Below are 56,012 nucleotides of genomic sequence, written 5' to 3' on the forward strand. Positions count from 1 at the left end.
TTTGAAGAAAATAAAAAGAAAAGAAGTTTTAAAAGAAAAATGGTGCTGGGCATAATCCCCAACACCAAGTTTGTCTACAGTCTGAAACCACCAGTTGAACTGGTGGCTGCTAACTATGTTTATGTTCTTTATCTGTAAAGAGCGTGTGCATGAGGAAAGTGCTGATGGTACAGGAGAGCAGGTATCTTTTGCAAAAGGTCTTGTAGGTCTTGTGAAAAACAAATACTGGATGCTTATGGTTGTAAGCCTTTTCGCTATGTATTTCATGATGTCCTGCTTCTTTGGATCTGCCGTTTACTTTACTATGTACAATATGGGAAGCGACAGCTACTATGCAATGGTTTCCAACCTGCTGTCCATTTTCCAGATCATCACTTTGTTTATTACACCATTTATTATGAAAAAGGTGAGCAAACGCTACCTGTTCATGGCTGGTATGGCGATTGCAACTGTTGGATTTGTGCTTTCCGGTCTGACTACTTCCTACACCCTGATCTGCCTTTCCTCTATTATTAAAGGAATCGGATTTGGCTGCGGCGGTGCCACTATGTTTGGATGCCTTCAGGATGCTATCACCTACGGTGAGTGGTACAACGGATACGGCACAGCTGGAATGGGAAATGCAGCTTCTTCTTTCTGCATGAAGGTTGGCTCCGGTATTGGAACCGCAGCACTTGGCTGGATCCTGGCAGCTGGCGGATTTAATGCCCAGCTTGAGACACAGAGCGCATCTGCACTTGCTTCCATCAACGTAGCATTTGCATGGGTTCCGGTGATTACCTCTGTGATTTGTGTTGTGTGCATGCTTTTCTTTGACGTAGACAAATATTATGGAAAAGTTGTGGAAGATCTTTCACAGGGAAAATATAGAGAGAAATAAAAGGATAGGTGGGCATAGCGAAGTAAATTGCTATTTAGTGTGCTAAGTTCCAGACAGTACACAGCGTTCGGGCAATGGGTATTACTCCAGCGAACCATTTCAGGCGCGCCCTTAGCGTAGATGAAATCCAGCGCTTACGAAGACTTAGGAGTGACGGCTCTCCGGAACTCCTTAGTCGCAGTTAGCGATTAGTTCATCGTAGCGTTGCGCTGGTGAGTGAGTAATACCCATTGTCCGAATGCGTCTCTCCTGAAGAACTTTTAATCCACAAAATAGCAAATTGACCTTCTATCCGGTCTGGCGTATAATGAGACGAAAAGATATCTGGGAGGAATTTTGATAAAATGACAACAAAATACGAGTTTAGAAATATTCGCCCCGAGGAGGTCGACCAGGCGATTCAGATCGAGCAGATCTGTTTTCCGCCAAATGAGGCATGCTCGGCTAAGAGCATGAAGGAGCGGGTAGCAAATGCGCCGGAGACATTTCTGGTTGCAGTAGACAAAGAAACAGGGAAGATTGCAGGCTTCCTAAACGGCGTGGCAACAAATGAGGACGTATTCCGGGATGAGTTTTTTACGGATATTACACTTCACGATCCAAGCGGAAAAAACATTATGCTCCTCGGTCTCGACGTGCTCCCAGAGTACCGACATCAGGGGCTTGCCCGTGAAATCATGTCCCGCTATGCGGCAAGAGAGCAGGAGAAAGGCCGCAAATGCCTGTACCTGACCTGCTTGGATAACAAAGTAGAGATGTACAAAAAAATGGGCTACACCGACGACGGAATCTCCGGTTCCGTGTGGGGTGGGGAAGAATGGCATGATATGAGCAGGAAAATCAGATGATTCGGCTTCAGGATATTGCGGACATAGCGGGAGTGAGCAGGACTACCGTATCAAATGTAATAAATGGCAATACGAAAAGAGTTTCCCAGGAAACCATTGATAAAATAACGGCAATCCTGAAAGAACAGAATTATGTTCCGCATATGGGATCCGTTATGCTGTCCGGACATGGTTCCAGGATCATAGGCGTGGTACTTGGTTTTGCCCAGGCCCATGGAATGTATTCCCTGCAGGACTCCTTTGTAGGAGAACTTGTAGGAACCATTCAGATGGAAGCTGAAATGAAAGGATACTATGTCATGCTGATCGGCGGGGAGAATATCCAGAACGTGGTGGATATTGCTTCCAGATGGAATGTAGAGGGACTTATTATTTTGGGATATAATGATGAAAGATACCGAAAACTGTCCAGAAAGCTGAACAAGAAAACGGTTCTTATTGATGCTTATCCGGCAGGGGAATACTTTTTTCAAAATGTAGGAGTGGATGATTATTCCGGTGGTTACCAGATCGGAAGTTACCTTTATTCCTGTGGCTTTGATAAAGCACTGTTCCTTGCAGAGACAGACATTGACAGTGATTACAGCCGCTGGATGGGCTTTAAGCAGGCTATGGAAAAAGAAGGAAAATTCTGCAGCCGCACCCGCCTGATCGTGATCCCGGGAGAAAGAAACCGTCGTATCCAGAAATATAAAGAACTTCTTCCGCGTTTTCTGCAGGTAAAAGCAGTGGCGTTTTCCTCAGATTATGCAGCAATTGAGGCCATGAACTTTTTGTCAGATCATGGAATTAAGGTTCCGGAACAGGTATCTGTTACCGGCTTTGACGATAGTATCTATGCTCGAATGGTCCGTCCAAGACTTACAACCGTTCATCAGGATGTAAGCCAGAAGGCACATTTGGCATTCAGTCGCCTGCTTCGGATGGTGGCCGGGGAGCAGTTGAAAGAGTTTAATATAAAAAGTCCGGTATACCTTGTAAAAAGAGATTCTGTGAAAACATGAATGTATCACTTAAAAGAATTTGAAGAGAAGACAGTCAGACTTCAGCGCCTGGCTGTCCTTTTTATATAATAGGAAATTCTGTTGGGAATTCCTTTTGCATAGAGAAAATAACTTGCATGAAATCCCTGTCATCTGGAAAAATTATAAGATAGGGTGGGAGCAGCATAACTGGGGCACAATCCGGGTATCAAATGAGTGGCAAAAGACCTTTTGCCACTCATATCAAAATATGCAATATGCACAAAAGACAAAATAAAAGTTTGTCTATAATTTAAGTTTCTCGAGAAACCTGTTGATTTTGTAGGAAAGCTGCGATATTATGAAGCCACCGGAAGGAAAGCAGGACAGACGTGTCCGGAAAAGCTTTCAAATAAACAAGTGCTGCGCAGCCTTCATAGTAAAAAATGGAGGAAAGATAGATGAACAAGAAACTTATTTGCACATTAATGGCAGGTACACTGCTGGTTGGTACAGTTACCGGATGCGGCAGTTCCTCGGAGGGAGATTCTTCTGCAAAAGGAACAGAACTGGAGCTCTTTTCCAGTAAGGCAGAGAACAAGGATATTCTTCAGAAGCTGGTAGACAAATTTAATGAGACACATGAGGACGTGACAATCAAGATTACAGCTCCGGCAGATGCGGGAACTGTATTAAAGACCAGAATGGCGAAGAACGACATGCCGGATATTGTTGCAATGGGCGGTGACAACAACTATACAGAGGTGGAAAGTGCCGGAATGCTGGTGGACTTAAGCAATGAGAACTATATTTCCAACATCCAGGAATCCTACCTTCAGATGGTATATGATGTAAATAAGGACAAAGAAGAGAAAGTATACGGCGTTCCTTACGCAACAAATGCTTCCGGTGTCATTTATAACGTTGACAAATTCAAAGAATATGGCATTGAGATTCCAAAAACATGGGACGAATTCATTGATGTGCTCGAGAAACTTCAGGATGCAGGTGAACAGCCACTTCTTATGACATACAAGGATGCCTGGACAAGTAACTGCCCATGGAACAGTATTGCATCTGACCTTGCTCCGGAAAGCTTCAATGATGACCGTAAAGCCGGTAAGACCACATTCGTTGGAACCCACGAGGAAATTTCAGAAAAATATCTGAAGCTTCTTGACTATGCCCAGGATGATTTTATGGGACTTACCTATGATGATGGAAACAAAGCTTTTTCAAATGGAGAAGCTGCCATGATCATCAATGGAAACTGGGCAGTCAACCAGTACAAAAATGCAAATACAGATATCAATGTGGATATGTTTGCATTCCCGGCTTCAAATGATGAATCCCAGAATTATGTAACTTCTGGTGTAGATGTACTTCTTGGTGTATGCAAAGACAGTGCAAATGAAGAAGTGGCAAAAGAATTTGTATCCTTTATGCTTGAACCGGAAAATGCAAAAATGTACATTGATGATCAGTTTGCTTTCTCAGCCGTAAAAGGTGTAGAGCAGGAGAATGAGACAGTGGCAGGTGTGAAAGAAGATATTGCAGCTGGAAAGGTTGCCAACTTCCCAGATCATTACTATCCATCCGGATTTGACATGTCCGCGCTTCTGACCGAAATGTGTCTGAACTATACAAACGGAATGGACAACGAAGAGAACATAAATCAGTTCCTTGCACAGTGTGATGAGAAATATGACATTGCAAATGTAGATTGATCTATGTGACGGATGGAAAATACAGGCGAAAGGTGAAGAACGTGAACCGTCACCTTTTGAACCGTATAAATTGTAAGGCTGCTGGTTACTGGGTGAACAGCAGCCTTGTAAGAAAATAAGGGAGGATTCCATGAAGAATAAAGCCCCACGGAAAAAACCTGCTGTTAACCGGGTTTACTACATTTATGTAGGAATTCTTGCAGTTCTGTTTTTTACTTTCCACACCATTCCATTCTTAAAAGGTGTTCTGTACAGCTTTACAGACTGGAGAGGATACGGAGAGTGGAATTTTGTAGGACTTCGAAATTATATCCATATGTTTTCTGATGTGGATACAGGAAATGCATATTTGTTTACATTCAAATTTGCGGTGATCACCACCATACTGGTAAACGTGATCAGTCTGATACTGGCCTGTGCATTAAATGCAAAGATCAAGTTTAAAAACACGATCAAAGCTTTTTATTTCCTTCCATATATGCTGGGAAGTCTGATCGTAGGATTTATTTTTAATTATATTTTTGCAAACCTGATTCCACAGCTGGGAAAAGGCATTGGAATCAAAGCTTTAAGTGTAAATATTCTTGGAACCAATCATGCCATCTGGGGAATTGTTGCGGTATCCTTATGGATTGGATGTGCTTTTAACACCCTGATCTACATTGCAGGACTTCAGTCCATCGACACAGATGTATATGAGGCTGCTGACCTGGATGGAGCGACCGGCTTCAAAAGATTCAGCAAGATTACATTCCCTCTGCTTGCACCATCTTTTACTATCAATATGGTACTTTCCGCGAAAGGCTATCTGATGGTTTATGATCAGATCATGGCTATGACAGAAGGTGGTCCGGGAACCAGTACAACATCTATTGCAGTATTAATTTACAAAAAAGGCTTCGGAGGCGGACAGTTCGCCTATCAGTCAGCCAATGCAGTTATGCTTTTTGTGGTAGTGGTATTGATTTCCGTATTCCAGCTGCGTATACTTGAGAAGAGGGAGGAAAAATTAGGATGAAACAGAATACAGTGAAAGTAAAAGTAAAAGAGCGTTACAACTGGCCTGTTACGATCCTTCTGATCATTGGAATCGTACTTGTCATCCTGCTGCCCCTTTATATGGCACTGATGATTGCCATCAAGGATCCAACAGATATGAACAGCATTCTGGCACTGCCAAGAAAAATCAGACTCCAGAACTTTGCAGATGCCTGGGTAATGACAAATTTTCCAAGAAAGTTTTTTAATACAGCGTTTATCACAGTTGTGAATCTGTTTTTCACACTGATCACAAACTCTTTTGCTGCTTATGCCATTACAAGAAACCGGAAAAAGAGCAAATTCTTTTCCATCATGTATTATTACTTTATCAGTGCCATGTTTATACCATTCCAGGTAATCATGCTTCCGCTGGTTGTGCAGGCAAATGCTTTTCACCTGGATAATATTTTGGGAATTACATTCCTGTACATTATTTTCGGTCTTCCTATGAATACGTTCCTTTATACAGGGGCAGTAAAGGCAATCCCGGAGGCACTTGACGAAGCAGCCATGATTGACGGGGCAAATCCGATCCAGATTTTTTCCAGGATTATTTTCCCGGTTCTGAAGCCTACTACAGCTACAGTAGCGATCCTTTCCTTCATGTGGACATGGAATGACTTTACCATGCCATTGGTACTGTTAAGTGATGAAAGCCAGCAGACACTGCAGCTTGCCCAGTATGTATTTAAGAAACAGTTTTCTGTTGATTATAATCTGGCATTTGCTTCTTATCTGCTTGTTCTGCTTCCAGTGCTGATCGTGTATATTTTCTGCCAGAAATGGATCATGAATGGTGTAGTGGCCGGTGCAGTAAAATAGAGAAAACAAATATGCGCCATGAGGATATTTCACTACGGTTATGTGCCGGGTAAGAATATTCTTTGGGAAAATAAATATAGAATATTAGGAGGACAGCCGGGAAATGAAGAAGAACTGGTGGAAAGAAAGTATTGTATATCAAATCTATCCCAAAAGCTTCAATGACAGCAATGGGGATGGAATTGGTGATATCAGAGGAATTATAGAGAAACTTGATTATCTGAAAGAGCTTGGGGTAAATATTCTGTGGATCTCACCAATGCTGGAGTCCCCACAGGATGACAATGGCTATGATATTTCAGATTATCGCAAAATCTACAAAGATTATGGAACCATGGAGGATTACGAGGAGCTGCTTTTACAGGCGCATGAGCGTGGAATCAAGGTGCTGATGGACCTGGTTGTAAATCATACTTCCGACGAACATCAGTGGTTCCTGGAGAGCAGAAAGTCCAAGGATAATCCGTACCGTGACTATTACATCTGGAAAAATCCGGTAAACGGAAAAGAGCCAAATAACTGGGGTGGTGCATTCGGCGGTTCTGCATGGGAATACGACAATGAGACACAGATGTATTACCTGCACCTGTTTTCCAAAAAACAGCCGGATCTGAACTGGGAAAATGAGAAAGTGCGCCAGGAAGTTTACGATATGATGAAATTCTGGTGTGACAAGGGAATCGACGGCTTCCGTATGGATGTGATTAGTATGATTTCAAAGGATCAGGCTTTCCCGGATGGAGAAGTGAAAAGCGGCCTGTATGGGGATTTTGGCCCGTACAGCGTTCACGGTCCGCGGGTCCATGAATTTTTACAGGAAATGAACCGTGAAGTTTTGTCCAAATATGATATCATGACAGTTGGGGAAACCTCCGGTGTTACCATTGAAGAGGCACAGAAATATGCAGGGGAAGACAGTGGCGAGCTGAATATGGTGTTCCAGTTTGAACATGTAGAAGATGCTTCCCCACATGCGGAGTTTGGCAAATGGACCACTGACAGATATGACTTTAAGGCTTTCAAAAAGACGATGATCAAATGGCAGGAGGAACTTCAGGGAAAAGCATGGAACAGTCTTTTCCTGGGAAATCATGACCAGCCAAGAAGCGTTTCCAGATTTGGAAATGACAATCCGGCATACCGGGAGACTTCTGCAAAAATGCTGGCAACCTGCCTCCATATGATGCAGGGTACTCCTTATGTATACCAGGGCGAAGAGCTTGGCATGACAAACGCATATTTTTGTAAGCTGGAAGATTATAAGGACATTGAGAGCATTCAGTATTATACCGAGCTGACAGATGCAGGGCTTATGGAGCCGGAGTATATGATGAAATGTCTGATGCTTCGAAGCCGTGACAATGCAAGGACACCTATGCAGTGGGATGGTTCTGAAAAAGCAGGCTTTACAGATGGAGAGCCATGGATTAAAATAAATCCGAATTGTAAAGAAATCAATGCCGCCAGCCAGCTGGATGATCCGGATTCCATTTTCCATTATTATCAGAAGCTAATCGCGCTTCGCAAGGAGAAAGAGATTATTGTGTACGGCGAGTTTGAACCGCTTTGCCGTGAGGATGACCAGATTTTCGCATATATGAGAAAGCTGGATGAGGAAAGACTTCTTACAGTATGCAATTTCAGCCAGCAGTCGGCAGAATTTGAAGTTCCTGCAGAATTTGAAGGTTCAAAGTGCCTGATCACAAACCTTGGCCGAAAAGTATTTGCGGGCAAGGTCGTGCTGAAACCTTATGAGGCATTTGTGTTATATAGATAAACAGGTTACTGGACGCGAAGCAGACAGCAACATAAACAGACTGAAAGGGGCAAAATTTCTTGCCCCTTTTTATGAAAGACGAGGAAGAATGTTATGATTAGAAAGTTCAGATACGGCGCTCCTTTTGATACGGAGGCAGTAACAGAGAAGATTGAAACAGCAAATGATGCTTTCCCTTATGGAAAAATCAGTCTGGAAAAGGGCTTTGATTTCACATATGTGATGGATGAGGATGATATTGTCTATGGACTTGGGGAGACCAATCGTGGAATCAACAAAAGAGGTTACTGCTATATCAGCAATTGTACCGATGACCCAAACCATACAGAAGATAAGCGTTCTTTGTATGGCGCCCACAACCTTATTATCGTAAGTGGAAAGACAACCTTCGGTCTATTTTTCGATTATCCGTCTGAACTGACCTTTGACATTGGGTACACCAGAATGGATACCCTGAAGGTGACATGTGCAGATGCAGATCTGGATGTGTATGTGATCGGGGGTGAGTCTGCTTATGACATTGTAAAGCAGTTTCGTCATGTGATCGGACGCAGCTATATTCCGCCGAAGTTTGCATTTGGCTTTGGGCAGAGCAGATGGGGATATACCACCAAGGAGGATTTTCGCAAGGTGGCAGCCGGCTATCGTGAGAATCACATCCCTTTGGATATGATCTACATGGACATCGATTATATGGATTCCTATAAGGACTTTACTTTGAATCCGGAGAATTTCCCTGATTTCCCGGATTTTGTAAAAGAGATGAAAGACCAGGAGCTTCGTCTGATCCCCATTATTGATGCAGGTGTAAAAGTGGAAAGCGGCTACGATGTTTACGAGGAAGGTGTGGAAAAACGATACTTCTGCCAGCGGGAGGACGGAAGCAATTTCGTGGCAGCCGTATGGCCGGGAGACACTCATTTTCCGGATTTCCTGAACAAAGATGCCAGAAAGTGGTTCGGAGATAAATACAGCTTCTTGATCAATCTGGGAATTGAAGGCTTCTGGAATGATATGAATGAGCCTGCCATTTTCTATTCTTCAGAGGGAGTGGAAGAGGCAAAGAAGCTTGCTGGTGAATTTTCTCAGGACAAAGAAGGCAGGATTCCTGTTTGGAAAATGCAAGGTAAGCTAAATGATATTGCAAACAATCCAGAGGATTACCGCAGATTTTATCACAATATAGATGGAAAAAAGATTCGTCACGACAAGGTACATAACCTGTTTGGCTACAATATGACAAGAGCGGCAGGTGAGGCATTTGACCGCATTGACCCGGAGAAGCGTTTTCTGATGTTTTCCCGTTCTTCCTATATTGGAATGCATCGTTATGGCGGAATCTGGATGGGAGACAACAAATCCTGGTGGTCACACATTCTTCTGAACCTGAAAATGCTGCCATCTCTGAATATGTGCGGATTCCTTTACACAGGAGCGGACCTTGGCGGATTTGGCGCGGATGCCACAAGAGACCTGGTGCTTCGCCATATGGCACTTGGAGTGTTTACTCCTCTTATGCGCAACCATTCCGCAATTGGAACCAGGGAACAGGAATGCTATCAGTTTGAGAATATTGAAGATTTCCGAAATGTGGTAAATGTAAGATACCGCCTTGTGCCCTATCTGTACAGCGAATACATGAAGGCTGCTTTAAATGATGACATGTATTTCAAGCCCCTTGGGTTCGTCTACCCGGAGGATAAGATGGCTGTCCGCGTGGAAGACCAGCTGATCCTTGGAAATGAGATCATGATCGCACCGGTCTATGAGCAGAATGCAAGAGGACGTTACGTTTACCTGCCGGAAGAAATGAAGTTTGTGAAATTTCTGGCAGACGGAAGCACCTCAGAAGAGGTTCTGGAAAAGGGTGTTCATTATGTGGAAGTTGCGTTGAATGAAGTGCCCCTGTTTATTCGAAGCGGTAAGTGTATTCCGGTTGCAGAGGCTGCGGAGTGCGTGAAGGATATTGATACTTCCATGCTTACCATGTTAGGATATGAAGGCAGCAGTTATACTTTGTACGAGGATGATGGTGTGCATAAGGAGTATGATAAGGCTGAGAATTATAGAGAATTGAAAAAATAAAGGAAAAATTTACTTTGAGTGTGTTAAGGTGACAGGGTTACTGTTCACAACCTGACCCAAAACCGGAGCTGGACATCAATTTCCAGCTCCGGTTTTTTCAGATACCATATCGATAACCCACACCAACAGGATCAATCCCAGCATGATCGCACCAGCTTTTTCCCAGGCATATTGATTCATGGAAAAAATAAGGGGCGCTCCGATTCCGCCTGCACCTACCAGGCCGAGAACGGAAGCTTCGCGGATGTTCACATCGAACCGGTAGAGGATGATGGAGGTAAAAACAGGCTTCAGCTGTGGCAGAACACTGTGGCAGATGGCTGGAAGAGGACGGCCGCCCATGGCCAGCAGCGCATGATAGGGACGAAGGTCCAGGGCATCTAGTGCTTCTGTAAACCTTTTGGTGAGAAGTCCGATACTGCACACGGCTAATGTCAGCACTCCTGTGAAAGCTCCCGGCCCGGATATCCGGATGAAGACCAGTCCATACACCAGAAAGGGCACTGAGCGGATGGCCATGATCACCAGGTTAAAAAAAACGGATACAGGAGCTGGCACAAATCGTTTCGTATTCAGAAAAGCCAGCGGTGCAGATACAATGGCTCCGATCACAGTTCCAATAAAAGCAATGCACACGGTTTCCAACAAAAGATATCCAAGTCCGTCTTTTTTTGCAGAAAAAAAGAAGCTCCAGTCCGGATGGAGAAAACCTGCGAACATATTTCGTAAAGTCTGTGGACTGGTCCGGGAAAAATCCGGTGGGGAAAGAGTAAACGTGCAGATTAGAAACAGGGCGGCAAGAAACAGAAGCAGTAGCCTGGCCTGCTCTTTTTTTATCATGCGCTCTTTTCGAATCAAAGCTGCCAGATACCTGCTGAAATATTCAATCACACACACTGTGAGAAACAGCATCAGCAGAATGGCTCCAACCTTGTCATACTCCAGCCAGGAAATCTTTTCATTGAGAAGCAGCCCGATCCCGCCAGCTCCCACATATCCCAGAATAGAGCTGTGCCGTACATTGGTCTCCAACAGGTAAAGGGCATTGGTGAGAAATCCAGGAATGATCTCTGGTAAAATTCCATGGATATAAGCTGTATATTTCGAAGTACCCATCGCCCGAAGTGCCTGATACGCTTTTTTTCCGGCGGCACTGGCATCTTCATAGGTAAGCTTTGTCATAATGGCAAAGGTATATAAGGTGATGGCAAAAGTACCTGCAAATGTTCCAAGTCCGAAAAGAAAGGTAGCAGTAAGTGCCAGGATCAGGGCTGGAAAAGAACGGAGAATCTGGATCACAATTCTGAGAATCCTTCGCATTACAGCTGGAAATTCTAAGTTTGCAGCGCCAAAAGGCGAGAGTACAAGGGCAAAAAAGGTACCAAGTACCGTTCCGGTAACAGACATCTGAATGGTGTAAAAAAGCGGCAGCAGGATCTTCTGGATATAGGAAAAATCTGGCGGGATCATATCCACGACCAGGTCAGTGAGGTGGCTCCTTCGTTTCCAGAAAGTCACAAGGTCACAGCCTGTGAAATTTGCTGCAAGGAAAAATAAAATCAGGAAAGAAACTGGAACAGCAAATTGTATCACAAAGGAATATTTGCTTGTTTTGTTATCATTCATAAGCGACACCTCGCTTATTCTCTGGCATGGTATCCTTTTTGTTATAAATCTGTCTGGTGATAGAATCAGTCAGATCAGCTGCCTTACCGTCAAATACAACCTCGCCATTTTTCAGACCAATAAGCCGTTCGGAGAACTCCTTGGAGAAATCCAGATTATGGCTGTTCATTAAAATGGTGACACCATCCGCCTCATGAATACTCTTCAGCAACCCTAGAATCTGTCTCCCGGTAACTGGATCAAGAGACGCCACCGGTTCATCTGCCAGCAGGATCGCCGGATGCCGCATAAGTGCTCTTGCAATTGCTACCCTTTGCTTTTGGCCGCCAGACAGATTTTTAACCGGTTCGTCTGCCTTTTCCAGAAGCCCAACCCGATCCAGCAGTTTCAGGGCTTCTTTCTTACGTGATTTTCCATAAAGTCCAAATACGCCCTGGAAAAATCCCATATCAGGAAGCCCGGCAGTCAGCACATTTTTCAGACAGGTAGAATTCTCCACCAGGCAGAAGTCCTGATAAATGGTTGCAATAGATTTTTGCAGTTCACGTTTTTTCCTTCCTTTTAGGGAATGAAAGCGCTTATCATCCAGAAGCACCTGCCCTCTAGTGCAGTCCATCATTCCATTGAGAATGCGAAAGAGCGTCGTCTTCCCCGCACCCGAAGGCCCGATCACCGAGACAAATTCCCCCTGTGAGACGGAGAAATCCACATCTGCCAGGGCTTTTGTGCCATTATGAAATTCTTTTGCGATATGCTGAATCTGTAAATTCATAGATAATCCTGCCTTAAATATGATTTTGTTGCTATTTAATGCGCTAAGTTTCAGCCAGTACACAGCATTTGAGCAATACCCATTGTCCGAATGCGTCCCTTTTCAAGAACTTTTAACCCACTAAATAGCAATTGCCGGGACTTAAAAGCCCCGGCAACATTTTATTCCATAGATTTCAAGAGCTCCTGCGCCTCGCGTTCGCCATCGTAATTGGAGTCATCGCCCCATTCATATCCAACCTGGCTGAACACGCTGATAATATCTTTTCCTTCGTCCGTATTCGCAATCTCAATAAAAGAATCTCCAAGCGCCTGGCGGAAATCTTCATCCTGCATAACTTCAGAAGTCTTGCTGTAAGCAATCATATCATTGTAAATCTTATCCGTAACCCCGATCACACCAGTCTGGTTCACCATATCATCTGTGCCGCCGAAAGTCTCTTTCCACTCCGGCGCATATTTGGTACGGATATGTCCATAAGAAACCATCACATCAGCCTGTCCGGAAGCCAGACGTGCAAGAGAAGTGGTATAAGAATCAGACTCCACCGCATTTGCCAGATCGCTGATTCCCTTGCCATATTTCTCGTTCAGCCATAGGCTTGGATAAATATAACCGGAAGCAGAAGTCGGTCCCATAACAGCCCAGGTAGCGTCGTTCAGATCATCCCAGGTAAGCTCCTCGCCGTTATTTACCTTTTCCAGCAAAGCCTGTCCCTTTTCGCTTGGACCAGCCAGAATGATAGAACGGTAATAGGTAGACATCTCATCTGTATTCTCCTCTATGGTACCGTCATTCCAGTCCTTCGGGTCATCGGAATCCTTGTTGATTCCATAGCGGAGTGCAGTAAGAAGAACGTCACAGTCATCAGAGAAAAGTACGTAATTTCCGCCGGAAATAAATCCGATATCTGCGCTTCCCGCACTTAAAGCCTGGCCAACAGCGGTGTAGCTTGTACCTACTGTCATGTCTACGTTCTCCACGTCATAACCCTTGGCGAGAAGTGTCTCCTTCAGTAAATCTTCCAGCGGCTCTGTAGCAGTGGTGATGGTGTCGGAATCTGCATATGGGGAAAATGCAATCTTCAGAGAATCAATGGTTTTGGTGTCTTTTGCAAAAACAGTGACAGTGCTCCCAACGGTAAGTCCCAGGCATAATGCCAGGGAAAGTGCGGATACAATGTGTTTCTTCATAGTGAAATACCTCCATGCTTTTGTTTGATAAGATAATGTGTTACTACGCATTTGGAATATTCCGCAAAGTGAATTGCTGCGGATAAAATGGGCAGTAACTTTATTTCTGCTGGAAGTCGGTTATAATAGGAAAATACCAAATTTCACATGATGACATGTTTGGAAACGGATTTCCCATTATTCTTATCTGCGTAAACAAAAAAATACATGCCTCTCAGCATGTATCGAAAATGACTTTCGAGCAGATGCTGACAATCCACCTGAAAAAACAGGTGAACAGGTTTCGGTCGATCCTGACGGGATCCTCTCAACCCGGACCTACGGGCTCCCTCGCAATCTGGTTTTCGTCATCACAAATCCTGACCGCAGCACAAGGGCGCTCCCCCCGGCACTGCATTCCGTTAACCGGGTAAATTGTACCATACCTGCCCTGGAATTACAATAAAAAAATCCGATAAAGCATTTGCAAGACGAAGCAGTTACATCGAAACTAGTTGACGTAGTATATGTTTTTGTGATAAAAGATATCCCCCGCAACAGATCAAATTTAAAGTCTGTTACGGGGATATCTGTGTATTAAGAGTTACCAAAAGTGCAAAACGCTATGATTTTAACCTGTTATTGTGGAAAGCCTGCAATTATTTAATTGCATCCAATGCATTGGAAATATCCGCGATCAGATCCTCTTTATCCTCAAGTCCAAGGCTGATACGGATCAGCTCTGCCGGTACACCAGCTTCGATAAGCTGCTCGTCTGTCATCTGTCTGTGGGTGGAGGTAGCAGGGTTCAGGCAGCAGGTTCTTGCATCTGCTACATGAGTCTCAATTGCGCCAAGCTTTAAGTTCTGCATAAAGGTGGAAGCTGCCTCCCGGCCGCCCTTCAGACCGAAGGAAACAACGCCGCAGCCACCGTTTGGCAGATATTTCTTTGCTCTGTCATAGTATTTATTAGATGGAAGTCCCGGGTAATTTACATAAGCTACCTTCGGGTGGCTTTCCAGAAATTCTGCAACAGCCTGTCCATTTTCCACATGCTTCGGCATGCGCACATGCAGGGACTCCAGTCCAAGATTCAGGATAAAAGCGCTGTTCGGGGACTGCATGGAACCGAAATCACGCATCAGCTGAGCAGTACATTTGGTGATGAATGCCCCTTCTTTTCCGAATTTCTCTGCGTAGGTAATTCCATGATAGCTCTCATCTGGGGTGCAAAGCCCTGGATATCGGTCTTTGTGCGCCATCCAGTCAAAGTTACCGCTATCGATAATAGCACCGCCAAGTGCTGCGCCATGTCCATCCATATATTTGGTGGTGGAGTGGGTAACAATGTCAGCACCCCATTCAATAGGACGGCAGTTTACTGGTGTAGGGAAAGTATTATCGACTACAAGAGGAACACCGTGTGCATGGGCAACCTTTGCGAAAAGTTCAATATCCAGGACAGTAAGTGCCGGGTTCGCGATGGTTTCGCCGAACATAACCTTTGTATTCGGTTTGAAAGCTGCATTTAATTCTTCTTCTGTTGCGTCAGGGGAAACGAAGGTTGCGGTGATTCCCATTTTTGCCATGGTAACGGAGATCAGGTTGAAGGTTCCACCATAAATGGAAGAAGAAGCCACAATGTGGTCTCCGCACTGGCAGATATTAAACAGGGCCATGAAATTGGCTGCCTGTCCGGAAGAGGTAAGCATAGCCGCTGTGCCGCCTTCCATTGCAGCAATCTTGGCTGCTACATGATCACAGGTCGGATTCTGAAGGCGGGAGTAGAAATACCCCTCAGCTTCGAGGTCGAAAAGCTTTCCCATATCCTCGCTGGTATCGTATTTAAAAGTTGTTGACTGAATGATCGGGATCTGCCGTGGCTCTCCGTTTCCAGGTTTATACCCAGCCTGAACACACTTGGTTCCCATTCTGTAATCGTTCATTATGTTCCTCCTCATCTGGTAAAATAAGCTCCCTGTAGGGAAATGTTCACAGGGAGTAAGTACATAAAGCTATAATACCATTTTTATATAAAAATAACAATGGTGGAGCTGCTTTTTGTATAGAATAGGTGGAAGGAACAGTAGTAAATGAAGACTGTAGCTTTACGGAAAATTTTTTTCATGTTATCATGACTTATGCCATAGAAAGAATGGCCGTGAGAAAACGTCAGTATACAACCATTGCAATTCGAAATGGAATACAGCGTATTGATGTGCAGGAGCTGGTTTACGTGGAAGTTAGAGACCATGAATTGATTTATTATACAACAGGTGAGAGATATCGTATAGCCAATGACTTTTGTATCAACAGTAAATATACACAAAAACAAAGCTAAATAATATACAAAATGCACAAAAACAAACGATAAGAGAAAGCATAATTGAATAAAATATCAGATTACGTAAAAAAATGCTGTTTTTATGGATTAGAGGAAGCTTTTGCAGAAAAAGAATTTGATGTAAATCAGGATATGATCGATTTTTATTCCAATGATACCGCAGCCAAATACATGAGATTGGGCGGTTTCGGACAGCCTGGACACAGTCTTACACCTGGATTTGGTCCGATGTATGAAGAAAATAAGGATTATCCAATCGGAGAGATACCAGCCAGTGAATATTCTGATGAGCTGTTAAAAAGTGCAGATGATACAGCGGCTGTAGTTGTAATTTCAAGAGACAGCTCAGAGGCAGCAGACTATGAACCTGATATGGTAAATACAACCTCTGGAGACAGTTTTGAACGTCCATTAGCATTGTCTGAGTATGAGCGCCAGATGATTGCTCTTGCAAAGGAGCATAGCACAAAGGTGATTGTGCTGATAAATTATGAAACCCGTTATGAGGATTGTGTTCTTGGAAAAGGAAACGCAGATACTACAGAAGGCTCTTCTACCGGTGATGCATGGGATTATGCAGATGAGGTAAGTTACCCATTTGGATATGGCCTGTCTTATACAACATTCGAGCAGAAGCTGGAAAGTGTAGAGGTACAACCTGGAACAGTGGGAAAGGCTACGGTAACAGTTACGAATACAGGAGATGTTGCTGGAAAGGATGTGGCACAGCTTTATGTACAGGCACCTTACACAGGTCTAAAAGATAAGTAGAAAAAAGGAGCAGCCGTAAGTGGCTACTCCTTTTTTCGAGAGTCATCTTCAATGATGGTGGTGTTTACATCATCTTCATATAGACGCATCTGTACCTGCATAGGCGTAGGATCGTCGGTGAGCTTTATTCTACCGAAGTGGTTGAAGAAGAACAGGACACCAAGACCGATACCGAGAGAGTAGGAGATTTCCAGGACAGTATTGCCGGTTGTGGGCTGCCCGGTGACCTGGGTGTAGATCTGCTCAAATAGAGCGGGGATATCTACGTCATTGTTAAAGGTCATAATGGAAAAGCCTGCGCCGAAAAAGGTGGCAAGGCAGACGAAGATGACTTTGCACCATCTTATAACAATATTGACAGTTCCTTCTTTCTGATAGGTGATGATGAAGTTTGGTTCGCCAATATGCGTAATAGCAAGATCAGGCTCTTTGAGCTGGATATCATTTATAAGATCCATAACAGAAATCACATACCGGCCTGTCTTGTCCGGATCCAGGTTTGCTACTGGGAGAACCCTTAGGTGATTTAAAATTTTGGAATTGGTGCAGGATAGCTTGGCAATGTCCTGAAGATAGACATGGGAGTGATGAACCTCCACGTTTTCTTCGGTTTGGATGTATAGTGTGTCACTCATGAAATTCACTCCCATTACAAAAAATGTTGGTTACAGGCAAGGGTAAAGTACGTTGCTATTCTTTCATTTTCGGCTTAAAAAACCAGCTTGCCAGATAAGAAAAAATCAGGGCTGCAGAGACACCAGCTGCGCAGGCGGTGAAGCCTCCTGTGAAAAGCCCGATGACACCATCTGTGTCGATGGCTTCTTTCAGACCTTTCCATAGTGTATTCCCGAAACCAAGTAATGGCACAGCAGCACCGGCACCGGCGAAATCAATCAGAGGCTGATAAATGCCTATGGCGCCAAGAATAGAGCCGGTGCATACCAGAAGAACCATGACACGTCCGGGCATAAGTTTGGTTTTATCAAGTAAAATCTGGACAAGGGCGCAGATCAGGCCACCTACCCAGAATGCATTAAAATAGTCCATGGAATCATCTCCTCACAGATACAGACAAAGATAGTTGGTAGAGACAGATTATAATTAATACAGTACGGCTTATAGGACTGTAATTATACAGGAAGTACGCACAATTATTTAGTTTACTGCTTTTGATCTTTTTTTGAAACATGTTCTAATACTACAGCATGTGCAATCCCCGGAATGGAATCTCCCTCATTAAAACTTGTTTTGGAAAGCAATGCTCCTGTAGGAACAAAGAGCACCCTTTTCCAGGTTCCTTTTGCCAGTTCCGGCAGAATATAAGCAGCCAGCACAGATGCACTGCACCCACAACCACTTCCACCAGAATGAGTATCCTGTGTTTCACCATCAAAGATTAAAAGTCCACAGTCCTGATAAATGGACTCTATATCATATCCTTTTTCATTTAACAGATCCAGCAGGATCCGTTTTCCAACAGCTCCCAGGTCTCCGGTGAAGATTGCATCATAATCATCAGGTGTTCGGCCAAAGTCACAAAAATTTCGGTAAATGGTATCGCAGGCGGAAGGTGCCATGCATCCACCCATGTTCAGAGAATCCTTAAGTCCAAAGTCAATCAGCTTTCCAGTGGTGAGTCCTGTTATTTGAACACATCCTTCTTCTGAAATTAGCGGATCAGTCTTTTTCGGGATTTCTGGAACAGGCAAAGTTCCGGAGAGAATACAGGCACCGCTCCCGGTAACAGTCCATGTGGCTGAGAGAGGACGCTGGTTTCCGTAAGCCAGAGGAAAACGGAATTCTTTTTCTGCACTGGCAAAATGGCTGGAAGTGGCACAGAGAATATGTTCTCCGTATCCGGCTGCGACAGACATGGCGCCAAGAGAGAGTGATTCCCCTATGGTGGAGCATGCACCGAAAAGTCCGTAAAATGGGATTCCCATTCCGGCAATTCCAAAGGAAGAGGCGGTAGTCTGAGCCAGAAGATCACCTGCGAAGGTCATGCGGATATTCCCGGGAGTAAGCCCGGCTTTTCCAAGGGCTAATGTGGCAGCTTCTTTTTGCATGGTGCTTTCCGCAGCTTCCCAGGTAGCTTCTCCGAACATAGGCTCTTCGCAGACCAGATCAAATTTGCTCCCAAGAGGTCCTTCCCCTTCCTTTTTTCCAACTACAGAAGCACAGCTTACAACGTAAACCGGATTCTGAAAGCTCATACTGGCAGAACCGGTAAGTCTGGCTGGTGTCTGTGGATTCATGAAATCACCTCCATTATTTTCAGAATATAGTAGATCACTCCGGCAATCCAGGAACTCATGATTCCGTAAAGGATTACAGGACCTGCAATGGTGAAAATCTTGCAGCCGATTCCAAAGACCTGACCCTCCGTTTTATATTCAATGGCAGGGGCAGCTACGGAATTAGCAAAACCGGTGATTGGAACCAGACTTCCCGCTCCGCCAAATTTTCCAATCTTTGGATAAATATTAAATCCGGTAAGAATAACACTGATGAAAACCAGGGTAACAGAACACCAGGTACCGGCCATATCCTGGTCTAATCCTCTGGATTTTGCAAAATTTGTTATAATCTGCCCAACGACACAGATTACACCGCCTGTGAGAAAAGCCTTTGCCATATTCGTGGGAAGACTGTGGGTGGGGGTGATCTGTTTTACATAATCGGCATATTGTTTCTGCTTTTCTTTTGGTATGGAACTGTTCATAAATGCCTCCTGTAGCTATGATGAATGGAACTGCTTGTTTAGAGTACAGCAACCTTTTGGACTCTATTATTATGTGAAAAAATATATAAAATATACTTTCTTTTTAGCTGAATTTATACTATTATGATAGTATTGTTATAGTTATTACGGAAGATGCTGCTATTGCTTATAAACGGAATAGCAGTAGCTTTATATTATAAACCAAAGAAGAGAGGTACCTTATGGGAAAATATTTTATAGGGAAGGGAGTAAAGCTCCTTACAGAGGAAACTGAGAATAAGATCAGAATCTATAAGCTGGGACTGCTTCAGCAGGAATTTGGACATATGCCATGCATCAGTGGGAATGCATTTACTTTTCTATTGGCAGAAGAAGGAGAAATACAGTGTCAGATAAATCAGGAGAAAGTAGATCTGGAAGCTGGCGAGGCGTTATTTATCAATGCAGGACAGTCCTATCGTCTGGTCAGAAGTGAGAAGGAAAGCAGCAGTTTTTATATAATTGAGGTGGCTGGAGAATATCTGGCAACTGGAGATGAGAGCCTTCAGAATAAATATATTTCACCGGTTGCAGAAGCAGAATCATTCGCTTATTGCAGATTTATGCCGTCAGCTGAGGAAGATACAGATGAAGACATTCTTCTTCAGGCACTTCTTGCCGCTGCGCAGACAGCAGAAGGCAGGGATATGGCATATGAACTGGATATGAAGAGCTGGCTGTTCACTGCATGGGGAAGCCTTTATAAGAAATTTGCCCAGCCGCGTCCGGAATGTAAGAATGCAGTGATCAGAGAACGGGTGAAACTGAATCGTATGACAGGATATCTCACTGAGTATTGTAACGAGAAACTGACTCTTTCTGCTATGGCAGAAGCATGCCAGGTAAGCACTGGTGATTTTTGCCGTTTCTTTAAGAAACATATGGAGATGACTCCATTCGAATATTTGCAGAAATGCAGAATCTGGAACAGTATGGATGCAGTTCTGGATAAGACTGCTTCCATGGGAGATATTGCAGTGGAAAATGGTTTTGCAGGAGCAAGCTATTTTTCAGAGACCTTCCGAAAAGAAATGGGCTGTTCTCCAGCAGATTATCGGAAATGGTACCGGGGGCTGTCTGATGAATGTCCGATAATCACCGGAGAAAATAAAGAAGAAAGCGCCAAGGCGTCAAAGAAGGATAAAAAAGAAAAGTCAGGTAAAAACGTTCCTTCTTATTTATTATAGAAAATTAGCTGCATTGATTTTTTTACGCAATTCAGGGAAACCACCGTTTATAAAAATAATACAAAGATCCCAAAGCTTTTCCAAAGGCCACTGCGATCACGACCCATCGGATTCCATTGGTCAGTTTGATCCTTCTGGAAAAGATGGGAAAAACATCTGCCATCTCAGCAAGTGCCATGATCCATCCGCCCAGAAAGATACCAGAAAAAAGTCCATAAAGGAGCAGAGTAAAGGTTCCGCCTGGAATGTGCCAGCCATAGAGGAAAAAAAGATTACCACATATAATGCCAAGAAGCGTAATATCTTCATATAACAATATATGTTTTCCGGTATGAGTGATACCGGCATAGCGGGGAACGATGGAAAGACCGATAAGCAGTCCAACTACACCGCCTGCGATGATGATTCCAGAGCAGAAGCCAACTATGGATAGGAAAATTTGCTGGAGCATGGGTGAAATCTCCTTTCACGAAACGAACATGTCGCTGAGAAAAGTTTGTTGTTTTGCAACTATCATAACAACATTTAGTATGGAAAGAATCTTAGAAAATATGCGTTTTTTCTGTACATTTGTGAAGTTAAATAGTATAATAAAATGATACGTCAATGGAAAGAATAGGATTGGCGCAGATATTATTTGATAGAAAAGTTGAGTATAGAAAGATAGAGGATGTAAATCTGTGAATGTAAATTTAAAACAGCGGTTCCAGGAAATTCTGGAAGATAACCGGATACTGGAAGCGGAGCTTATGAGCAGGCATACTACATTCCGAATTGGCGGTCCGGCAGATTTCTTTCTGGTACCGGAGAATGCTGATGAGATAAAGAAAATCATAGCTGTTTGTAAGGAAAAAAATGTTCCGTATTTTATTCTTGGAAATGGAAGCAATCTTCTTGTAAGCGACAAGGGCTATCAGGGAGTGGTAGTACAGCTGTATAGAAACTTTGGACAGATCAGAGTTGAAGACAGCCGGATCTATGCCCAGGCAGGAGCTCTTTTATCTGGAATTGCCGCAGCTGCAAGAGAGGCATCGCTGACTGGCTTTGAGTTTGCAGGAGGAATTCCGGGAACCTTAGGTGGTGCTGTGGTGATGAATGCAGGAGCGTATGACGGAGAAATGAAGGATGTTCTGAAAGAAGTCACGGTTCTTACTCCAGAGGGCGGAGTCCTGACTTTGCAGGCAGATGAGCTTCACATGGGTTATCGAACCAGTGTGATAAAAGAAGCTGGCTATATTGTTCTGGAAGCTGTCATTTCTCTTGAAAAAGGTGATCAGGAGGAGATTCGCAGCCGTATGCAGGAATTAGCAGGGATGAGAACCAGCAAGCAGCCACTTTCTTATCCTAGTGCAGGGAGCACTTTCAAACGGCCAGAGGGCTATTTTGCAGGTAAACTGATCATGGACAGCGGATTGCGAGGCTATCAGGTAGGCGGTGCCCAGGTTTCCGAGAAACATTGTGGTTTCGTGATCAATACAGGAAATGCCACAGCGAAAGATGTTACCACGTTGATGTCTGACGTTCAAAGAATTGTTATGGAGAAATTTGGTGTGAAGCTTGAACCAGAGGTGAAGTTTCTGGGAGAATTCTAGATCCATGAAGAATCCTTTGGAATGGATTTAAGACACATAAGAGGCAGAAGAGTCCGTTTTACTGCTACTGGTCAGATTGTGAGCAGTGACACTGTTTTGCCCGGCAGGAGATAAATTATGCGATTTGTAATTGTTACAGGCGTTTCCGGCGCAGGTAAGTCTACTGTGCTGAAAATGCTGGAGGATGCCCACTATTTTTGTGTGGACAATCTTCCTATTCCATTGGTGGAGAAATTTGCTTCCCTGATGCTGGAAGTACATGAAGAGGGAGTTCAGAATGCGGCTCTTGGTATTGATGCCAGAAGCGGTCACTCTCTGGAAGAACTGGCACAGGTTCTGGATCATATGAAAGAAGCTGGATATGATTTTGAGATTCTTTTTATGGATGCAGAAGATTCCGTGCTGGTAAAGCGTTATAAGGAAACCAGACGCAGCCATCCGCTGGCCAGTAACGGCAGGGTAGATGACGGAATCCGTCTGGAACGCCAGAAAATGGATTTTCTTCGCAAGAGAGCTAATTATATTATTGATACCAGTCATCTTCTTACAAGGGAGCTGCGCCAGGAAATTGAGAAGATTTTTGTAAATAATGAAAAATTCTGTAATATGATGGTCACGGTTCTGTCTTTTGGGTTCAAGTATGGAATTCCGGCAGATGCAGACCTGGTATTCGATGTGCGTTTTCTTCCGAATCCATATTATGAGGATGAATTACGTCCCCTTACCGGTATGGATGAGAGCGTGTTTAATTATGTAATGGATAATGAGACTGCAAGGATTTTTGCAAATAAACTGGAAGATATGGTGGAGTTCCTGATTCCTAAGTATGCACAGGAGGGTAAAACAAGCCTTGTAATTGCAGTTGGCTGCACAGGGGGCAAGCACCGTTCCGTTACCATTGCAAGGGAGTTGTACAGCCGGATCGCCAGAAATGGTGAATACGGTTTTCGATTGGAGCACAGAGATGTGGATAAAGATCGCCTATTGAAAAAATAGAAAGAGGAGATCGCGGAATGTCTTTTTCAGGGATGGTGAAAGAAGAACTTTCCAGGCATATCGGCTCCGGAAGACACTGCAGGATTGCGGAACTGGCTGCAATCTTTACTTTCTGCGGCAGCCTGGAGGCTGGAACTGATGGGAGAAAATCCCTGCGTATCCAGACAGAAAATGAGGCACTTTCAAGAAAAGGCTTTACATTATTGCAAAAAACATTTAATATAGAGACAGATGTATCAAATTCCCGAATTGACCGTTTCAGAAAAGGAAATCTTTATTGTATTTCCATTATCGATCAGTTTTTAGTAAAGGAAATACTGGATTCTGCCAAGCTGGAATTTTCGGGAGTGAGCGGAGGGATGCCACTTGTATCCAATTCTATTGTGTATCAGAGGGATTGCTGCAAAAGGGCGTTTGTACGCGGCGCTTTTCTCTCGGCAGGATCCATCAGCGATCCACAGAAGGGCTATCATTTTGAGATTGTGTGCCCCAGTCAGGAGATTGGCGGGCAGCTGCAGGAAATTATCCGCAGCTTTCACATAGACGCCAAGATCGTGCTTCGCAAGAAGTCTTATGTGCTGTATGTGAAAGAAGGAGCACAGATTGTGGATATGCTGGCGATCATGGAAGCAAACGTTGCACTTATGGATCTGGAAAATATCCGCATCGTAAAGGAAATGCGCAATACTGTGAACCGGAAGGTTAACTGTGAGACTGCCAATATAAATAAGACGGTAAATGCTGCAGTGAAGCAGATCGAGGACATCAGACTTCTTGAGGAAAAGGTGGGTCTGGAAAGTCTGAATGAAGGTCTGGAAGAGATTGCAAAATTACGGCTGCAGTATCCGGAAGCAACACTTAAAGAATTAGGATTGATGTTGAACCCACAGGTTGGAAAGTCCGGAGTAAATCATCGGCTCCGAAAGCTGAGCCTGCTCGCGGATGACCTAAGGGAAAACAAGGAGGAGTTATTATGATTAAAAAGCCAATCACCATTCACCTGTCCACAGGACTTGAAGCCAGACCCGTTGCACAGCTGGTACAGGTGGCAAGTCAGTTCAACAGTGAGATCTACGTAGAAGTAGGTAAGAAGAAAGTCAATGCCAAGAGTATCATGGGTATGATGACACTGGGACTGGATGCCGGTGAGGAGATTACACTTTCTGCTAATGGTGAAGATGAAGAAGCTGCAATGAGCAGTATTGAACAGTATCTGAGCAACCAGTAATGGCTGCCATAAAAAGTGAGGATGGTTACCAATGTCTAAATTTCTTAAATTTATAGTACATTTTGTTGTGATATGCACCATACTTTGTGTGATTGCATTAGCGGTACCTCCGTTCTTCGGAGTGACTACCGAAATCCGGGACGACTCCACAGTCAAGTCAAACCTGGCAATGGGATCTGTTACATATGCAATTCCGGTTAAAACCGAAGAAGCAGCTCTGGGTACACCGATCCTTGTAAACGATGAGAATGATGCAGTTTACCGTTACACACTTGCAAGCGCGGATGTTGCAGGCGGCACAGGAACTGCCATGGATCCGACTATTTCCCAGGGACAGCCCATCAATGTGGCAATCGGAAGCTACCTTCCGAAAATCGTAGTGACGATTCCTTTTATCGGATATCTGATGGCTGCCACCAAGAGCATTGAAGGTCTGATCGTATTAGGACTTACCGTTCTTTTCCTGATCATCCTTTATGTGATCGCAGAGCTTTGGAAAAGAGATCCTGATGATTATGACGATGATTATCCGGAGGATACAGAGCCTGGATACGTAAAAAGCCGCAAAGAGCTTAAGCGAGAAGAGAAGCGCAAAGAGCGCGAATACCGCGATGAAGAGCGCGAGATCAAAGCTCAGGGCAAACGCAGCAAGAAGGAGAAGCGCAAGATCCGTACAGGCGGTTTTGTAGATGAGATTGATGAGGATGATTTCGACACAGAAGAAGAGGAACGTCCTGCAAGAACTGTACAGAGCGCAACCAGCGAAGCGCACGAGCTTCTGAAGAAGGAAGTTGCTGCGGCTACAGCCCAGAACCGTAAACCTGCTAAGAAGTCTGCCAAGCCAGCTGCACAGACGAAGAAAGCTGCTCCGAAGAAGAAAGCAGCACCAGAGATCGAAGAGGATGACGAGCCAGTAGAGATTAAGAAACTGGCAATCCCAAGATATTCACCGGCACAGCTTGCAGCCAAGGCAAAGAAAGAGGGAGATGCTCCTGATATTGTGAAGGACGAGATCACCAAGGTTACCTTATTTGATTATTCGGATATCTTTGCTGATGATGAAGATGATGATGAAGATTACTATGATGATGAAGATTAATTCATTATAATAAGAAGGAAGAGATACCAAATGGTGTCTCTTCTTTTCTTTTTAAATATTATGGAACTTTAATCTCGACCTCAACATCATCTTATAATAGGAAGAAACAGAAAATTTCATAAATAATCAACCTGAAATTGTATTGAAATTAGTACAAAAAAACATCTACATTTTTTGAAGAAAACACTTGCAATTTGCAAAAGCATTGTGTATACTAATATCTGCTGTGACATGATAGCGATGAAGCGCGAGGTTGCCGTCAAGTAAGACGGGTTTTCCGTGGAGCGAATGTCAAGTTAGGAAACTGACGACAAGTCACTGTACAAGTTCAATAGCCATCTAGGGATGGGACGTGTGAGAAGAAGGTTCGAAACAGGAATTTGTTTCAGGACACACACGGAGATGTGTACAGTCGCCGCTTGTCGTACTGATAGTGAGTACGAATAGGAGGAGACTTTTTTTATGGCAAATCAGGTAATGAGAATCACATTAAAAGCTTACGATCATCAGTTAGTAGATGCATCTGCTACAAAGATCATCGACACTGTTAAGAAGAATGGTGCAACAGTTAGCGGACCGGTTCCGCTTCCAACCAAGAAAGAAGTTGTTACAATCTTAAGAGCTGTTCACAAATATAAAGATTCCAGAGAGCAGTTCGAGCAGAGAACACATAAGAGACTGATTGATATCATTGCTCCAACCCAGAAGACAGTTGATGCACTGTCCAGACTGGAAATGCCTGCTGGTGTTCATATCGACATCAAGATGAAGGCAAAATAATTATTCTTGTAAATGCATAAGCATTTAGCTATTTATTATATGATTACCCATAAGGGCAATCCGCTATAGGAGGAAGAAAGATGAAGAAAGCTATTTTAGCTACCAAAGTCGGAATGACTCAGATCTTCAACGAAGATGGAATGTTAATTCCGGTAACCGTTTTACAGGCTGGTCCATGTGTCGTAACTCAGGTTAAAACAGATGAGAACGACGGATACACAGCAGTTCAGGTTGGCTTCGGCGACATCAGAGAGAAACTGGTGAACAAACCGGAAACAGGCCACTTTGCAAAAGCAGGCGTTGCAGTTAAGAGATTTGTTAAGGAATTCCGTTTCGAGAACGCTGCTGAATATGAAGTAGGACAGGAAATTAAAGCTGATATCTTCGCAGCTGGTGATCACATCGATGCAACAGCTGTTTCTAAAGGTAAAGGCTTCCAGGGTGCAATCAAGAGACATGGACAGTCCAGAGGACCTATGGCTCACGGTTCCAAATATCATCGTCATGCAGGTTCCAATGGTGCTTGTTCCGATCCGAGCAAGGTATTCAAAGGAAAACACATGCCAGGTCATATGGGAAGCGAGCAGGTTACTGTTCAGAATCTTGAGATCGTACGCGTAGATACAGAGAATAACTTACTGTTAGTTAAAGGTGCTGTTCCAGGACCTAAGAAATCCTTGGTTACAATCAAAGAGACAGTAAAGTCCTTATAATAAGAAAGGAGGAGCACACAAATGGCAAACGTAACTGTTTATAATATGGAAGGCAATGAAGTTGGAACAATGGAGCTGAACGATGCAGTATTCGGCGTTGAAGTCAATGAGCATCTTGTTCACCTTGCTGTTGTTCGTCAGCTTGCAAATAAACGCCAGGGTACTCAGAAAGCGAAAACTCGTTCTGAAGTAAGCGGTGGCGGAAGAAAACCTTGGAGACAGAAAGGAACCGGTCATGCTAGACAGGGATCCATCCGTGCTGCACAGTGGACAGGCGGCGGAATCATTTTCGCACCGACTCCAAGAGATTATGAAGTAAAAATGAACAAGAAAGAAAGAAGAGCAGCTCTTAAATCAGCTCTTACTTCTAAAGTTCAGGACAATAAATTCGTAGTTGTTGATAGCCTTGCAATCGCTGAAGCTAAGACAAAAGAAATGCAGAAGGTTCTTACAAACCTGAAAGCAGAGAAAGCTCTTATCGTAACAGCACAGGAAGACAAGAACGTAATCCTTTCTGCAAGAAATATCGAGAACGTACAGACTGTAGCTGCTAACGGCATCAATGTATATGATGTTATGAGCCACGGTACTGTAGTAGTAACTAAAGACGCTGTAGCATCCATCGAGGAGGTATACGCATAATGGCAGATATTAAATATTACGACGTGATCAAAAGACCAGTGATCACTGAAAAATCCATGGCTGCTATGGGTGAGAAGAAATATACTTTCCTTGTTCATCCGGAAGCAAACAAAACTCAGATTAAAGAAGCTGTTGAGAAAATGTTCGATGGAACAAAAGTTAAGAGCGTAAATACCATGAACCTTGATGGTAAGAAAAAACGCCGTGGAATGGTAGTTGGAAAAACTGCTAAATCCAAAAAAGCTATCGTAGCCCTTACAGAGGACAGCAAAGACATCGAAATCTTCGAGGGTCTTTAATTAACAGATAGCAGTTTATACGCAGTCAAAAGCGTGAGAACAAATTTGAAAGGAGAAAAGAAATGGGAATCAAAAGTTATAACCCATATACCCCGTCTAGAAGACATATGACTGGTTCCGACTTCTCTGAGATCACCAAAGTAACTCCAGAGAAATCCCTTACCGTGTCTTTAAAGAAAAACGCTGGACGTAACAACCAGGGTAAGATCACTGTAAGACATCAGGGAGGCGGAAGCCGTAGAAAATATAGAATCATCGACTTCAAGAGAAGAAAAGATGGAATTCCTGCAGTAGTTAAATCTATTGAGTATGATCCAAACAGAACAGCAAATATCGCTCTTATCTGCTATGCAGATGGTGAGAAAGCATACATTCTTGCTCCAGAAGGACTTAAAGTTGGACAGAAAGTTATGAACGGACCGGAAGCTGAAATCCGTGTAGGTAACTGCTTACCGTTAGAGCTTATCCCGGTTGGTACTATGATTCATAACATTGAGCTTCACCCAGGAAAGGGTGGCCAGATGGTTCGTTCCGCTGGTAATGGCGCTCAGCTTATGGCAAAAGAAGGCAAATACGCTACACTTCGTCTCCCATCTGGTGAGATGAGAATGGTTCCGATCATCTGCCGTGCAACAGTTGGTATCATCGGAAACGGTGATCACAACCTGATCAACATCGGTAAAGCTGGTCGTAAGCGTCACATGGGTATCAGACCTACAGTTCGCGGTTCCGTTATGAACCCGAATGACCATCCACATGGTGGTGGAGAGGGCCGCGCTCCGGTTGGACGTCCAGGTCCGTGTACACCTTGGGGCAAACCTGCTCTTGGTCTGAAGACTAGAAAGAAAAACAAAGCGTCCAACAAGCTCATCGTAAGAAGACGCGATGGAAAAGCTTTAAGCAAATAATAAGGAGGATTAAGAATGTCTCGTTCACTGAAAAAAGGACCTTTTGCAGATCAGAGCTTACTTAAAAAAGTAGATGCATTAAACGCTGCAAATGATAAATCCGTAATCAAAACTTGGTCACGCCGTTCCACAATCTTCCCGTCTTTTGTTGGACATACAATCGCTGTCCATGACGGAAGAAAACATGTGCCGGTATATATTACTGAGGATATGGTTGGTCACAAACTTGGTGAGTTTGTTGCTACCAGAACCTACAGAGGACACGGAAAAGACGAAAAGAAATCCGGTGTTCGCTAGTTAGAACTTTTCACCAGGCTGCCTGAACCGCTGAAGCGGAACAGGTAACCGCGTTGTTTACCTGAATATTGAATATGACGAAAGGAGGCACTTTAAAATGGCAAAAGGACATAGAAGCCAGATTAAGAGAGCCAGAAATGAGAATAATAGAGAGACAAGACCGTCTGCAAAATTATCTTATGCAAGAATTTCTGTTCAGAAAGCCTGCTACGTTTTAGATGCAATCCGTGGCAAAGATGTGCAGACAGCACTTGGTATCCTGACATACAACCCAAGATACGCTTCCAGCGTAATCAAAAAGTTACTGGAATCAGCTATTGCTAACGCTGAGAACAATAACGGAATGAACGCAGATAATCTCGTCGTTGCAGCCTGCTATGCAAATAAAGGACCTACAATGAAGAGAATCCAGCCAAGAGCACAGGGTAGAGCTTACAGAATCGAGAAGAGAACAAGCCATATCACCATCGTGCTGGATGAGAAATAAGGAGGATAGACATGGGACAGAAAGTTAACCCACATGGCCTTAGAGTCGGTGTTATCAAGGATTGGGATTCAAGATGGTATGCAGAGAGCGATTTCGCAGACTATCTGGTAGAAGATTACAACATCAGAACATTCCTTAAAAAGAAATTATACAGCGCAGGTGTTTCCAAAATCGAGATTGAGAGAGCATCTGACAGAGTAAAAGTTATCATTTACACAGCTAAACCTGGTATCGTAATCGGTAAAGGCGGCGCTGAGATCGAGAAAGTAAAAGCTGAACTTGCTAAATACACAGACAAGAAGCTTATCGTTGATATTAAAGAAGTTAAGAGACCAGACAGAGACGCTCAGCTTGTTGCAGAGAACATCGCTCTTCAGCTGGAGAACCGTATCTCCTTCAGACGTGCTATGAAATCTACAATGCAGCGTACAATGAAATCTGGAGCAAAGGGAATCAAAACATCCGTATCCGGACGTCTTGGTGGAGCTGATATGGCTCGTACAGAGTTTTACAGCGATGGAACTATTCCGCTTCAGACACTTCGTGCAGACATCGATTATGGTTTCGCAGAAGCAGACACCACATATGGCAAAGTTGGTGTAAAGGCATGGATCTACAATGGTGAGATTCTTCCAACTAAAGGAACTAAGGAAGGGAGCGATAAATAATGTTAATGCCAAAAAGAGTTAAACGTCGTAAACAATTCCGTGGCTCCATGAGAGGAAAAGCCCTTAGAGGTAATCAGATCAATTATGGTGAATTCGGTCTTGTTGCTACCGAGCCTTGCTGGATCAGATCTAATCAGATCGAGGCAGCCCGTGTTGCCATGACCCGTTATATCAAACGTGGTGGTAAGGTTTGGATCAAGATTTTCCCAGATAAACCAGTAACAGCAAAACCAGCAGAAACTCGTATGGGTTCCGGAAAAGGTGCCCTGGAATACTGGGTAGCAGTTGTTAAACCAGGACGTGTTATGTTTGAGATCGCAGGCGTTTCTGAAGAAATCGCTCGTGAGGCATTACGTCTTGCAATGCACAAGTTACCATGTAAATGCAAAATAGTTTCTCGTGCAGAGTTAGAAGGCGGTGATAACAGTGAAAATTAATAAATTCGTAGAAGATTTACAGGCAAAATCAGCTGCAGAATTAAACGAAGAATTAGTAGCTGCTAAGAAAGAACTTTTCAATCTGAGATTTCAGAATGCAACCAATCAATTAGACAATACAGGACGAATCAAAGAGGTTCGTAGAAATATTGCCAGAATCCAGACAGTGATCACTGCGAAAGCTAACGCTTCCAAATAGTGAATTTAGGAGGACATAATCGTGGAAAGAAATCTGAGAAAAACCCGCGTGGGTAAGGTTGTCAGCAATAAGATGGACAAGACCATCGTAGTTGCAATTGAAGACCATGTAAAACATCCTCTTTACAAGAAAATCGTGAAGAGAACATATAAATTAAAAGCTCATGACGAAAACAATGAGTGCAACATCGGTGATACCGTTAAGGTTATGGAGACCAGACCGCTGTCCAAGGATAAGAGATGGAGACTGGTTGAAGTAGTAGAGAGAGTTAAATAAGGAGGATAACCAGTATGATTCAGCAGGAAACAAGACTGAAAGTTGCCGACAACACTGGTGCAAAAGAAATCCTTTGTATCCGTGTTATGGGTGGCTCTACAAGAAGATATGCAAACATCGGCGATACAATCGTTGCTACTGTTAAAGATGCAACACCAGGCGGCGTTGTTAAAAAAGGTGACGTAGTAAAGGCTGTTGTAGTTAGATCCAAAAAAGGCGCTCGTCGTAAAGACGGATCCTATATCCGTTTCGATGAAAATGCTGCCGTAATCATTAAAGACGACTTAACTCCGAGAGGAACACGTATCTTTGGACCAGTTGCCAGAGAGCTTCGTGAGAAGAAATTCATGAAGATCGTTTCCTTAGCTCCGGAAGTATTATAGGAGGGTGCCTAATGTCAGCTATGAAGATTAAAAAAGGTGATACTGTTACAGTAATCGCTGGTAAAGATAAAGGCAAAGAAGGCAAAGTCCTTGCCGTTAATGTAAAAGACAACACCGTATTAGTAGAAAACGTTAATATGGTTACAAAACATACCAAACCATCAGCTGCAAACCAGAATGGTGGAATCATCACAAAAGAGGCTCCGCTTCACATCTCCAACGTAATGCTTATGGCAGATGGAAAAGCTACAAGAGTTGGCTTTAAGATGGATGGTGACAAAAAAGTCCGCGTTGCTAAGGCAACCGGTAAGGTTATCGATTAATTGAGAGAGGAGGCAGACATAAGTGAGTAGATTAAAAGAACTTTACACTAATGAGATCATGGATGCCATGACCAAAAAATTCGGATATAAAAACGTTATGGAAGTGCCAAAACTCGACAAGATCGTAATTAACATGGGTGTTGGTGAAGCCAAAGAGAACGCTAAGCTTCTTGACGCTGCTATTGCAGATATGGAGCTGATCACAGGACAGAAAGCTATTGCAACAAAAGCTAAAAAATCTGTCGCTAACTTCAAAATCAGAGAGGGAATGCCGATCGGATGTAAAGTAACATTAAGAGGCGAGAAGATGTATGAGTTCGCTGATCGTCTGATCAACCTGGCACTTCCACGTGTACGTGACTTCCGTGGTATTAATCCTAACGCATTTGATGGCAGAGGAAACTACGCTCTTGGTATCAAAGAGCAGCTTATCTTCCCAGAAGTTGAGTACGATAAAGTTGACAAAGTAAGAGGTATGGACGTTATCTTCGTTACAACAGCAAAAACTGATGAGGAAGCTCGTGAGTTACTGAAGCTGTTCAACATGCCTTTTGCGAAATAAGTAAAGGAACATTCCAAAGTTGGCCACCGGCTTCCCTGCCGGGGTCAGCAGATCTGATATAGGAGGAACGATTCATGGCTAAGACAGCAATGAAAATCAAACAGCAGCGTCCAGCTAAATTCTCTACAAGAGAATACAGCCGTTGCAGAATTTGTGGACGTCCACATGCATACTTAAGAAAATACGGAATCTGCAGAATCTGCTTCCGTGAGTTAGCTTACAAGGGACAGATCCCGGGAGTTAAAAAGGCTTCCTGGTAAGTTGAGACTGAAAGCAACTTAATGAATGCAAGCCATAAGGCACAGCACAAATTTAGTGCGAATCCCATCCCGAACCTTAACGAGTGCAAGCCGTGAGACGCAGTACGAGTTTCGCCACGGGATGATGTTACACAGGTAACACGTAAATTTATATAAATACACTATGACATGTAAAGTCTGAATATGAGGAGGAAACTAACATGACAATGAGCGATCCAATCGCAGATATGCTTACAAGAATCCGTAACGCAAACACTGCAAAACATGACACAGTAGATGTTCCGGCATCTAAGATGAAAATTGCAATCGCAAACATCCTTGTTGATGAGGGATACATTGCAAAATACGATTTAGTTGAAGATGGTGTTGCTAAAAACATCCATATCACACTGAAATATGGCGAAGACAAAAACGAGAAGATCATCACAGGTTTAAAGAGAATCTCTAAACCAGGTCTTCGTGTTTATGCTGGTAAGGACGAACTTCCGAAGGTTCTTGGAGGACTTGGAATCGCAATCCTTTCCACTAATAAAGGTGTTATCACCGACAAAGAAGCCCGTAAACTTCAGGTAGGCGGCGAGGTTCTTGCATTTGTATGGTAAGCTTCTGCTCCATACATTCAAGAAGTAGACGAAACACTGAAAACAGAGAGGTTGCGAAAACCTCTCCGATAATCTAAGTAAGGAGGACACATAGTATGTCACGTATCGGTAGACTTCCGGTTGCTATTCCGGCAGGAGTAGAAGTAACTGTTGCAGAAGGAAACGTAGTAACCGTAAAAGGACCAAAAGGAACACTTGAGAGAGCGCTTCCAACAGAGATGGAAATCAAAGTTGAAGATGGTCATGTAGTTGTTGCAAGACCAAACGACTTAAAGAAAATGAAATCCCTTCACGGCTTAACAAGAAGCCTTATCCACAACATGGTTGTTGGTGTAAGCGAAGGATACACCAAGACTCTTGAAGTTAACGGTGTTGGTTACAGAGCCGCTAAGCAGGGCAAGAAGCTTACTTTAAACCTTGGATATTCTCACCCGGTAGAAATGGAAGATCCGGAAGGTATTGAGACCAAAGTAGACGGTAACAAGATTATCGTTTCCGGTATCAGCAAGGAAAAAGTTGGACAGTTTGCAGCTGAGATCAGAGATAAGAGAAGACCTGAGCCATACAAGGGCAAAGGTATCAAGTATGATACTGAGGTTATCAGACGCAAAGTTGGTAAGACTGGTAAGAAATAATTAAGGAGAGTGAGAAAATGGTTAATAAAGCATCTAGAGCGGAAATTCGCGAGAAAAAGCATAGAAGATTACGTCATCATTTAAATGGCACTGCAACAACTCCGCGTCTTGCAGTATTTCGTTCCAATAAACACATGTATGCACAGATTATCGATGACACCGTTGGAAAGACTTTAGTATCTGCTTCTACTCTTCAGAAAGAAGTAAAAGCACAGCTTGAGAACACCGACGATGTTGCAGCAGCAGCATATCTTGGCACTGTAATCGGTAAGAAGGCAGTGGAAGCCGGCATCGAGGAAGTTGTTTTTGACAGAGGTGGATACATTTACCACGGTAAAGTAAAAGCACTGGCAGACGCAGCAAGAGAAGCTGGACTGAAATTCTAATAAGGAGGAGCGAAACACATGAAACGTAATCTTATTGATGCTAGTCAGTTAGAGTTAGAAGATAAAGTAGTATCAATCAAGCGTGTTACCAAGGTTGTTAAAGGTGGTCGTAACTTCCGTTTCACAGCTTTAGTTGTTGTAGGTGACGGCAATGGACACGTTGGTGCAGGACTTGGAAAGGCAGCCGAAATTCCGGAAGCTATCCGCAAAGGAAAAGAGGACGCTATTAAGAAATTAGTAACCGTAGCAAGAGATGAGAATGGTTCCATTACACATGACTTCGTAGGTTCTTACGGAAGCGCTTCCATGCTTCTTAAGAGAGCTCCAGAAGGTACTGGAGTTATTGCCGGCGGCCCGGCTCGTGCCGTTATCGAGTTAGCTGGTATCAAAAACATCCGTACAAAATGTATGGGATCCAGAAATAAGCAGAATGTTGTTCTTGCAACCATCGAAGGCTTAAGACAGTTAAAAACTCCGGAAGAAGTTGCAAAACTTCGTGGAAAATCTGTTGATGAGATTCTGGCTTAAGGAGGAATATTAAAATGGCAAATACATTAAAAGTTACTTTAGTAAAATCTCCGATTGGCGCAGTTCCGAAGCACAAACTTACTGTTAAGGCAATGGGTCTTACCAAAATGCACAAAACAGTTGAGATGCCAGACAATGCGGCAACAAGAGGAATGATTCAGCAGGTACAGCACCTGGTAAAAGTAGAAGAAGCATAATTACAAAAAGGAGGTGCCATAATGGAATTATCAAACTTAAGACCAGCTGAGGGTTCTAAGCACAGCGATAATTTTAGAAGAGGCCGTGGACATGGTTCAGGAAACGGCAAAACAGCCGGTAAAGGCCATAAAGGACAGTTAGCACGTTCCGGACACAAGAAACCGGGATTTGAAGGTGGACAGATGCCTTTATACAGACGTCTGCCTAAGAGAGGATTCACAAACAGAAACTCTAAAGAGATCATTGCAATCAACGTTGACGTTCTGAACCGTTTTGAGGATGGGGCAGAGGTTACAGTTGAGAGCTTACTTGCAAGCAGTGCAATTTCCAAAGCTGGAGACGGCGTTAAAATCCTTGGAAACGGCGAGCTTACCAAGAAACTTACAGTTAAGGTTAACGCTGTAAGTGAGACTGCAAAGTCTAAAATCGAAGCAGCAGGTGGTACAGTAGAGCTGATCTAATAGAGGTGATCAAATGTTTGAAACTCTCAAAAACGTTTTCAGAGTAAAAGAGATGAGACGTAAACTCCTCTATGTTTTATGGATGATCTTAGTCATCCGTATTGGATCACAGCTTCCCGTTCCGGGAGTCAACAGCGATTTCTTTAAAGAGTGGTTTGCTAAAAACACTGGTGACGCATTCAATTTCTTTGATGCATTCACCGGTGGCTCATTTACCCAGATGTCAATCTTTGCATTGAACATCACACCATACATTACATCCTCCATTATCATGCAGCTTCTTACAATTGCCATCCCGGCACTGGAAGAGATGCAGAGAGATGGAGAAGAGGGCAGAAAGAAAATTACTGCCATTACCCGTTATGTAACTGTTGGTCTTGCGTTGTTTGAGTCTGTGGCAATGGCAATCGGTTTTGGTCGCCAGGGTCTGATCCCGAACATGAACTTCTTTAAGGGTGTTACTGTAGTTGCTTGTCTTACAGCTGGTTCTGCCATGCTGATGTGGATTGGTGAGCGTATTACGGAGAAGGGTGTTGGAAATGGTATTTCCATTGTCCTGACCGTTAACATCGTTTCCCGTGTCCCAAGTGATTTATCCCTTCTTTATGAGAACTTCATCAAAGGAAAAACAATTGCAAAAGGATTGCTTGCAGGAGTTATCATTCTTGCGATCATCGTTGTCATGGTGGTATTCGTACTGATCCTCAACGGTGCAGAGAGAAGAATTCCTGTTCAGTATTCCAGAAAAATGGTTGGCAGAAAACTGATGGGTGGTCAGACTACCAATATACCGCTGAAAGTTAATACCGCTGGTGTTATTCCGGTTATCTTTGCTTCCTCAATTATGTCCTTCCCGGGCGTAATCGCACAGCTTGCAGGAAAGGCAAATGGAACCGGCATCGGCAGTGAGATTATTCGAGGATTATCATCCAATAACTGGTGTAATCCAAGTCAGCTACAGTATAGCTGGGGACTGCTTCTGTATATTGTACTTTGCGTATTCTTCGCATATTTCTACACTTCCATCACATTCAACCCGCTGGAAGTTGCAGACAATATCAAAAAGCAGGGTGGTTTCATTCCTGGTATCCGTCCAGGAAAACCAACGTCAGACTATTTGACTAAAATCTTAAATTATATTATATTTATAGGTGCAGTAGGCCTGATTATTGTTGCGGTTATTCCGTTCTTCTTTAATGGAGTATTCGGAGCAAACGTATCCTTCGGTGGTACCTCCATCATCATTATTGTTGGAGTTATTCTGGAGACTGTGAAACAGATTGAATCACAGATGCTTGTCCGCAATTACAAAGGCTTCCTGAACAACTAAAAGAATAAAGGTTGTGGTGCTTATGCGTCACAGCCTTAATTCGTAGTATGAGAAAATGGAGGGGCTTTTTATGAGAATTATCATGTTAGGTGCACCAGGCGCAGGTAAAGGAACCCAGGCAAAGAAGATCGCTGAAAAATACGGTATTCCGCACATTTCCACAGGTGACATTTTCCGTGCAAACATTAAGAATGGAACAGAGCTTGGAAAGAAAGCAAAAACTTATATGGATCAGGGACTGCTTGTACCGGATGAACTTACCTGTGACCTTGTTGTGGACAGAATCCAGCAGCCGGATGCCAAGAACGGCTATGTACTGGATGGTTTCCCAAGAACAATCCCACAGGCAGAATGCCTTACCGATGCTTTAAGCAAGCTGGGAAGCAAGATTGATTATGCTATTGATGTTGATGTTCCGGATGAGAATATCGTGAACCGTATGGGCGGAAGACGTGCATGCGTAAAATGTGGTGCAACTTATCACGTTGTATTTGCAGCTCCGAAGACAGAGGGCGTTTGCGATACATGTGGTGAGGAGCTTGTACTTCGTGACGATGACAAGCCGGAAACTGTACAGAAACGTCTGAACGTATATCATGAGCAGACTCAGCCGCTTATCGACTACTATACAGGTCAGGGTGTACTGAAAACTGTAGATGGCACCAAGAACTTAGAAGAAGTATTTGGTGATATTGTGAAGATCCTTGGCGAATAGAATAGAGGATAAGAAGTAATGTCAGTTTCAATAAAAACAGAATACGAAATTGAACTTATGAGGGAGTCCGGACATCTTCTGGAAAAGGTCCATGACGGACTGATCCCTTATATCAAACCAGGAATGAGCACAAAGGAGATTGACCGTATCGGTGAGGATATGATCCGTTCCATGGGCTGCATTCCAAACTTTCTAAATTATGGAGGCTTTCCTGGCTCCTTCTGCATCAGCCTGAATGATGAAGTGGTCCACGGAATTCCTTCGGAGGACAAAATTATCCAGGATGGTGATCTGGTAAAGATTGACGCAGGTCTGATCTACAAAGGATATCATTCTGATGCGGCCCGTACTTATGCAGTGGGAGAAGTTTCCAAAGAAGCCAGACAGCTTATGGATGTAACCAGGCAGTGCTTCTTTGAAGGAATAAAATTCGCGAAAGCTGGAAATCATCTCAATGATATTTCCAAAGCAATCGGAGCGTATGCGGCAAAATACCGTTATGGTATTGTACGAGATCTGGTTGGACATGGGATTGGTACCCATCTTCACGAGGATCCGCAGATTCCCAACTTCCCACAGAAACGCAGGGGAGTGAAATTACTTCCAGGCATGACACTTGCCATTGAGCCTATGATCAACATGGGCAGGGCAGATGTATGCTGGCTGGATGACGAATGGACAGTGGTGACCATGGATGGTTCCCTTTCCGCACATTATGAGAACACCATACTGATTACAGATGGCGAACCGGAGATTCTGACACTCACAAAGTTTTAAAAGAAAGTCAGGGGGCAAAGCGCTGCACCTGACATAGAATAGGACCATTAAGGCGATACAGGAGGTATAAAATGTCAAAAGTAGATGTACTTGAAGTAGAAGGCACTGTTTTAGAGAAGCTGCCAAACGCAATGTTTAAAGTGGAACTTGAGAACAAGCATGTTGTACTTGCCCACATCAGCGGCAAGCTGCGCATGAATTTTATCCGTATTCTCCCAGGAGATAAAGTAACAATGGAGCTTTCCCCATATGATCTTTCCAAAGGAAGAATCATCTGGAGAGATAAATAATCGTTATTCGTTAATAAGTTAATAAACTGAATTCGAATAAATGAAACAGGACTCCTGCAGCTGGGAATTTAGATTTACCGGTGCAGGAGTTTTTTCTATTATACAGGGCTGTTAAAATAAATGGGTCCGTTAAAAAAATACAAAAATGTAAAAAAAATTTAAAAAACTGCTTGCTTTTTGTAGACCATAATGCTACAATACAATGCGGACGCGCTTGTACGTGTGTATAACTGCGCCCTAAACTGCAGATTTTAATGCTATATTTTACGGAAGGAGGATTTCCAGTGAAAGTAAGATCATCTGTAAAACCGATCTGCGAGAAATGCAAGGTCATTAAAAGAAAAGGTTCTATCAGAATTATCTGTGAGAATCCAAAACACAAACAGCGTCAGGGTTGATTAATCCCTTGTTTGTGAATGCGGCTGCAGGTGAAACACCCGGCTGGGTTGTATCATCTGACATATAATGAACTAAGCATGTATTGCCTAATACCGGAGGCAACGTTGGCCCGTTGGCCGCAAATTTCGGAAAGGCTGCGAATCGCCAAAAGCAGCTGGGTGTTATACCGAGGCACCCCAATTAGGAACTAAGAATTAAGAAAGAATGCGTATGGATGCATCCCATTTCACCTTGTATCTGATACAAGTGATGTACGAAGACGCAGAACTTTCAGTAAAGAAAATGGAGGAAACAGTACATGGCTCGTATAGCTGGTGTAGACTTACCAAGAGAGAAAAGAATCGAAATCGGTCTTACCTATATTTATGGTATCGGAAGACCAAGTGCAGACAAAATCCTTGCTCAGGCAAATGTAAATCCTGACACACGTGTCAGAGACCTGACTGATGATGAAGTTAAGAGACTTCAGGCTGTCATTGATGAGACAATGATGGTAGAAGGTGATCTTCGTAGAGAAATCGCCCTGAACATTAAGAGACTGCAGGAAATCGGATGCTACAGAGGAATCCGTCATCGTAAAGGACTTCCGGTTCGTGGCCAGAAGACCAAGACCAATGCCAGAACACGCAAGGGTCCGAAGAGAACAGTAGCAAATAAAAAGAAATAATTCATTATCCTAACTATAAATTATAATTTGATTAAGGAAAGCGTAGGTTAGTTTTAAAATGGCAAAAACAACTAAAAAAGCGACAACAAAACGTCGTGTCAAGAAAAACGTTGAACACGGACAGGCACATATCCAGTCTTCTTTTAACAACACAATTGTTACTCTGACTGACAACGAAGGAAACGCTCTTTCATGGGCAAGTGCCGGCGGTCTGGGATTTAGAGGTTCAAGGAAATCTACCCCTTATGCAGCACAGATGGCAGCTGAGACTGCAACAAAGGCTGCTTTAATTCATGGATTAAAAACAGTAGACGTTATGGTTAAAGGACCAGGATCAGGTCGTGAGGCTGCTATCCGTGCCCTTCAGGCATGCGGTCTTGAAGTAACAAGTATCCGTGACGTAACTCCGGTTCCGCACAACGGATGCCGTCCACCAAAACGTAGAAGAGTCTAATTGAATTAGGAGGTAAGCCAAGATGGCAGTAGATAGAACACCGGTCCTGAAAAGATGTAGATCCCTTGGAATGGATCCAATTTATTTAGGAATTGACAAAAAATCCACAAGACAGTTAAAACGTGCAAACCGTAAAGTATCTGAGTACGGTCTTCAGTTAAAAGAAAAACAGAAAGCTAAATTCATTTATGGCGTTCTGGAGAAACCTTTCCGTAACTATTATAAGAAAGCAGATAGAATGAAAGGTCAGACAGGTGAGAACCTGATGATCATGCTTGAGACAAGACTTGACAACGTTCTTTTCCGCATGGGATTTGCAAGAACAAGAAAAGAAGCTCGTCAGATCGTTGATCACAAGCACGTTCTTGTAAACGGAAAATGCGTTAATATTCCTTCTTATCTTGTAAAAGCTGGCGACAGCATCGAGATCAAAGAGAAATGCAAAGGTTCTGAGAGATACAAAGGAATCCTGGAAGTAACAGGCGGAAGACTTGTTCCGAACTGGCTTGAGGCTGATCAGGAGAACCTTAAGGGCGTTGTAAAAGAGCTTCCTACAAGAGAAGAAATCGACGTTCCTGTAAATGAGATGCTTATCGTCGAGTTGTACTCCAAATAATAAGCCCTGATAATACCCTCAATTGCATACAACCCAGAAGGAGGGAAATATATAGTGTTTGATTTTAATAAACCAAAAATCGAAATTACCGAGATATCTGAAGATAAGAAATTTGGAAGATTCGTTGTAGAGCCTCTTGAAAGAGGTTACGGTACTACACTTGGCAATTCTCTTAGAAGAATTATGCTGTCCTCCCTGCCGGGAGCTGCAGTAAGCCAGGTTAAGATCGATGGTGTTCTTCATGAATTCAGCTCTATTCCTGGAGTAAAAGAAGACGTGACTGAGATCATCATGAATCTTAAGAGTCTTGCAATCAAGAATAACAGTGCTGACAATGAGCCAAAGACCGCATACATTGAGTGCGAGGGCAAAGGCGTTGTAACAGCTGCTGATATTCAGGCTGACCAGGATATCGAGATTATGAATCCAGATCAGGTAATCGCTACCTTAAACGGTGGTAAGGACTGCAGACTTGCAATGGAACTTACCATTACAAAAGGCCGTGGTTATGTGAGCGCGGATAAGGGCAAATCAGATGACATGCCAATCGGTGTAATTGCAGTTGATGCAATCTACAGCCCGGTTGAGAGAGTCAATATGGTTGTGCAGAATACACGTGTAGGTCAGGTAACAGACTTTGATAAGCTGACACTTGATGTATACACAAATGGCACGCTGGATCCTGATGAGGCAGTAAGCCTTGCAGCAAAGGTATTAAGCGAGCATTTAAGCCTTTTCATTGACCTTTCTGAGAATGCAAAGACCGCTGAGGTTATGATCGAGAAAGAAGACAATGAGAAAGAGAAAGTTCTTGAAATGAGCATTGATGAGCTTGAGCTTTCAGTTCGTTCTTACAACTGTCTGAAGAGAGCTGGCATCAATACTGTTGAGGAGCTTTGCAATAAGACTTCTGACGACATGATGAAAGTACGTAATCTTGGACGTAAGTCTTTAGAGGAAGTACTTGCCAAGTTGAAAGAGCTGGGCTTACAGCTTCAGCCAACAGAAGAGTAAGATAACCATAAAGGTATGGCGTAAGATTATTACAGTGGGGATTTGCTAAGCAGCAGCCCAGTAAGACCGAACAAGCGTGGACTGCTGTCCCACAGATGGAGGAAAATTAAATGGCAAAATATAGAAAATTAAGCAGAACAGCTGACCAGAGAAAAGCTCTGTTAAGAAACCAGGTTACAAATCTGTTATACAATGGAAAAATTGTTACAACAGAAGCTAAAGCTAAAGAGATCCGCAAGATTGCTGAAGGCCTTGTAGCTATGGCTGTTCGCGAGAAAGACAACTTTGAGACTGTTACTGTAACAGCTAAAGTTGCAAGAAAAGACGCTGAAGGCAAGAGAGTGAAAGAAGTTGTAGACGGTAAGAAGAAAACTGTTTACGATGAAGTTGAGAAGCAGATCACAAAAGATGCTCCATCCAGACTTCACGCTCGTCGTCAGATGATGAAAGTGTTCTACCCGGTTAAAGAAGTTCCGGCTAAGGGCGCTGGCAAGAAGAAAAACACCAAAGATGTAGATATGGTTAAGAAGATGTTCGAGGAAATCGCACCAAAATACGCTAACCGTAACGGTGGATACACCAGAATCGTTAAGATTGGACAGCGTAAAGGTGATGGCGCTATGGAAGTGCTCATCGAGCTGGTTTAATCCGAAACAGAATTACTGATCATAAGAAAAGAGATATTTACGTTTCGTAGATATCTCTTTTTTCTTAATTTAGGGATACCAATGTGAGAAAGTTACTTTTATTAATAGAAATTTGTTTGTTAGCCTGGCTTTTGACAGGCTCCGCCCGGTACGAAGCGAAAAAAGAAATTCCAGTGAATACACCGGAATTTGACTGGGAAAATTATAATATTATAACGCATGCTCTGGGTGGGATTGACGGTCTCACATACTTAAATTCCAGAGAAAGCTTTATCAATTATTATGATAAAGGATGCCGTCTGTTTGAGGTGGATCTGACGCAGACCAGTGATGGAGTTTGGGTGTGCCGCCATAACTGGAAAGAATCTCTAGGACAATGGGAAGGAAAAGAACGAAAAGTTCTATCCTCAGAAGAATTTTTAAATACGCCTATATATGGGAAATACACACCTATGACCTTTGAAGACCTTCTGAAACTGCTGGATGAATATCCGGATGCATTTGTAATGATAGATTCCAAACAATATTCTGTCCGCAATTACCAGCGTACTCTTGAGGATTATGCACAGTATAGGGAAATCTCTATAAAAGCTGGCATCGAGCATACGCTTAGACAGATCATCCCGGAAATATATAATTCAGCCATGTATCCTGGAACAGCACTTTTGTATAGATTTCCTGCATATATTTATTCTTTGTGGCAGGAATATACCACAGAAGAATTGAATGATATTGCAGAATTCTGTCAAACCAATAAAATTATGGCTGTAACCATTTATCGTGACTACTGGTCCGAAGAAGTGCAGAAAATTTTTGACGAACGGGACATTTTGGTATATATTTATACCATAAATGACAAAGAGGAAGCCAGAAGATATTTGGCGAATGGGGCGCAAGGTGTCTGTACAGATGTACTGATCGCAGATAACCTGAATTAAGCTGCACTGTCTAATTATATAACATACGAAAATAATACTTGAAAAGGACTGCCATTCATTGGCTCATTCATAATTGCTTTTTGGGCTTTACCCTGTGAATAGTAGTGAAAAAGGATTAAATACACATGAAAATCAGAACAATGGCTGCTGTTTTTGCAGCGAAATCTGCAGGCTTTATCTGCAGGAAAATGGGACGCCAGGGAGTGACCTGGGCGGGCAAGATCGCATTAAAGATCAATCCTGACATCCTGGAAGATCTTTCTTCTCAGGTACGGAAGAAAATATTTGTAACCTGTGGAACCAACGGTAAGACAACCACCAACAACATGCTCTGTGCCGCCCTTGAAAAAGAAGGGCAGAAAGTAGTCTGCAATCACACCGGTTCTAACATGTTAAACGGTGTTGTAGCAGCCTTTGTGCTGGCTGCCGGACCTACAGGCAGGCTGGACGCAGATTACGCCTGCATTGAAGTAGACGAGGCTTCTACCCGCCATGTATTTCCAGGTTTGAAGCCGGACTACATGCTTCTGACCAATTTGTTCCGCGACCAGCTGGACCGCTACGGTGAAATTGATATTACCATGAACATTCTGGAAGAGATGATCCGCACAGTACCGAAAATGCAGGTAATCGTAAATGCAGATGATGCGCTTTCGGCGTATCTTGCTATGGACAGCGGCAATCCGTACATCACATATGGAATCAGTAAGCCTGTCCAGAAGAGCGCGGCAAACGAGATACGGGAAGGCCGTTTTTGTAAAAAGTGTGGTGCCAGGCTGGAATACAGTTTTTACCACTATAGTCAGCTGGGAGATTACAAGTGCCCATCCTGTGGCTTTGCAAGACCGGAAATCAAATATGATGCCCATGATGTAAAGGTTGGTGACCAGCTGTCCTTTCAGGTGGAGGATAAGCACCTTACAGCCAATTACAAAGGCTTCTATAATGTATACAATATTCTTGCTGCCTATGCCGGGCTCCGTACAGCTGGATTTTCCGGAGAGCATTTCCAGAATATGCTTCAGAAATTCAATCCGGAAAATGGCCGTATGGAACAGTTCCGCATTAAAGGCACTGGTGTTATGCTGAACCTTGCAAAGAATCCTGCCGGTTTCAATCAGAATATTTCCGCAGTTATGCAGGATAAAACACAGAAAGATATTATTATCACCATCAACGACAATGCACAGGATGGAACAGATATTTCCTGGCTCTGGGATGTGGATTTTGACCTTCTGGGCGATGCGAGTGTTCATTCCATTACAGTCAGCGGTATCCGTTGCCAGGATATGCGCCTTCGAATGAAATATGTGGACATTCCGGTTATGCTTGAGGAAAATGTAGAAACAGCGATCCGAAAAAGGATTGAAGACGGCGTAGGCAATCTCTACGTTCTGGTTAACTACACTGCATTATTCAGCACTCATAATATTCTTAAGAAAATGGAGGGAGAAAAGGAATGAAACTGACAATCGGACATTTATATCCTGATCTCCTGAACCTGTATGGAGACAGAGGAAATATCCAGTGCCTTATGAGACGCTGTCAGTGGCGTGGAATTGAGGCAGAGACCATTGCTTTTGAACTGGGGGACAAGATTGATTTTTCCAGATTGGATATTGTGCTCCTGGGCGGTGGTTCCGACAGGGAGCAGATGCTGGTTTGTGAGAAGCTGAAGGAAATTCAGCCGGATTTTAAGAAATATGTGGAAGATGGAGGCGTAGTTATCGCTATCTGCGGTGGTTACCAGCTTCTTGGAAAATATTATAAGACAGATCAGGGAACCATTACAGGGCTTGACCTGGTAGACCTTTACACCGAACAGGGAGAGGGACGTCTGATCAGCAATATTGTGCTGAAAAGTGACCTTTTTGATATGCCTGTGGTTGGATTTGAGAACCATGGAGGAAGAACCTGCATTAATAACTGCAAGCCTCTGGGAAAAGTACTCTATGGCTCTGGAAATGATGGAAAAACAGGCTATGAGGGTGTGGTTTACAAGAATGTGATCGGAACGTACCTTCACGGTCCGCTTCTTCCTAAGAACCCGCAGCTGGCAGACTGGCTGATCGCACATGCCCTTGAGCAGAAATATGGAAAGGAAGTCCGGCTTGAGCCGCTGGATGATACAGAAGAGAAGGCTGCAAATGATTACGTATATCATCGTTTTGTAAAAGAGAACTGATACAAACAAGCTCCATAGCCTGTTTGAAAAATTATTCCTGCCTTGCAGAAAGCCTTTTTCAAACACGCTCTGGGATATGTACAGATAAAAATAAGGGGAACGATATGGCAAAAGGAATCAATCAAAAAGGGAAAATCCTTTATCTTGAAAAAATACTGAGAGAGACCAGTGAAACACATCCGTGCACTATGCAGGAAATTATCGGAAAACTTCAGGAAAACGGAGTCAGTGCTGAGCGAAAAAGTATTTATGACGATATGGAAGTGCTGAGAAGCTTTGGCATGGACATTAAGTTTAAAAGAGGAAAGTATACCGGATATTATGTTACCGGAGAGGCTGCCTCTGAAAGCGTAAGTGCAGCTATTACCGAAAAGAATGGTGCAAATCCGCAAAACTCTGCTCCAAATAGTGTTGGAGCAGAGACTGAGGGGAGTGTATTTTCCAGCGAGGCTCATAAAAAAGCAAAAAATTCCTGGCTGCTTCCACCGTCAGATTCTGAGGATGATAAACCAGTGAGACTTCTTTGCAGAAACAAGAAAAAGAAAGAAGTCATGGCAGCACTTGGAAATTATGCCCAGTACAAGGAGAAAGAAGAGGATACTTTCGTTGCTGCAGTACAGGTGGATGAGACTCCTGAGTTTTACGGATGGCTTACAGGCATGGGGAAAGATGTAATCCTCATGAAGCCTAAGAAGTCAGTTCAGGCTTACCGTGATTACCTAAAGGGAATCCTGAAAGAATATAAGTAAGAATGCTTTTTGAAAAAGCTTGAAAATAGAGAATAATATGAAGTTACATAGAAAGGGATTTTTATGAAAAAGCAAATTGCAGGACTTCTTACCGGACTTCTGGTGTGCAGTGCTTTTCTCACAGGCTGCGGTAAAAATGAAGCCACCGAGGCTGTAAAAGAGAGCGTTGAGGACGAAAATGAGGGCACTGGAGACACGAAGGACGCTGACAGCAAAAAGGATACGAATAAAAAGTCCGATAAACAGGACAGTGATAAAAGGGATGAAAATTCAGAAGAAAGTGAGACTACTGAAGTACCGGAGGAAAATCTTGATAAGGTTGGGGTGTTGCTTCCGGAAGAGGGAGAGGATATCAACAGCAGTCTGGAGCGAACAGAACTGAAATCCCGTCTGGAAGGGGCCGGTTATGAAGCTGCTATGTATTTTGCCGGGGACGATTCTGATACCCAGGCAGAACAGATCAGGGAGCTTCTTCAGGATGAGAAACTGAAAGCACTGGTAATTTCACCTGTTGATCCATATGGTCTTACAGATGTACTGGAAGAGGCTTCCGAGCTCTCAATTCCGGTGATTGATTATGACAATCTGATCATGGATACGCCCAACGTGAAATATTTTGTCACTTTTAATATGCGGGCAATTGGAAAAGAGATTGCCAAAAATATTGTAGAGAAAGAAGAACTGGATAAAGTCCGGGAAGACAGAGGTGCCCGTACCATAGAGTTTCTTATGGGCTCTCCGGATGATGACGCTTCGTTATTCCTGTTTAATGGAATAATGGAGGTTCTGCAGGAGTATATTGACGATGGTACCCTGATCTGCCGTTCCGGCCGTGTGACTTTTGATGAAACCAGCATTATGGATCAGAATACAGATACTGCGAAAAAGCAGCTGAAATCTGAGATAGACGAATTTTATTCTCTGGAGAAAACTCCGGATATTATCTGCACTGCTTCTGATGATTTTGCGCTGGCAGCTCTGGAGCTTCTGAAAAAAGAGCAGCTCCAGCCAGGTGATGAGAACTGGCCGCTGATCACAGGGGTAAATGCAGATGCAGATGCTGTTAAAAGTGTGGCAGAAGAAAAAATCGGTTTCACGGTCATGCTGGATCGCCGGGATCTGGCAGAAGGCCTGACGAAGCTGGTGGAAACCTACCTGAATGGGGATGACGTTGATATCAATAATTATTCCCAGTATGATAATGGTGTGAAGATCATTGGAACGGTTACCTGTGATGGAAAGCTGATCGATAAGGATAATTATCAGATTCTTGTGGATAATGGATTCTATCTGGCAGAAATGATCGCGCCGGAAGCCTCTCCTACGCCTGTTCCAGAGGAAGTAAGTCCGACACCGGAAGTGACAGTGACGCCGGAGGCGAGTCTTACACCGGAAGGTGGTGAGCCTGAGGAAAAGAGTCAGGTAACCTCAAAGGATGAGCCTGAAGTGAGCACAGAAGAAGTTCCGGCTGTAAAGGATGGAGAAAACCAGGAGAGCAATAGCAAGCTGCAGAGTAGTGGAAAAGCATAAAACGTAAGTAAAATGAAAATACCAGTAATCGTTTGGTGATTACTGGTATTTATGCTCCTAAAAAATTAATCGCGGAAGGTCAGGGAATCATCTGTCATGGAATCAATGATAGCCAGAGATTCCAGACGGACACCCATATCGCGGATCTGCTGTCCGCCGTGCTGGAAGCCCTTCTCGATTACGATTCCAGCACCTTCAAGAGTAGCTCCGGATTTCTTTACAATATCGATCAGTCCGAGAAGAGCACAGCCATTTGCAAGGAAATCATCAATAAGAAGTACGTGATCCTCCGGACCAAGGAACTTCTTGGAAATAATAACATCATAAACCTTCTTATGGGTAAAGGATTCAATCTTGGTGCAGTACATCTCGCCGTCCAGGTTTACACTCTGGGATTTCTTGGCAAATACTACAGGAACATGAAAATACTGTGCTGCAATACAGGCAATGCCAATACCGGAAGCTTCAATAGTGAGGATTTTGGTGATGGGGCAGTCTGAGAAACGCGCCTTAAACTCCTTACCAATCTCATTGATCAGGTCGATGTCCATCTGGTGGTTCAGGAAACTGTCTACCTTTAATATATTGCCTGGTTTCACAACTCCATCTTTCAGAATACGTTCTTTTAAAAGCTGCATGGCTATATCTCCTTTTCGCTTCATGTCGTTTCGATTTTAGTATTTCTATGATACGACATTCTCTGAAGAAGTTCAATTATTTTTGACAAAAAAGTACAAAATATCTATAATGAAATTAATTTATGGAAAAAGGATTAGCTTTATTGTGAAAAACATCTGCAGTCAACCGGATAAACAGTAATGCAAATGCGGGAGATGACAAAGGAGCAGATAGTTTTACAAAAAAGAGCAGGTGAGAATATGAAAGAGTATGAAGTAATCTGGGAAATTTTCAATAAATGTCCAAGGAATCAGATGAGGGATGTATTTGTAGATGAGGTGGAAATAGAAGATCCGGAAGAATATATAAAGAATAAATTTAAGGGAAAAGAAGTAACCTATGAGAAGACGGTTCTGGAAGATGGCACCATCATATTTGACATCCAGACCTCCCAGATCAAACAGAGATGTTCCTTTACGGAAATATAAGCTGCAGGTCACAAAGCGGATCTTAAGCTACTGCTTACAACAGGCTCTAAGGCATATTTTTTAATACAATCATCAGAAATAGTGCATATTTAAGGGAAGTATGTTATAATAAACGGACGTGCTTCAAAAGAATTACACCAGTCAGAAACCATCCATAGAACACTGTTTGATATGCGAAATGGTTGGCAAATACAGGAGGATGACATGATAGAAGAACAGTTAGAGAACCACCTGCATGAAGGCGGGGAAGAGCATATGCATACCCATGTTCTGGAAGATGGCACCACTGTCATGCATTCCCATGGAGAACACGGACATCACCACAGTCATGCACAAACCAAGGCTGTACTGAACCGGCTTTCCCGTGCAATCGGGCACCTGGAATCCATCAAACGTATGGTGGAAGACGGCCGAGACTGCAGCGAAGTGCTGATCCAGCTTTCCGCAGTGAAATCTGCTATTAATAATACGGGCAAGATTATTTTACAGGATCACATTGAACACTGTATTGTGGATGCGGTAGAGCATGGAGACAAGGACGCTATCAAGGAACTGGAACGTGCAATTGACAGGTTTATGAAATAAATAAGGAAAAAGGAGATAGATAAAAATGGCAAAAGAATGTGACAGCAAGACTTGCGACAAATCAAGCTGTGAAGGCTGTGCCAGCAAGAAAAATCCGCAGAGCATGCAGGCTGCAATGAATGCAATGTCCAATGTAAAGCATGTGATCGGTATTGTAAGTGGTAAAGGCGGCGTTGGAAAATCCTTCGTGACAGCATCTCTTGCAAACAGAATGGCAAAGAAAGGCTATAAAGTAGGAATCCTTGACGCAGACATTACCGGACCATCCATCCCGAAAATGTACGGCCTGAAAGGCGCTGCCCAGGCAAACGACAGCGGTATTTTCCCTATGGAGACCAAAAATGGAATCAAGGTTATGTCCATTAACCTGCTTCTTCCAACTGAGGACACTCCGGTAATCTGGCGGGGACCGATCCTTGGCAATATGGTAAAACAGTTCTGGACAGATGTTATCTGGGGTGATGTAGATTACCTGTTCGTAGATATGCCACCAGGAACAGGAGACGTTCCGCTGACTGTATTCCAGTCCCTTCCGATTCAGGGAATCGTGATCGTAACCTCTCCACAGGATCTTGTAAGCATGATCGTGAAGAAGGCATACAATATGGCTGGAATGATGAAGGTGCCGGTTCTGGGCCTTGTAGAGAACTACAGTTATGTGAAATGTCCAGACTGCGGCAAAGAACTGAAAGTATTCGGCGAAAGCCACATTGACGAGATTGCCGCATCCCTGAACGTCCCGGTTCTTGGCAAAATGCCAATCGACCCGGCCTATGCAGCCAAGGTTGACGAGGGCGCCTTTGATGAGATCGATAATCCGTATATTGAAGCAGCAGATGGGGTTCTGCCACAGTAAGAGGCTGAGAGCACTATAGAAAATCACACAAATTGTGGCGAACATTTTGCAAAAAAAGATTCTGTGTAAAAACAAGATTGTAATATCCTGTTTTTACCAGAATCTTTTTCTTTTCATTATTTCTTACTGCGGTAAGCCTCTGCTTCCCAATGGGTAATGAAATAAGTGATCTCATCTGTCATCTGAAGCGGACCGCCGAAGCTTTCTGCATAGACAGCAAGCTTGATGGCATCCTTAGCCAGAAGCTGGGCCTTGGCAGCTTTCCCCTTGTCATCTTCCATAATAAATGCACCAACGCCCTGAACCAGGATCAGTCTTGGTTCTTTATCATTTTCAGCCATAAATGCGTCCAGTGCTTCCTTTGCCTGATCAATGTTTTCAACAAATAAGGGATATGGACCGCAATATACAATGTGATCAGGGGTGAATGGTTTCAGAAGCGGTGCGGCAGCTTCTATATTTTTTACAAAATTATCTGCCTCAGCAGCCGGTACAACCTCTACAGCATGTCCGAGCAGCTGGGAAAGCTTCTGTGCAGCAGCCTCTTTTTCAGGAGTAACAGCATCACTGACGTCAGCTGTTCGTTTTACCTGTTTTTCAAGGGTGGAGATCACGCCATCAAATAAAACACCAATCTCTTCTACGGTATTTGCAGCTACAAAAATACCGTGATTCTGAAGCAGAAGAACCTGCACATCTTTTCCAAATTCTTCTTTATAAGCGTTCATTTTCTCATAACAGATACGTGCAAGTGTGTATCCTGGTTTACAGATGTCGATCCAGAGAACCTCTTTACCAAGGAGCTGTTCGGACAGTGCCTTTGCGCCATTGCCGCAGGTGAGACCGTTTACAAGAGTAGGATGAACATGCAGTACATAGGTATATGCAAATAAATTGTGGAGTAATGCTTCCACGCTTGGACGCTTGGTCTTATCTGCATCGGTCACTGCAGCCATTACATCTGCAAGATAGGCAGCTTCACGCTCAGTGTCATTTCCCGGATATTCTGTTTTCATGATCTCATTGAGACGGGCGCGGCTCATCTCAACGAATTCCTCCGCTTTAATAGTGGCAAGCTGTGTACCAGAGCCCTTTACATACAGTGTGGTTTCATCTTTGACAGAAGTATTTCCACCGCCTGCAAGAACGTAAGCTGGATTGCTTCCGTAAGTGTTTGACATTTTTACCAAAGTTGAAAGATCCATAAAATTTAATACCTCCCATTGTTTTTTCATACATCTACATTGTACATGATATGGTAATATTTAGCTATCAAAATATGCTAAAAAGAAGTAGTTTTTGTGCTTTTTGCTGCAAAATAGTCAAAAAACTTCTGGGCAGCTTGGGATAAAGGAAGGCTTTCGTGATATACAAGGGCTAATTGTCTGGGTGGAAGCTGCTGCTTCAGGCTGACCTCTATCAGAGCGGTTTCCTGTCCACGTAAAGAAGCCAGCATGTAATCCGGAACACAGGCAATTCCAAGACCAATGCGTGCCAGATCAATAAGCAGATCATTGCTGTTAAGCTCAACCTCCGGAATCAGATTCTGTCTGTGGGATGCAAAAAACTGATGAAGATATTCACTTGTTGTGCTTTTGGACGAAAGGGTGAGAAGAGGATATTCCATCAGCTTCTTTATTTCCAGGGCTTTTCCTTCAAGTGGAAAGAAGTCCGGATTGGCAACAAAAATATCCCGAAATTCTTTTACCACCTGTACTTGTGTGTGTGCGGTAAGCCGGGAATTGGGAAGATTGCTTACGATCAGATCCACCTGACGGTTTTCCAGAAGCTCCACGCAGCCCATGGAGGTGCTGTTTGTGACCTTGATCCGCACTCCCGGATAATCCTGATGAAAGCGCTTCAGGTAGTCAATCAGAAAGTACCGGCAGATGGTATCGCTTGCCCCGATCCGCAGCTGCCCCTGAAGTCTGTCTTCCTCAAGAAGCTGTGCCTCTCCCTTGGAAAGCATTTCCAGGGCCGGTTTGACATGCTGGAAAAGTATTTCTCCCTCTGGGGTAAGGGAAACCTTTTTGGTGCTTCGGAAAAACAGTTCCCGTCCCAGCTTTTTTTCCAGAGTTTTGATTCCCTGGCTTACCGCAGACTGGGAAATGAACAGCTGGCGGGAGGCTTCAGAGAAGCTTAAGGTGGTGGCAACGTAGTAAAAGCACCTGTATAATTCAAGATTGATATCCATATAAATCCTCCAAAATAAAACAAATCGTTACCGTTCACTCCGTGACCAGTAAAAACAAATCAAACTCCGCTATGACGGATGAGCCTTGTTTATTTACATATAGAAGTAATAATAATAAAAAATATAAGATATATTAATTTTACTTATGATAAAACCTATGATACTATAATAAACGAAAATGTGCAAGTCTGGCTGCGGTTTCGCGCAGTCATTCATATTTTTTCAAAATGAAAAAGCACGCCATATTATGATTTCACATTCACGAAAGGAGTTTTCCAATGAGTAACGTAAGACGAGTATACGTAGAAAAGAAACCATCCTTTGCCGTAAAAGCCAAAGAACTGAAGCATGAGATCAGCTCTTATCTGGGCATTAAGACTGTAACAAACGTGCGGGAGCTGATCCGCTACGATGTAGAGAATATTTCAGATGATGTATTTGAAAAAGCATGCCATACCGTGTTTGCTGAGCCGCCGGTAGATGACCTTTACCTGGAGAAATTCGAGGCAGCAGATGGCGCACATGTTTTTTCTGTAGAATTCCTTCCTGGCCAGTTTGATCAGAGAGCCGATTCCGCTGTACAGTGCGTGCAGTTCCTGGACGAAAATGCACAGCCAATCATCCGTTCTGCCACTACTTATGTGATCGAAGGTGACATTACAGAGGAAGAATTCGAGGCAATCAAGAATCACTGCATTAACCCTGTAGATTCCCGTGAGACAGGCCTTCAGAAGCCGGAGACACTGGTTGCAGATTTCAAGGATCCGGAAGATGTAAAGATCTTCGATGGCTTCCGCGACATGGAAGAGGCACCATTAAAAGAGCTTTACAGCTCCCTGAACCTTGCTATGACATTCAAGGATTTCCTTCATATCCAGAACTATTTCAAGAACGAGGAGAAACGCGATCCATCCATGACCGAGATCCGTGTTCTGGATACTTACTGGTCTGACCATTGCCGTCATACCACATTCTCCACTGAGCTTACACAGGTGAAATTTGACGAGGGTGATTATAAAACTCCTATCGTTGATACCTATAACAGATATCTTTCCGACAGAGAAGTCCTTTATAAGGGACGAGACGACAAATTCGTCTGCCTGATGGATCTTGCTCTTATGGCTATGAAGAAACTGAAATCCGAAGGCAAGCTTCAGGATCAGGAAGAGTCTGACGAGATCAATGCCTGCAGTATTGTAGTGCCGGTTGATGTAAATGGAAAAGAAGAGGAATGGCTGATCAACTTTAAGAATGAGACACACAACCATCCGACGGAGATTGAGCCATTTGGTGGCGCAGCTACCTGCCTTGGCGGTGCAATCCGTGACCCGCTTTCCGGACGTACTTATGTATACCAGGCAATGCGTGTAACAGGAGCAGCAGATCCTACTGTTTCCGTAAAAGAGACTCTGAAAGGTAAGCTTCCGCAGAAGAAACTGGTTCGTGGCGCAGCTCACGGCTACAGCTCCTACGGTAACCAGATCGGTCTTGCTACCGGCTATGTAAAAGAAATCTATCATCCGAATTACGTTGCAAAACGTATGGAGATCGGTGCAGTTATGGGTGCTGCTCCAAGACGTGCAGTTATCCGTGAGAACTCTGATCCGGGAGATATTATCATCCTTCTTGGCGGACGTACCGGACGTGACGGTATCGGTGGTGCTACCGGTTCCTCCAAGGTACATACAGAGGCTTCTATCGAGGTCTGCGGCGCTGAGGTACAGAAAGGAAATGCACCTACAGAGCGTAAGATCCAGCGTATGTTCCGTCGTGAGGAAGTCAGCTATATCATTAAGAAATGTAACGACTTCGGTGCAGGCGGTGTATCCGTAGCAATCGGAGAGCTGGCACCTGGTCTTCAGATCGACCTGGACAAAGTTCCGAAAAAATATGCAGGTCTTGACGGTACTGAGATCGCAATTTCCGAGTCCCAGGAGCGTATGGCAGTTGTTGTTGCTCCGGAAGACGTAGAGAAATTCCTTGGTTTTGCAAACGAAGAGAACCTGGAAGCAGTTCCGGTTGCAGTTGTAACAAAAGAGCCAAGACTGGTGCTTTCCTGGAGAGGAAAAGAGGTTGTAAATATTTCCCGTGCATTCCTTGATACCAACGGTGCACATCAGGAGACAACTGTAGAAGTTGAAATTCCGAATAAAGAGGGCAACCTTTTTGAAGAGCGTCCGGACGTAGCGGATGTAAGAGAAAAATGGCTCTCCACACTGGCAGACTTAAATGTATGCTCCCAGAAGGGGCTTGTAGAGATGTTTGACAGCTCCATTGGTGCAGGAAGCGTTCTTATGCCTTATGGTGGTAAAAATCAGCTTACAGAGACTCAGGCAATGGTTGCCAAGGTACCTGTACAGAATGGAACAACTAATACTGTAACTATGATGAGCTATGGCTTTGATCCATACTTATCTTCCTGGAGCCCATATCACGGAGCTGCTTATGCAGTGACAGAATCTGTTGCAAGAATCGTGGCAGCAGGTGGTGATTATAAGAAGATCCGTTTCACCTTCCAGGAATACTTCCGTCGTATGACAGAGGATCCAAAGAGATGGAGCCAGCCATTTGCAGCACTTCTTGGTGCTTATGCAGCGCAGATGGGCTTCGGTCTTCCGTCTATCGGTGGTAAGGACAGTATGTCCGGAACCTTTAATGACATTGATGTTCCGCCAACACTGGTATCCTTCGCTGTGGATGTTGCCAAGCTTCAGGATGTGATCACACCAGAGCTGAAAAAGGCTGGAAACAAGCTGGTATGGCTTCGCGCTCCGAAGGATCAGTACGATTTACCGGACTATGCAGCAATTATGGATCAGTACGAGAAATTACACAATGACATGCAGGCTGGAAAAGTAGTTTCTGCATATGCACTTGACCGTCACGGTATTGCGGCAGCAGTCAGCAAGATGGCATTTGGAAATGCAATGGGCGTGAAGATCGAGCATAACCTGGATCCAAGAGACTTCTTTGCACCAGGCTTCGGCGATCTGGTTCTGGAAGTTCCGGCTGAAAAGGTTGGTCAGCTTTCCATTACTTACACAGTAATCGGTGAAGTAACAGCTGATGGTAAATTCTCCTACGGAAACGCTGAGATCACTCTGGATGAGGCTTACAAGGCATGGACAGGCACTCTGGAGAAAGTATTCAAGACAACTTCCGGCGAAGAAAACGACGGACCAGTTGCCATGGCTGTAAAGACTAAAGACCCGGAAGCAACCTATGA

68 protein-coding genes (1 of these 68 running past the window's edge) are annotated in these 56,012 nt (G+C 43.6%); 56 read left to right on the top strand and 12 right to left on the bottom strand.

Annotated features, from left to right (window positions below):
- The first annotated feature begins 115 nt into the window (after nt 1-115).
- The 8 genes from LIQ05_RS11690 to LIQ05_RS11725 all read left to right on the top strand — a co-directional run bounded on the left by LIQ05_RS11690 (nt 116) and on the right by LIQ05_RS11725 (nt 10,142).
- Nucleotides 116-880 carry an MFS transporter gene (locus tag LIQ05_RS11690; protein ID WP_226834098.1) on the top strand — a complete coding sequence of 255 codons (765 nt, stop codon included), beginning with the start codon at nt 116-118 and terminating at the stop codon, nt 878-880.
- A gap of 344 nt (nt 881-1,224) precedes the next feature.
- Nucleotides 1,225-1,728 carry a GNAT family N-acetyltransferase gene (locus LIQ05_RS11695; protein ID WP_226820814.1) on the top strand — a complete coding sequence of 168 codons (504 nt, stop codon included), beginning with the start codon at nt 1,225-1,227 and terminating at the stop codon, nt 1,726-1,728.
- Nucleotides 1,725-2,732: a LacI family DNA-binding transcriptional regulator gene (locus tag LIQ05_RS11700; protein WP_226820816.1), complete on the top strand. Its 1,008-nt coding sequence runs from the start codon at nt 1,725-1,727 to the stop codon at nt 2,730-2,732. The genes LIQ05_RS11695 and LIQ05_RS11700 overlap by 4 nt, the downstream gene beginning before the upstream one ends.
- A gap of 419 nt (nt 2,733-3,151) precedes the next feature.
- Nucleotides 3,152-4,417: an ABC transporter substrate-binding protein gene (locus LIQ05_RS11705; protein ID WP_226820818.1), complete on the top strand. Its 1,266-nt coding sequence runs from the start codon at nt 3,152-3,154 to the stop codon at nt 4,415-4,417.
- Nucleotides 4,418-4,547: 130 nt separating this feature from the next.
- Nucleotides 4,548-5,435, top strand: a complete 888-nt coding sequence (locus tag LIQ05_RS11710; RefSeq protein WP_226820820.1) for a carbohydrate ABC transporter permease — start codon at nt 4,548-4,550, stop codon at nt 5,433-5,435.
- Nucleotides 5,432-6,280, top strand: a complete 849-nt coding sequence (locus LIQ05_RS11715; protein ID WP_226820822.1) for a carbohydrate ABC transporter permease — start codon at nt 5,432-5,434, stop codon at nt 6,278-6,280. Before LIQ05_RS11710 ends, LIQ05_RS11715 begins: the two co-directional genes overlap by 4 nt.
- 103 nt (nt 6,281-6,383) lie before the next feature.
- Nucleotides 6,384-8,057: a glycoside hydrolase family 13 protein gene (locus LIQ05_RS11720; RefSeq protein WP_226820824.1), complete on the top strand. Its 1,674-nt coding sequence runs from the start codon at nt 6,384-6,386 to the stop codon at nt 8,055-8,057.
- Nucleotides 8,058-8,150: 93 nt separating this feature from the next.
- Complete coding sequence (locus LIQ05_RS11725; protein ID WP_226820826.1) at nt 8,151-10,142, top strand: TIM-barrel domain-containing protein; 1,992 nt, start codon at nt 8,151-8,153, stop codon at nt 10,140-10,142.
- Between the two features lie 75 nt (nt 10,143-10,217).
- On the opposite strand, the gene phnE is transcribed toward LIQ05_RS11725, so the two are convergent.
- From phnE to LIQ05_RS11745, 4 genes are all read right to left on the bottom strand, one after another.
- Complete coding sequence (phnE, locus tag LIQ05_RS11730; RefSeq protein ID WP_226820828.1) at nt 10,218-11,768, bottom strand: phosphonate ABC transporter, permease protein PhnE; 1,551 nt, start codon at nt 11,766-11,768, stop codon at nt 10,218-10,220.
- Entirely contained in the window at nt 11,761-12,540 is a 780-nt protein-coding gene (gene phnC / locus LIQ05_RS11735; protein WP_226820830.1) for a phosphonate ABC transporter ATP-binding protein, read from the bottom strand. The genes phnE and phnC overlap by 8 nt, the downstream gene beginning before the upstream one ends.
- A gap of 161 nt (nt 12,541-12,701) precedes the next feature.
- The gene (locus tag LIQ05_RS11740; protein WP_226820832.1) at nt 12,702-13,733 is read right to left on the bottom strand and encodes a phosphate/phosphite/phosphonate ABC transporter substrate-binding protein; all 1,032 of its coding nucleotides are present in this window, start codon (nt 13,731-13,733) and stop codon (nt 12,702-12,704) included.
- A 638-nt stretch (nt 13,734-14,371) separates the two neighbouring features.
- Nucleotides 14,372-15,658 (bottom strand): O-acetylhomoserine aminocarboxypropyltransferase/cysteine synthase family protein, encoded by a 1,287-nt coding sequence (locus LIQ05_RS11745; RefSeq protein ID WP_226820834.1) that lies wholly within the window; start codon nt 15,656-15,658, stop codon nt 14,372-14,374.
- A 215-nt stretch (nt 15,659-15,873) separates the two neighbouring features.
- Here LIQ05_RS11745 and LIQ05_RS11750 point away from each other — a divergent pair, with 215 nt between their 5' ends.
- Both LIQ05_RS11750 and LIQ05_RS20670 read left to right on the top strand, forming a co-directional pair.
- The gene (locus LIQ05_RS11750; protein WP_226820836.1) at nt 15,874-16,053 is read left to right on the top strand and encodes a hypothetical protein; all 180 of its coding nucleotides are present in this window, start codon (nt 15,874-15,876) and stop codon (nt 16,051-16,053) included.
- A gap of 45 nt (nt 16,054-16,098) precedes the next feature.
- On the top strand, nt 16,099-16,827 hold the full coding sequence (locus LIQ05_RS20670) for a hypothetical protein (RefSeq protein ID WP_330633984.1): 729 nt from the start codon (nt 16,099-16,101) through the stop codon (nt 16,825-16,827).
- Nucleotides 16,828-16,850: 23 nt separating this feature from the next.
- Here LIQ05_RS20670 and LIQ05_RS11760 read toward each other — a convergent pair whose 3' ends face one another.
- The 4 genes from LIQ05_RS11760 to LIQ05_RS11775 all read right to left on the bottom strand — a co-directional run bounded on the left by LIQ05_RS11760 (nt 16,851) and on the right by LIQ05_RS11775 (nt 19,549).
- Nucleotides 16,851-17,462: a stage V sporulation protein AA gene (locus LIQ05_RS11760; protein WP_226820838.1), complete on the bottom strand. Its 612-nt coding sequence runs from the start codon at nt 17,460-17,462 to the stop codon at nt 16,851-16,853.
- 55 nt (nt 17,463-17,517) lie between these two features.
- Nucleotides 17,518-17,874: a SpoVA/SpoVAEb family sporulation membrane protein gene (locus tag LIQ05_RS11765; protein WP_118581240.1), complete on the bottom strand. Its 357-nt coding sequence runs from the start codon at nt 17,872-17,874 to the stop codon at nt 17,518-17,520.
- A gap of 113 nt (nt 17,875-17,987) precedes the next feature.
- A complete protein-coding gene (locus LIQ05_RS11770; protein ID WP_226820840.1) occupies nt 17,988-19,082 on the bottom strand; it encodes a stage V sporulation protein AD in 1,095 nt (364 codons plus the stop codon).
- Nucleotides 19,079-19,549, bottom strand: a complete 471-nt coding sequence (locus tag LIQ05_RS11775; protein WP_226820842.1) for a SpoVA/SpoVAEb family sporulation membrane protein — start codon at nt 19,547-19,549, stop codon at nt 19,079-19,081. Before LIQ05_RS11775 ends, LIQ05_RS11770 begins: the two co-directional genes overlap by 4 nt.
- A gap of 221 nt (nt 19,550-19,770) precedes the next feature.
- On the opposite strand from LIQ05_RS11775, the gene LIQ05_RS11780 reads away from it, so the two are divergent.
- Nucleotides 19,771-20,775 carry a helix-turn-helix domain-containing protein gene (locus LIQ05_RS11780; protein ID WP_226820844.1) on the top strand — a complete coding sequence of 335 codons (1,005 nt, stop codon included), beginning with the start codon at nt 19,771-19,773 and terminating at the stop codon, nt 20,773-20,775.
- Nucleotides 20,776-20,806: 31 nt separating this feature from the next.
- Here the strand turns inward: LIQ05_RS11780 and LIQ05_RS11785 are convergent, their stop codons facing one another.
- Nucleotides 20,807-21,226 (bottom strand): stage V sporulation protein AB, encoded by a 420-nt coding sequence (locus LIQ05_RS11785; RefSeq protein ID WP_226820846.1) that lies wholly within the window; start codon nt 21,224-21,226, stop codon nt 20,807-20,809.
- Nucleotides 21,227-21,455: 229 nt separating this feature from the next.
- On the opposite strand from LIQ05_RS11785, the gene murB reads away from it, so the two are divergent.
- The 41 genes from murB (at nt 21,456) to LIQ05_RS11990 (ending at nt 48,045) form a co-directional block, all read left to right on the top strand.
- Nucleotides 21,456-22,367 carry a UDP-N-acetylmuramate dehydrogenase gene (gene murB, locus LIQ05_RS11790; RefSeq protein WP_226820848.1) on the top strand — a complete coding sequence of 304 codons (912 nt, stop codon included), beginning with the start codon at nt 21,456-21,458 and terminating at the stop codon, nt 22,365-22,367.
- Nucleotides 22,368-22,484: 117 nt separating this feature from the next.
- The gene (rapZ, locus tag LIQ05_RS11795) at nt 22,485-23,363 is read left to right on the top strand and encodes an RNase adapter RapZ (protein WP_226820850.1); all 879 of its coding nucleotides are present in this window, start codon (nt 22,485-22,487) and stop codon (nt 23,361-23,363) included.
- 17 nt (nt 23,364-23,380) lie between these two features.
- Nucleotides 23,381-24,340: a DNA-binding protein WhiA gene (whiA, locus tag LIQ05_RS11800; RefSeq protein WP_226820852.1), complete on the top strand. Its 960-nt coding sequence runs from the start codon at nt 23,381-23,383 to the stop codon at nt 24,338-24,340.
- Nucleotides 24,337-24,591 (top strand): HPr family phosphocarrier protein, encoded by a 255-nt coding sequence (locus LIQ05_RS11805; protein WP_118581220.1) that lies wholly within the window; start codon nt 24,337-24,339, stop codon nt 24,589-24,591. The genes whiA and LIQ05_RS11805 overlap by 4 nt, the downstream gene beginning before the upstream one ends.
- Before the next feature lie 31 nt (nt 24,592-24,622).
- Nucleotides 24,623-25,690: a hypothetical protein gene (locus LIQ05_RS11810; protein WP_226820854.1), complete on the top strand. Its 1,068-nt coding sequence runs from the start codon at nt 24,623-24,625 to the stop codon at nt 25,688-25,690.
- A gap of 462 nt (nt 25,691-26,152) precedes the next feature.
- Entirely contained in the window at nt 26,153-26,470 is a 318-nt protein-coding gene (rpsJ, locus tag LIQ05_RS11815; protein ID WP_226820856.1) for a 30S ribosomal protein S10, read from the top strand.
- An 80-nt stretch (nt 26,471-26,550) separates the two neighbouring features.
- Entirely contained in the window at nt 26,551-27,183 is a 633-nt protein-coding gene (gene rplC / locus LIQ05_RS11820; protein ID WP_117852520.1) for a 50S ribosomal protein L3, read from the top strand.
- 21 nt (nt 27,184-27,204) lie between these two features.
- On the top strand, nt 27,205-27,825 hold the full coding sequence (gene rplD, locus LIQ05_RS11825; RefSeq protein ID WP_226820857.1) for a 50S ribosomal protein L4: 621 nt from the start codon (nt 27,205-27,207) through the stop codon (nt 27,823-27,825).
- Complete coding sequence (gene rplW, locus LIQ05_RS11830; RefSeq protein WP_226820859.1) at nt 27,825-28,124, top strand: 50S ribosomal protein L23; 300 nt, start codon at nt 27,825-27,827, stop codon at nt 28,122-28,124. Before rplD ends, rplW begins: the two co-directional genes overlap by 1 nt.
- A 62-nt stretch (nt 28,125-28,186) precedes the next feature.
- The gene (gene rplB, locus LIQ05_RS11835; protein ID WP_226820861.1) at nt 28,187-29,032 is read left to right on the top strand and encodes a 50S ribosomal protein L2; all 846 of its coding nucleotides are present in this window, start codon (nt 28,187-28,189) and stop codon (nt 29,030-29,032) included.
- Nucleotides 29,033-29,047: 15 nt separating this feature from the next.
- Nucleotides 29,048-29,329: a 30S ribosomal protein S19 gene (gene rpsS / locus LIQ05_RS11840; RefSeq protein ID WP_015526921.1), complete on the top strand. Its 282-nt coding sequence runs from the start codon at nt 29,048-29,050 to the stop codon at nt 29,327-29,329.
- A 97-nt stretch (nt 29,330-29,426) separates the two neighbouring features.
- Nucleotides 29,427-29,816 carry a 50S ribosomal protein L22 gene (rplV, locus tag LIQ05_RS11845; protein ID WP_117852663.1) on the top strand — a complete coding sequence of 130 codons (390 nt, stop codon included), beginning with the start codon at nt 29,427-29,429 and terminating at the stop codon, nt 29,814-29,816.
- 11 nt (nt 29,817-29,827) lie between these two features.
- On the top strand, nt 29,828-30,484 hold the full coding sequence (gene rpsC / locus LIQ05_RS11850) for a 30S ribosomal protein S3 (protein ID WP_117852529.1): 657 nt from the start codon (nt 29,828-29,830) through the stop codon (nt 30,482-30,484).
- Nucleotides 30,484-30,921 carry a 50S ribosomal protein L16 gene (rplP, locus tag LIQ05_RS11855; protein ID WP_117852531.1) on the top strand — a complete coding sequence of 146 codons (438 nt, stop codon included), beginning with the start codon at nt 30,484-30,486 and terminating at the stop codon, nt 30,919-30,921. The genes rpsC and rplP overlap by 1 nt, the downstream gene beginning before the upstream one ends.
- Nucleotides 30,911-31,120, top strand: coding sequence for a 50S ribosomal protein L29 (gene rpmC, locus LIQ05_RS11860; RefSeq protein WP_118581208.1), 210 nt, complete (start codon nt 30,911-30,913; stop codon nt 31,118-31,120). The genes rplP and rpmC overlap by 11 nt, the downstream gene beginning before the upstream one ends.
- Before the next feature lie 18 nt (nt 31,121-31,138).
- Nucleotides 31,139-31,396 (top strand): 30S ribosomal protein S17, encoded by a 258-nt coding sequence (rpsQ, locus tag LIQ05_RS11865; RefSeq protein WP_117852536.1) that lies wholly within the window; start codon nt 31,139-31,141, stop codon nt 31,394-31,396.
- A gap of 14 nt (nt 31,397-31,410) precedes the next feature.
- Nucleotides 31,411-31,779 (top strand): 50S ribosomal protein L14, encoded by a 369-nt coding sequence (gene rplN, locus LIQ05_RS11870; RefSeq protein ID WP_022067326.1) that lies wholly within the window; start codon nt 31,411-31,413, stop codon nt 31,777-31,779.
- Between the two features lie 11 nt (nt 31,780-31,790).
- Nucleotides 31,791-32,102: a 50S ribosomal protein L24 gene (gene rplX / locus LIQ05_RS11875; protein ID WP_118581205.1), complete on the top strand. Its 312-nt coding sequence runs from the start codon at nt 31,791-31,793 to the stop codon at nt 32,100-32,102.
- A 22-nt stretch (nt 32,103-32,124) separates the two neighbouring features.
- The gene (gene rplE / locus LIQ05_RS11880) at nt 32,125-32,664 is read left to right on the top strand and encodes a 50S ribosomal protein L5 (protein WP_226820863.1); all 540 of its coding nucleotides are present in this window, start codon (nt 32,125-32,127) and stop codon (nt 32,662-32,664) included.
- Nucleotides 32,665-32,738: 74 nt separating this feature from the next.
- A complete protein-coding gene (locus tag LIQ05_RS11885; RefSeq protein ID WP_117852543.1) occupies nt 32,739-32,924 on the top strand; it encodes a type Z 30S ribosomal protein S14 in 186 nt (61 codons plus the stop codon).
- Nucleotides 32,925-33,124: 200 nt separating this feature from the next.
- Complete coding sequence (gene rpsH / locus LIQ05_RS11890; protein ID WP_117852545.1) at nt 33,125-33,526, top strand: 30S ribosomal protein S8; 402 nt, start codon at nt 33,125-33,127, stop codon at nt 33,524-33,526.
- A 95-nt stretch (nt 33,527-33,621) separates the two neighbouring features.
- Entirely contained in the window at nt 33,622-34,161 is a 540-nt protein-coding gene (rplF, locus tag LIQ05_RS11895) for a 50S ribosomal protein L6 (protein WP_178732035.1), read from the top strand.
- A gap of 17 nt (nt 34,162-34,178) precedes the next feature.
- Nucleotides 34,179-34,547: a 50S ribosomal protein L18 gene (rplR, locus tag LIQ05_RS11900; RefSeq protein ID WP_226820865.1), complete on the top strand. Its 369-nt coding sequence runs from the start codon at nt 34,179-34,181 to the stop codon at nt 34,545-34,547.
- An 18-nt stretch (nt 34,548-34,565) separates the two neighbouring features.
- Nucleotides 34,566-35,075 (top strand): 30S ribosomal protein S5, encoded by a 510-nt coding sequence (gene rpsE / locus LIQ05_RS11905; protein WP_117852552.1) that lies wholly within the window; start codon nt 34,566-34,568, stop codon nt 35,073-35,075.
- Nucleotides 35,076-35,089: 14 nt separating this feature from the next.
- Nucleotides 35,090-35,272, top strand: coding sequence for a 50S ribosomal protein L30 (gene rpmD, locus LIQ05_RS11910; RefSeq protein ID WP_117852555.1), 183 nt, complete (start codon nt 35,090-35,092; stop codon nt 35,270-35,272).
- Between the two features lie 21 nt (nt 35,273-35,293).
- The gene (gene rplO, locus LIQ05_RS11915) at nt 35,294-35,734 is read left to right on the top strand and encodes a 50S ribosomal protein L15 (RefSeq protein WP_118581190.1); all 441 of its coding nucleotides are present in this window, start codon (nt 35,294-35,296) and stop codon (nt 35,732-35,734) included.
- A 13-nt stretch (nt 35,735-35,747) separates the two neighbouring features.
- Nucleotides 35,748-37,064, top strand: a complete 1,317-nt coding sequence (secY, locus tag LIQ05_RS11920; protein ID WP_226820867.1) for a preprotein translocase subunit SecY — start codon at nt 35,748-35,750, stop codon at nt 37,062-37,064.
- A gap of 70 nt (nt 37,065-37,134) precedes the next feature.
- Entirely contained in the window at nt 37,135-37,779 is a 645-nt protein-coding gene (locus LIQ05_RS11925) for an adenylate kinase (protein WP_226820869.1), read from the top strand.
- An 18-nt stretch (nt 37,780-37,797) separates the two neighbouring features.
- Nucleotides 37,798-38,556 carry a type I methionyl aminopeptidase gene (gene map, locus LIQ05_RS11930; RefSeq protein WP_226820871.1) on the top strand — a complete coding sequence of 253 codons (759 nt, stop codon included), beginning with the start codon at nt 37,798-37,800 and terminating at the stop codon, nt 38,554-38,556.
- Between the two features lie 71 nt (nt 38,557-38,627).
- Nucleotides 38,628-38,846: a translation initiation factor IF-1 gene (gene infA / locus LIQ05_RS11935; RefSeq protein ID WP_117852566.1), complete on the top strand. Its 219-nt coding sequence runs from the start codon at nt 38,628-38,630 to the stop codon at nt 38,844-38,846.
- A gap of 284 nt (nt 38,847-39,130) precedes the next feature.
- Entirely contained in the window at nt 39,131-39,244 is a 114-nt protein-coding gene (gene rpmJ, locus LIQ05_RS11940) for a 50S ribosomal protein L36 (RefSeq protein WP_003022746.1), read from the top strand.
- Between the two features lie 299 nt (nt 39,245-39,543).
- Entirely contained in the window at nt 39,544-39,912 is a 369-nt protein-coding gene (gene rpsM, locus LIQ05_RS11945) for a 30S ribosomal protein S13 (protein ID WP_117852568.1), read from the top strand.
- Nucleotides 39,913-39,970: 58 nt separating this feature from the next.
- Complete coding sequence (gene rpsK, locus LIQ05_RS11950; RefSeq protein WP_117852570.1) at nt 39,971-40,366, top strand: 30S ribosomal protein S11; 396 nt, start codon at nt 39,971-39,973, stop codon at nt 40,364-40,366.
- 22 nt (nt 40,367-40,388) lie between these two features.
- Nucleotides 40,389-40,982 carry a 30S ribosomal protein S4 gene (gene rpsD / locus LIQ05_RS11955; protein ID WP_118581181.1) on the top strand — a complete coding sequence of 198 codons (594 nt, stop codon included), beginning with the start codon at nt 40,389-40,391 and terminating at the stop codon, nt 40,980-40,982.
- Nucleotides 40,983-41,036: 54 nt separating this feature from the next.
- A complete protein-coding gene (locus tag LIQ05_RS11960) occupies nt 41,037-41,996 on the top strand; it encodes a DNA-directed RNA polymerase subunit alpha (RefSeq protein WP_118581178.1) in 960 nt (319 codons plus the stop codon).
- Between the two features lie 110 nt (nt 41,997-42,106).
- Nucleotides 42,107-42,643: a bL17 family ribosomal protein gene (locus LIQ05_RS11965; RefSeq protein WP_118581175.1), complete on the top strand. Its 537-nt coding sequence runs from the start codon at nt 42,107-42,109 to the stop codon at nt 42,641-42,643.
- Nucleotides 42,644-42,726: 83 nt separating this feature from the next.
- Nucleotides 42,727-43,581 carry a phosphatidylinositol-specific phospholipase C/glycerophosphodiester phosphodiesterase family protein gene (locus LIQ05_RS11970; RefSeq protein ID WP_226820873.1) on the top strand — a complete coding sequence of 285 codons (855 nt, stop codon included), beginning with the start codon at nt 42,727-42,729 and terminating at the stop codon, nt 43,579-43,581.
- 125 nt (nt 43,582-43,706) lie between these two features.
- Complete coding sequence (locus LIQ05_RS11975; protein WP_226820875.1) at nt 43,707-45,044, top strand: Mur ligase family protein; 1,338 nt, start codon at nt 43,707-43,709, stop codon at nt 45,042-45,044.
- Entirely contained in the window at nt 45,041-45,766 is a 726-nt protein-coding gene (locus LIQ05_RS11980; protein WP_226820877.1) for a type 1 glutamine amidotransferase, read from the top strand. The genes LIQ05_RS11975 and LIQ05_RS11980 overlap by 4 nt, the downstream gene beginning before the upstream one ends.
- A gap of 104 nt (nt 45,767-45,870) precedes the next feature.
- A complete protein-coding gene (locus LIQ05_RS11985) occupies nt 45,871-46,515 on the top strand; it encodes a WYL domain-containing protein (RefSeq protein ID WP_226820879.1) in 645 nt (214 codons plus the stop codon).
- Nucleotides 46,516-46,578: 63 nt separating this feature from the next.
- Nucleotides 46,579-48,045, top strand: coding sequence for a sugar-binding protein (locus LIQ05_RS11990; RefSeq protein WP_226820881.1), 1,467 nt, complete (start codon nt 46,579-46,581; stop codon nt 48,043-48,045).
- A 65-nt stretch (nt 48,046-48,110) separates the two neighbouring features.
- On the opposite strand, the gene LIQ05_RS11995 is transcribed toward LIQ05_RS11990, so the two are convergent.
- On the bottom strand, nt 48,111-48,683 hold the full coding sequence (locus LIQ05_RS11995) for a xanthine phosphoribosyltransferase (protein ID WP_148461635.1): 573 nt from the start codon (nt 48,681-48,683) through the stop codon (nt 48,111-48,113).
- Nucleotides 48,684-48,923: 240 nt separating this feature from the next.
- On the opposite strand from LIQ05_RS11995, the gene LIQ05_RS12000 reads away from it, so the two are divergent.
- From LIQ05_RS12000 to LIQ05_RS12010, 3 genes are all read left to right on the top strand, one after another.
- Nucleotides 48,924-49,151 carry a hypothetical protein gene (locus LIQ05_RS12000; RefSeq protein WP_173716315.1) on the top strand — a complete coding sequence of 76 codons (228 nt, stop codon included), beginning with the start codon at nt 48,924-48,926 and terminating at the stop codon, nt 49,149-49,151.
- A gap of 204 nt (nt 49,152-49,355) precedes the next feature.
- Complete coding sequence (locus LIQ05_RS12005) at nt 49,356-49,736, top strand: metal-sensing transcriptional repressor (RefSeq protein WP_226820883.1); 381 nt, start codon at nt 49,356-49,358, stop codon at nt 49,734-49,736.
- A gap of 25 nt (nt 49,737-49,761) precedes the next feature.
- Nucleotides 49,762-50,592 carry an Mrp/NBP35 family ATP-binding protein gene (locus tag LIQ05_RS12010; protein ID WP_118581151.1) on the top strand — a complete coding sequence of 277 codons (831 nt, stop codon included), beginning with the start codon at nt 49,762-49,764 and terminating at the stop codon, nt 50,590-50,592.
- 116 nt (nt 50,593-50,708) lie between these two features.
- On the opposite strand, the gene LIQ05_RS12015 is transcribed toward LIQ05_RS12010, so the two are convergent.
- Both LIQ05_RS12015 and LIQ05_RS12020 read right to left on the bottom strand, forming a co-directional pair.
- Nucleotides 50,709-51,797: a class II aldolase/adducin family protein gene (locus tag LIQ05_RS12015; protein WP_118581148.1), complete on the bottom strand. Its 1,089-nt coding sequence runs from the start codon at nt 51,795-51,797 to the stop codon at nt 50,709-50,711.
- A gap of 77 nt (nt 51,798-51,874) precedes the next feature.
- On the bottom strand, nt 51,875-52,786 hold the full coding sequence (locus LIQ05_RS12020) for a LysR family transcriptional regulator (RefSeq protein ID WP_226820885.1): 912 nt from the start codon (nt 52,784-52,786) through the stop codon (nt 51,875-51,877).
- Between the two features lie 278 nt (nt 52,787-53,064).
- On the opposite strand from LIQ05_RS12020, the gene LIQ05_RS12025 reads away from it, so the two are divergent.
- On the top strand, nt 53,065-56,012 hold the 5' portion of the coding sequence (locus tag LIQ05_RS12025) for a phosphoribosylformylglycinamidine synthase (protein ID WP_226820887.1). Its footprint extends 850 nt past the window's final position; 2,948 of the gene's 3,798 nt are visible here — the first part of the coding sequence; its start codon is at nt 53,065-53,067; its stop codon lies beyond the right edge, outside the window.

This window comes from Blautia glucerasea, assembly GCF_020537505.1.
Classification (GTDB): domain Bacteria; phylum Bacillota; class Clostridia; order Lachnospirales; family Lachnospiraceae; genus Blautia_A.

Coding starts and splice junctions, on each gene's coding strand:
- LIQ05_RS11690 (WP_226834098.1), top strand. CDS start 116: ATGTTTATGTTCTTTATCTGTAAAGAGCGTGTGCATGAGGAAAGTGCT.
- LIQ05_RS11695 (WP_226820814.1), top strand. CDS start 1,225: ATGACAACAAAATACGAGTTTAGAAATATTCGCCCCGAGGAGGTCGAC.
- LIQ05_RS11700 (WP_226820816.1), top strand. CDS start 1,725: ATGATTCGGCTTCAGGATATTGCGGACATAGCGGGAGTGAGCAGGACT.
- LIQ05_RS11705 (WP_226820818.1), top strand. CDS start 3,152: ATGAACAAGAAACTTATTTGCACATTAATGGCAGGTACACTGCTGGTT.
- LIQ05_RS11710 (WP_226820820.1), top strand. CDS start 4,548: ATGAAGAATAAAGCCCCACGGAAAAAACCTGCTGTTAACCGGGTTTAC.
- LIQ05_RS11715 (WP_226820822.1), top strand. CDS start 5,432: ATGAAACAGAATACAGTGAAAGTAAAAGTAAAAGAGCGTTACAACTGG.
- LIQ05_RS11720 (WP_226820824.1), top strand. CDS start 6,384: ATGAAGAAGAACTGGTGGAAAGAAAGTATTGTATATCAAATCTATCCC.
- LIQ05_RS11725 (WP_226820826.1), top strand. CDS start 8,151: ATGATTAGAAAGTTCAGATACGGCGCTCCTTTTGATACGGAGGCAGTA.
- phnE (WP_226820828.1), bottom strand. CDS start 11,768: ATGAATGATAACAAAACAAGCAAATATTCCTTTGTGATACAATTTGCT.
- phnC (WP_226820830.1), bottom strand. CDS start 12,540: ATGAATTTACAGATTCAGCATATCGCAAAAGAATTTCATAATGGCACA.
- LIQ05_RS11740 (WP_226820832.1), bottom strand. CDS start 13,733: ATGAAGAAACACATTGTATCCGCACTTTCCCTGGCATTATGCCTGGGA.
- LIQ05_RS11745 (WP_226820834.1), bottom strand. CDS start 15,658: ATGAACGATTACAGAATGGGAACCAAGTGTGTTCAGGCTGGGTATAAA.
- LIQ05_RS11760 (WP_226820838.1), bottom strand. CDS start 17,462: ATGAGTGACACACTATACATCCAAACCGAAGAAAACGTGGAGGTTCAT.
- LIQ05_RS11765 (WP_118581240.1), bottom strand. CDS start 17,874: ATGGACTATTTTAATGCATTCTGGGTAGGTGGCCTGATCTGCGCCCTT.
- LIQ05_RS11770 (WP_226820840.1), bottom strand. CDS start 19,082: ATGAATCCACAGACACCAGCCAGACTTACCGGTTCTGCCAGTATGAGC.
- LIQ05_RS11775 (WP_226820842.1), bottom strand. CDS start 19,549: ATGAACAGTTCCATACCAAAAGAAAAGCAGAAACAATATGCCGATTAT.
- LIQ05_RS11780 (WP_226820844.1), top strand. CDS start 19,771: ATGGGAAAATATTTTATAGGGAAGGGAGTAAAGCTCCTTACAGAGGAA.
- LIQ05_RS11785 (WP_226820846.1), bottom strand. CDS start 21,226: ATGCTCCAGCAAATTTTCCTATCCATAGTTGGCTTCTGCTCTGGAATC.
- rapZ (WP_226820850.1), top strand. CDS start 22,485: ATGCGATTTGTAATTGTTACAGGCGTTTCCGGCGCAGGTAAGTCTACT.
- whiA (WP_226820852.1), top strand. CDS start 23,381: ATGTCTTTTTCAGGGATGGTGAAAGAAGAACTTTCCAGGCATATCGGC.
- LIQ05_RS11805 (WP_118581220.1), top strand. CDS start 24,337: ATGATTAAAAAGCCAATCACCATTCACCTGTCCACAGGACTTGAAGCC.
- LIQ05_RS11810 (WP_226820854.1), top strand. CDS start 24,623: ATGTCTAAATTTCTTAAATTTATAGTACATTTTGTTGTGATATGCACC.
- rpsJ (WP_226820856.1), top strand. CDS start 26,153: ATGGCAAATCAGGTAATGAGAATCACATTAAAAGCTTACGATCATCAG.
- rplC (WP_117852520.1), top strand. CDS start 26,551: ATGAAGAAAGCTATTTTAGCTACCAAAGTCGGAATGACTCAGATCTTC.
- rplD (WP_226820857.1), top strand. CDS start 27,205: ATGGCAAACGTAACTGTTTATAATATGGAAGGCAATGAAGTTGGAACA.
- rplW (WP_226820859.1), top strand. CDS start 27,825: ATGGCAGATATTAAATATTACGACGTGATCAAAAGACCAGTGATCACT.
- rplB (WP_226820861.1), top strand. CDS start 28,187: ATGGGAATCAAAAGTTATAACCCATATACCCCGTCTAGAAGACATATG.
- rpsS (WP_015526921.1), top strand. CDS start 29,048: ATGTCTCGTTCACTGAAAAAAGGACCTTTTGCAGATCAGAGCTTACTT.
- rplV (WP_117852663.1), top strand. CDS start 29,427: ATGGCAAAAGGACATAGAAGCCAGATTAAGAGAGCCAGAAATGAGAAT.
- rpsC (WP_117852529.1), top strand. CDS start 29,828: ATGGGACAGAAAGTTAACCCACATGGCCTTAGAGTCGGTGTTATCAAG.
- rplP (WP_117852531.1), top strand. CDS start 30,484: ATGTTAATGCCAAAAAGAGTTAAACGTCGTAAACAATTCCGTGGCTCC.
- rplN (WP_022067326.1), top strand. CDS start 31,411: ATGATTCAGCAGGAAACAAGACTGAAAGTTGCCGACAACACTGGTGCA.
- rplX (WP_118581205.1), top strand. CDS start 31,791: ATGTCAGCTATGAAGATTAAAAAAGGTGATACTGTTACAGTAATCGCT.
- LIQ05_RS11885 (WP_117852543.1), top strand. CDS start 32,739: ATGGCTAAGACAGCAATGAAAATCAAACAGCAGCGTCCAGCTAAATTC.
- rpsH (WP_117852545.1), top strand. CDS start 33,125: ATGACAATGAGCGATCCAATCGCAGATATGCTTACAAGAATCCGTAAC.
- rplF (WP_178732035.1), top strand. CDS start 33,622: ATGTCACGTATCGGTAGACTTCCGGTTGCTATTCCGGCAGGAGTAGAA.
- rplR (WP_226820865.1), top strand. CDS start 34,179: ATGGTTAATAAAGCATCTAGAGCGGAAATTCGCGAGAAAAAGCATAGA.
- rpsE (WP_117852552.1), top strand. CDS start 34,566: ATGAAACGTAATCTTATTGATGCTAGTCAGTTAGAGTTAGAAGATAAA.
- rpmD (WP_117852555.1), top strand. CDS start 35,090: ATGGCAAATACATTAAAAGTTACTTTAGTAAAATCTCCGATTGGCGCA.
- rplO (WP_118581190.1), top strand. CDS start 35,294: ATGGAATTATCAAACTTAAGACCAGCTGAGGGTTCTAAGCACAGCGAT.
- secY (WP_226820867.1), top strand. CDS start 35,748: ATGTTTGAAACTCTCAAAAACGTTTTCAGAGTAAAAGAGATGAGACGT.
- LIQ05_RS11925 (WP_226820869.1), top strand. CDS start 37,135: ATGAGAATTATCATGTTAGGTGCACCAGGCGCAGGTAAAGGAACCCAG.
- map (WP_226820871.1), top strand. CDS start 37,798: ATGTCAGTTTCAATAAAAACAGAATACGAAATTGAACTTATGAGGGAG.
- infA (WP_117852566.1), top strand. CDS start 38,628: ATGTCAAAAGTAGATGTACTTGAAGTAGAAGGCACTGTTTTAGAGAAG.
- rpsM (WP_117852568.1), top strand. CDS start 39,544: ATGGCTCGTATAGCTGGTGTAGACTTACCAAGAGAGAAAAGAATCGAA.
- rpsK (WP_117852570.1), top strand. CDS start 39,971: ATGGCAAAAACAACTAAAAAAGCGACAACAAAACGTCGTGTCAAGAAA.
- rpsD (WP_118581181.1), top strand. CDS start 40,389: ATGGCAGTAGATAGAACACCGGTCCTGAAAAGATGTAGATCCCTTGGA.
- LIQ05_RS11965 (WP_118581175.1), top strand. CDS start 42,107: ATGGCAAAATATAGAAAATTAAGCAGAACAGCTGACCAGAGAAAAGCT.
- LIQ05_RS11975 (WP_226820875.1), top strand. CDS start 43,707: ATGAAAATCAGAACAATGGCTGCTGTTTTTGCAGCGAAATCTGCAGGC.
- LIQ05_RS11980 (WP_226820877.1), top strand. CDS start 45,041: ATGAAACTGACAATCGGACATTTATATCCTGATCTCCTGAACCTGTAT.
- LIQ05_RS11985 (WP_226820879.1), top strand. CDS start 45,871: ATGGCAAAAGGAATCAATCAAAAAGGGAAAATCCTTTATCTTGAAAAA.
- LIQ05_RS11990 (WP_226820881.1), top strand. CDS start 46,579: ATGAAAAAGCAAATTGCAGGACTTCTTACCGGACTTCTGGTGTGCAGT.
- LIQ05_RS11995 (WP_148461635.1), bottom strand. CDS start 48,683: ATGCAGCTTTTAAAAGAACGTATTCTGAAAGATGGAGTTGTGAAACCA.
- LIQ05_RS12000 (WP_173716315.1), top strand. CDS start 48,924: ATGAAAGAGTATGAAGTAATCTGGGAAATTTTCAATAAATGTCCAAGG.
- LIQ05_RS12005 (WP_226820883.1), top strand. CDS start 49,356: ATGATAGAAGAACAGTTAGAGAACCACCTGCATGAAGGCGGGGAAGAG.
- LIQ05_RS12010 (WP_118581151.1), top strand. CDS start 49,762: ATGGCAAAAGAATGTGACAGCAAGACTTGCGACAAATCAAGCTGTGAA.
- LIQ05_RS12015 (WP_118581148.1), bottom strand. CDS start 51,797: ATGGATCTTTCAACTTTGGTAAAAATGTCAAACACTTACGGAAGCAAT.
- LIQ05_RS12020 (WP_226820885.1), bottom strand. CDS start 52,786: ATGGATATCAATCTTGAATTATACAGGTGCTTTTACTACGTTGCCACC.